The organism is Paraburkholderia sp. BR10882 (assembly GCF_040948855.1).
Lineage (GTDB): Bacteria > Pseudomonadota > Gammaproteobacteria > Burkholderiales > Burkholderiaceae > Paraburkholderia > Paraburkholderia nodosa_A.
The window spans coordinates 113,816-159,306 of the sequence record NZ_JBFPKP010000017.1; the positions used below are offsets into that span (position 1 = coordinate 113,816).

General features: G+C 65.7%; 40 protein-coding genes and 1 pseudogene (1 of these 41 cut by a window edge). 26 read left to right on the plus strand and 15 right to left on the minus strand.

All coding sequences use genetic code 11. The annotated features are described in order from the left end of the window. The 6 genes and pseudogenes from AB3X99_RS31645 to AB3X99_RS31670 all read left to right on the plus strand — a co-directional run. A pseudogene (locus AB3X99_RS31645) lies at positions 1 to 341 on the plus strand (class II aldolase/adducin family protein); it begins 434 nt to the left of the window's first position. Between the two features lie 44 nt (positions 342 to 385). After that, the gene (locus AB3X99_RS31650; RefSeq protein WP_028205614.1) at positions 386 to 574 is read left to right on the plus strand and encodes a 4-oxalocrotonate tautomerase; all 189 of its coding nucleotides are present in this window, start codon (positions 386 to 388) and stop codon (positions 572 to 574) included. 407 nt (positions 575 to 981) lie between these two features. Further along, complete coding sequence (locus AB3X99_RS31655) at positions 982 to 2,421, plus strand: cytochrome ubiquinol oxidase subunit I (RefSeq protein WP_368619145.1); 1,440 nt, start codon at positions 982 to 984, stop codon at positions 2,419 to 2,421. A 37-nt stretch (positions 2,422 to 2,458) separates the two neighbouring features. After that, positions 2,459 to 3,463, plus strand: coding sequence for a cytochrome d ubiquinol oxidase subunit II (gene cydB / locus AB3X99_RS31660; RefSeq protein WP_254319536.1), 1,005 nt, complete (start codon positions 2,459 to 2,461; stop codon positions 3,461 to 3,463). Continuing rightward, the gene (locus AB3X99_RS31665; protein WP_321927253.1) at positions 3,438 to 3,593 is read left to right on the plus strand and encodes a hypothetical protein; all 156 of its coding nucleotides are present in this window, start codon (positions 3,438 to 3,440) and stop codon (positions 3,591 to 3,593) included. The genes cydB and AB3X99_RS31665 overlap by 26 nt, the downstream gene beginning before the upstream one ends. Positions 3,594 to 3,679: 86 nt before the next feature. Further along, positions 3,680 to 4,459: a hypothetical protein gene (locus AB3X99_RS31670; protein WP_368619146.1), complete on the plus strand. Its 780-nt coding sequence runs from the start codon at positions 3,680 to 3,682 to the stop codon at positions 4,457 to 4,459. A gap of 7 nt (positions 4,460 to 4,466) precedes the next feature. Here the strand turns inward: AB3X99_RS31670 and AB3X99_RS31675 are convergent, their stop codons facing one another. Both AB3X99_RS31675 and AB3X99_RS31680 read right to left on the minus strand, forming a co-directional pair. Beyond that, positions 4,467 to 5,171, minus strand: coding sequence for an isoprenylcysteine carboxylmethyltransferase family protein (locus AB3X99_RS31675; RefSeq protein WP_246089213.1), 705 nt, complete (start codon positions 5,169 to 5,171; stop codon positions 4,467 to 4,469). 46 nt (positions 5,172 to 5,217) lie between these two features. Then, entirely contained in the window at positions 5,218 to 6,084 is an 867-nt protein-coding gene (locus tag AB3X99_RS31680) for an arylamine N-acetyltransferase (protein WP_368619147.1), read from the minus strand. 321 nt (positions 6,085 to 6,405) lie between these two features. Between AB3X99_RS31680 and AB3X99_RS31685 the strand changes: the two genes are divergently transcribed. The 6 genes from AB3X99_RS31685 to AB3X99_RS31710 all read left to right on the plus strand — a co-directional run bounded on the left by AB3X99_RS31685 (position 6,406) and on the right by AB3X99_RS31710 (position 14,333). After that, entirely contained in the window at positions 6,406 to 7,920 is a 1,515-nt protein-coding gene (locus AB3X99_RS31685; RefSeq protein ID WP_368619148.1) for a carbohydrate porin, read from the plus strand. Positions 7,921 to 8,014: 94 nt separating this feature from the next. Beyond that, the gene (locus AB3X99_RS31690; protein WP_069268726.1) at positions 8,015 to 9,175 is read left to right on the plus strand and encodes a hypothetical protein; all 1,161 of its coding nucleotides are present in this window, start codon (positions 8,015 to 8,017) and stop codon (positions 9,173 to 9,175) included. A gap of 2 nt (positions 9,176 to 9,177) precedes the next feature. Then, positions 9,178 to 10,485 (plus strand): iron uptake transporter deferrochelatase/peroxidase subunit, encoded by a 1,308-nt coding sequence (gene efeB / locus AB3X99_RS31695; protein ID WP_368619149.1) that lies wholly within the window; start codon positions 9,178 to 9,180, stop codon positions 10,483 to 10,485. A gap of 105 nt (positions 10,486 to 10,590) precedes the next feature. Continuing rightward, positions 10,591 to 11,547 (plus strand): iron ABC transporter substrate-binding protein, encoded by a 957-nt coding sequence (locus tag AB3X99_RS31700; protein ID WP_368619164.1) that lies wholly within the window; start codon positions 10,591 to 10,593, stop codon positions 11,545 to 11,547. Positions 11,548 to 11,602: 55 nt separating this feature from the next. Beyond that, on the plus strand, positions 11,603 to 13,246 hold the full coding sequence (locus AB3X99_RS31705) for an ABC transporter permease (RefSeq protein WP_368619165.1): 1,644 nt from the start codon (positions 11,603 to 11,605) through the stop codon (positions 13,244 to 13,246). 37 nt (positions 13,247 to 13,283) lie between these two features. Then, positions 13,284 to 14,333 carry an ABC transporter ATP-binding protein gene (locus AB3X99_RS31710; protein ID WP_368619150.1) on the plus strand — a complete coding sequence of 350 codons (1,050 nt, stop codon included), beginning with the start codon at positions 13,284 to 13,286 and terminating at the stop codon, positions 14,331 to 14,333. Here the strand turns inward: AB3X99_RS31710 and AB3X99_RS31715 are convergent. After that, positions 14,321 to 15,190: a LysR family transcriptional regulator gene (locus tag AB3X99_RS31715; protein ID WP_069268722.1), complete on the minus strand. Its 870-nt coding sequence runs from the start codon at positions 15,188 to 15,190 to the stop codon at positions 14,321 to 14,323. The two genes, AB3X99_RS31710 and AB3X99_RS31715, sit on opposite strands and share 13 nt — an antisense overlap. 136 nt (positions 15,191 to 15,326) lie before the next feature. Here AB3X99_RS31715 and AB3X99_RS31720 point away from each other — a divergent pair, with 136 nt between their 5' ends. Beyond that, positions 15,327 to 16,253 carry a DMT family transporter gene (locus AB3X99_RS31720; RefSeq protein WP_342950242.1) on the plus strand — a complete coding sequence of 309 codons (927 nt, stop codon included), beginning with the start codon at positions 15,327 to 15,329 and terminating at the stop codon, positions 16,251 to 16,253. A 21-nt stretch (positions 16,254 to 16,274) separates the two neighbouring features. Here AB3X99_RS31720 and AB3X99_RS31725 read toward each other — a convergent pair whose 3' ends face one another. Continuing rightward, the gene (locus tag AB3X99_RS31725; RefSeq protein ID WP_069268720.1) at positions 16,275 to 17,576 is read right to left on the minus strand and encodes an MFS transporter; all 1,302 of its coding nucleotides are present in this window, start codon (positions 17,574 to 17,576) and stop codon (positions 16,275 to 16,277) included. Positions 17,577 to 17,793: 217 nt separating this feature from the next. Here AB3X99_RS31725 and AB3X99_RS31730 point away from each other — a divergent pair, with 217 nt between their 5' ends. Genes AB3X99_RS31730 through mdcH form a run of 8 tightly spaced genes read left to right on the plus strand, consistent with a single transcriptional unit; the run spans position 17,794 to position 24,796 of the window. After that, positions 17,794 to 18,585 (plus strand): GntR family transcriptional regulator, encoded by a 792-nt coding sequence (locus AB3X99_RS31730; RefSeq protein ID WP_342950240.1) that lies wholly within the window; start codon positions 17,794 to 17,796, stop codon positions 18,583 to 18,585. Then, on the plus strand, positions 18,569 to 20,242 hold the full coding sequence (mdcA, locus tag AB3X99_RS31735; protein WP_069268719.1) for a malonate decarboxylase subunit alpha: 1,674 nt from the start codon (positions 18,569 to 18,571) through the stop codon (positions 20,240 to 20,242). The genes AB3X99_RS31730 and mdcA overlap by 17 nt, the downstream gene beginning before the upstream one ends. Positions 20,243 to 20,247: 5 nt before the next feature. Next, positions 20,248 to 21,204: a triphosphoribosyl-dephospho-CoA synthase gene (locus AB3X99_RS31740; RefSeq protein ID WP_368619151.1), complete on the plus strand. Its 957-nt coding sequence runs from the start codon at positions 20,248 to 20,250 to the stop codon at positions 21,202 to 21,204. Then, a complete protein-coding gene (locus tag AB3X99_RS31745; protein ID WP_042265098.1) occupies positions 21,192 to 21,494 on the plus strand; it encodes a malonate decarboxylase subunit delta in 303 nt (100 codons plus the stop codon). Before AB3X99_RS31740 ends, AB3X99_RS31745 begins: the two co-directional genes overlap by 13 nt. Beyond that, positions 21,491 to 22,372, plus strand: a complete 882-nt coding sequence (locus AB3X99_RS31750) for a biotin-independent malonate decarboxylase subunit beta (protein WP_368619152.1) — start codon at positions 21,491 to 21,493, stop codon at positions 22,370 to 22,372. Before AB3X99_RS31745 ends, AB3X99_RS31750 begins: the two co-directional genes overlap by 4 nt. Beyond that, positions 22,369 to 23,184, plus strand: a complete 816-nt coding sequence (mdcE, locus tag AB3X99_RS31755) for a biotin-independent malonate decarboxylase subunit gamma (protein WP_368619153.1) — start codon at positions 22,369 to 22,371, stop codon at positions 23,182 to 23,184. The genes AB3X99_RS31750 and mdcE overlap by 4 nt, the downstream gene beginning before the upstream one ends. Further along, positions 23,184 to 23,861, plus strand: a complete 678-nt coding sequence (locus AB3X99_RS31760) for a malonate decarboxylase holo-ACP synthase (RefSeq protein WP_368619154.1) — start codon at positions 23,184 to 23,186, stop codon at positions 23,859 to 23,861. The genes mdcE and AB3X99_RS31760 overlap by 1 nt, the downstream gene beginning before the upstream one ends. Continuing rightward, on the plus strand, positions 23,858 to 24,796 hold the full coding sequence (gene mdcH / locus AB3X99_RS31765; RefSeq protein WP_368619155.1) for a malonate decarboxylase subunit epsilon: 939 nt from the start codon (positions 23,858 to 23,860) through the stop codon (positions 24,794 to 24,796). Before AB3X99_RS31760 ends, mdcH begins: the two co-directional genes overlap by 4 nt. A gap of 134 nt (positions 24,797 to 24,930) precedes the next feature. On the opposite strand, the gene AB3X99_RS31770 is transcribed toward mdcH, so the two are convergent. Both AB3X99_RS31770 and AB3X99_RS31775 read right to left on the minus strand, forming a co-directional pair. Next, on the minus strand, positions 24,931 to 25,527 hold the full coding sequence (locus AB3X99_RS31770; protein ID WP_368619156.1) for an alpha-ketoglutarate-dependent dioxygenase AlkB: 597 nt from the start codon (positions 25,525 to 25,527) through the stop codon (positions 24,931 to 24,933). Positions 25,528 to 25,642: 115 nt separating this feature from the next. Continuing rightward, on the minus strand, positions 25,643 to 25,978 hold the full coding sequence (locus tag AB3X99_RS31775) for a hypothetical protein (protein WP_069268713.1): 336 nt from the start codon (positions 25,976 to 25,978) through the stop codon (positions 25,643 to 25,645). A gap of 432 nt (positions 25,979 to 26,410) precedes the next feature. Here AB3X99_RS31775 and AB3X99_RS31780 point away from each other — a divergent pair, with 432 nt between their 5' ends. After that, a complete protein-coding gene (locus AB3X99_RS31780) occupies positions 26,411 to 27,568 on the plus strand; it encodes a metallophosphoesterase (protein WP_069268712.1) in 1,158 nt (385 codons plus the stop codon). Positions 27,569 to 27,670: 102 nt separating this feature from the next. Beyond that, the gene (locus AB3X99_RS31785; RefSeq protein WP_069268711.1) at positions 27,671 to 28,762 is read left to right on the plus strand and encodes an AI-2E family transporter; all 1,092 of its coding nucleotides are present in this window, start codon (positions 27,671 to 27,673) and stop codon (positions 28,760 to 28,762) included. 8 nt (positions 28,763 to 28,770) lie between these two features. Here the strand turns inward: AB3X99_RS31785 and AB3X99_RS31790 are convergent, their stop codons facing one another. From AB3X99_RS31790 to AB3X99_RS31815, 6 genes are all read right to left on the minus strand, one after another. Next, positions 28,771 to 30,210, minus strand: a complete 1,440-nt coding sequence (locus AB3X99_RS31790) for a heavy metal sensor histidine kinase (protein WP_342950231.1) — start codon at positions 30,208 to 30,210, stop codon at positions 28,771 to 28,773. Next, complete coding sequence (locus AB3X99_RS31795) at positions 30,207 to 30,896, minus strand: heavy metal response regulator transcription factor (protein WP_042265081.1); 690 nt, start codon at positions 30,894 to 30,896, stop codon at positions 30,207 to 30,209. The genes AB3X99_RS31790 and AB3X99_RS31795 overlap by 4 nt, the downstream gene beginning before the upstream one ends. Before the next feature lie 148 nt (positions 30,897 to 31,044). Further along, the gene (locus tag AB3X99_RS31800; protein ID WP_368619166.1) at positions 31,045 to 32,550 is read right to left on the minus strand and encodes an efflux transporter outer membrane subunit; all 1,506 of its coding nucleotides are present in this window, start codon (positions 32,548 to 32,550) and stop codon (positions 31,045 to 31,047) included. A gap of 2 nt (positions 32,551 to 32,552) precedes the next feature. After that, on the minus strand, positions 32,553 to 33,800 hold the full coding sequence (locus AB3X99_RS31805; RefSeq protein ID WP_368619157.1) for an efflux RND transporter periplasmic adaptor subunit: 1,248 nt from the start codon (positions 33,798 to 33,800) through the stop codon (positions 32,553 to 32,555). 18 nt (positions 33,801 to 33,818) lie between these two features. After that, complete coding sequence (locus AB3X99_RS31810) at positions 33,819 to 37,028, minus strand: efflux RND transporter permease subunit (protein ID WP_368619158.1); 3,210 nt, start codon at positions 37,026 to 37,028, stop codon at positions 33,819 to 33,821. Between the two features lie 253 nt (positions 37,029 to 37,281). Beyond that, the gene (locus tag AB3X99_RS31815; protein WP_342950228.1) at positions 37,282 to 38,325 is read right to left on the minus strand and encodes a LysR family transcriptional regulator; all 1,044 of its coding nucleotides are present in this window, start codon (positions 38,323 to 38,325) and stop codon (positions 37,282 to 37,284) included. A 229-nt stretch (positions 38,326 to 38,554) separates the two neighbouring features. Here AB3X99_RS31815 and AB3X99_RS31820 point away from each other — a divergent pair, with 229 nt between their 5' ends. Further along, a complete protein-coding gene (locus tag AB3X99_RS31820) occupies positions 38,555 to 39,262 on the plus strand; it encodes an MgtC/SapB family protein (protein ID WP_069268708.1) in 708 nt (235 codons plus the stop codon). Between the two features lie 186 nt (positions 39,263 to 39,448). After that, positions 39,449 to 39,700 (plus strand): GlsB/YeaQ/YmgE family stress response membrane protein, encoded by a 252-nt coding sequence (locus AB3X99_RS31825; RefSeq protein ID WP_042265070.1) that lies wholly within the window; start codon positions 39,449 to 39,451, stop codon positions 39,698 to 39,700. 91 nt (positions 39,701 to 39,791) lie between these two features. Here AB3X99_RS31825 and AB3X99_RS31830 read toward each other — a convergent pair whose 3' ends face one another. From AB3X99_RS31830 to AB3X99_RS31840, 3 genes are all read right to left on the minus strand, one after another. Then, positions 39,792 to 41,318 carry an acetyl-CoA hydrolase/transferase family protein gene (locus AB3X99_RS31830; protein WP_368606200.1) on the minus strand — a complete coding sequence of 509 codons (1,527 nt, stop codon included), beginning with the start codon at positions 41,316 to 41,318 and terminating at the stop codon, positions 39,792 to 39,794. Between the two features lie 196 nt (positions 41,319 to 41,514). Continuing rightward, positions 41,515 to 41,736 carry a hypothetical protein gene (locus AB3X99_RS31835; RefSeq protein WP_254319584.1) on the minus strand — a complete coding sequence of 74 codons (222 nt, stop codon included), beginning with the start codon at positions 41,734 to 41,736 and terminating at the stop codon, positions 41,515 to 41,517. Between the two features lie 130 nt (positions 41,737 to 41,866). Beyond that, the gene (locus AB3X99_RS31840; protein WP_368619159.1) at positions 41,867 to 44,086 is read right to left on the minus strand and encodes an FUSC family protein; all 2,220 of its coding nucleotides are present in this window, start codon (positions 44,084 to 44,086) and stop codon (positions 41,867 to 41,869) included. Positions 44,087 to 44,253: 167 nt separating this feature from the next. Between AB3X99_RS31840 and AB3X99_RS31845 the strand changes: the two genes are divergently transcribed. Continuing rightward, complete coding sequence (locus tag AB3X99_RS31845) at positions 44,254 to 45,267, plus strand: LysR family transcriptional regulator (protein WP_069268705.1); 1,014 nt, start codon at positions 44,254 to 44,256, stop codon at positions 45,265 to 45,267. Positions 45,268 to 45,491: the final 224 nt, after the last annotated feature.

The following is a 45,491-nucleotide window of genomic DNA, read 5'->3' on the forward strand; positions in this document are numbered from 1 at the left end:
TCGCGTGGCATGACTATGAAGGCCTCGCCTTCACGCCTGCCGAAGGCACGCGCCTCACGGCAAGCCTCGGCGCGCAGCCGGCCATGCTGCTGCGCAATCACGGCACGCTCACCACCGGCCGCACAGTGGCCGAAGCCTACGTGCTGATGGCGACGCTCATCAAGGCCTGCGAAATCCAGCTGCAGGCGCAGGCCGGCGGCGTGCCGCTCGTCGTGCCGCCGCCCGGGGTGGCCGAACGCACGGCCGAGCAGTTGCGCGACGGCGGCGCGATCGAAGGCGTGCTCGAATGGCCCGCGCTGTTGCGCAAGCTCGATCGCATCGATTCGTCATACCGCGACTGATCGCGCCCATCCGTCGCGTCACTCACTTTCTCAAGGAGACCCGCATGCCGACATTCCACATCGAAATGTTCGAAGGACGCAGCGTCGAACAAAAACGCCAGCTCGCCGCCGCCCTGACCGAGACCACCTGCAAGGTGCTCGGCGTCGAGCCACAATCCGTCGACATCATCTTCCACGACGTGAAGCCGGAAAACTGGGCGACGGCCGGCAAGCTGTGGAGCGATCCGCGCTGACGCCACTTCTATCGCATTCCTGATCTTTTCCGCCTGGCGCCGTACGCGTCGCTCGCGCCGCCAGGCGCGCCTGACCTCTCCCCCGCACGAATCCCGAAGCCGCACGCCGAGGCACGTTGCCGCACCCGATGCGGCAGCGCGGTGTATTGACGCATCGCGACGCTCTGCGCACATCCCCGCTGCGCAACGAGTGTTTAATCTAAATTGATCTGTATCAATGCGTTAGCGCAGGTTTTCGTCCCTTTGATATTGACGACTGCGACACGCTGGCGCACGTCGCAGCGCAGCAAAACCTTCGCCGTTCCCCTACGCTTACGTCCATCGCACGAGAAGCGCAGCGCCCCCACTGCCTCGCCGTGCGACGTTTCTTCCGCGCTTTTCCCGGTAAGCAAGCAACAGGCACGTACATGCACACGTCACTTTCCGCCTTCGACCTGGCCCGGCTGCAGTTCGCCTTCACCGTTTCGTTTCACATCGTCTTTCCGGCGCTCTCCATCGGCCTCGCGAGCTTCATCGCCGTGCTCGAAGCCTGCTGGCTCAAAACGCGCCAGCCGTTCTACAAGGACCTCTGCCTGTTCTGGTCGAAGGTCTTCGCCGTGGCCTTCGGCATGGGCGTCGTCTCAGGCGTCGTCATGAGCTATGAGTTCGGCACCAACTGGTCCGGCTTCTCGTCGTTCGCGGGCCCCATCACCGGGCCGCTGCTGATGTACGAAGTCATGACCGCGTTCTTTCTCGAAGCGGGCTTCCTCGGCATCATGCTGTTCGGCTGGAACCGCGTGAGCCCGCGTGCCCACTTCGGCGCGACGCTGATGGTCGCCATCGGCACGCTCATCTCCACGTTCTGGATCCTCGCCTCGAATAGCTGGATGCAGACGCCGCAAGGCTTCAAGATCGTCGATGGCCATGTCGTACCGGTGGACTGGTTCAAGATCATCTTCAATCCGTCGTTCCCGTACCGCCTTGCGCACATGGCGATCGCCGCGTTCATCGTGGCCGCGCTCGTGGTGGCCGCCAGCGGCGCGTGGCATCTGCTCAAGGGACGCCGCGACCCCGCCATCAAGAAGATGTTCTCGATGGCGCTCGGTCTGCTGCTCGTGCTCGCGCCGGTGCAAGCCTTCGTGGGCGATGCGCACGGCCTGAATACGCGCGAATATCAGCCCGCCAAGATCGCCGCGATCGAAGGCATCTGGGACACCGAACCAGGCGGCACCGCGCTCAATCTGTTCGGCATTCCCGACATGCAGGCCGAGACGACACGCTACGCCGTTTCCATTCCGCACCTGGGCAGCCTGATCCTCACGCATAGCTGGGACGGCGAGATCAAGGGACTCAAGTCCTTCCCCGCCGACGAGCGGCCCAATTCGCCGCTGCTGTTCTGGAGCTTCCGCGTCATGGTCGGTTTAGGCATCCTGATGATCCTGCTCGGCGTGATCGGCTGGGTGCTGCGCCGCCGCGGCACGCTCTACGAATCGCGCTGGTTCCAGCGCTTCGTGCTCGCCATGGGACCGACGGGCTTCATCACGCTGCTCGCGGGCTGGGTTACGACCGAAGCCGGCCGTCAGCCCTGGGTGGTCTACGGCGTAATGCGCACGGCGCAGGCAGTGTCGCCGCTCACCGCCCAGCAGGTGGGCATTTCGCTGATGGCGTTCGTGGCGGTGTACTTCCTCGTATTCGGCACGGGAATTTACTATCTGCTCAAACTTCTGCGCAAAGGTCCCGCGCTGCCCGACCCGAAGCCGCATGCGCCCCGCGAGCCACGTGAACCGCGCGTGGCCCACCCTGCGCTCAGCGCGAGTCAGACCGCGCGCCGCCCCATGTGCGCCGCCGATCAGCTGATCGACGCCTGAGGCTCCCCGCATTCATCGTTACGAGGCTAGCAAGCAAATGGATGTCACCGTCATCTGGGCCGCGATCATCGCGCTCGGCGTTCTTCTCTACGTGGTGCTGGACGGCTTCGATCTCGGCATCGGCATCGTGTTTCCGCTCTTTCCCGACGAGGATGAGCGCGATCTCATGATGAACACGGTCGCGCCCGTGTGGGACGGCAACGAGACCTGGCTCGTGCTCGGCGGCGCGGGGCTCTTCGCCGTGTTCCCCGTGGTGTACTCGACCGTGCTCTCCGCGCTCTACCTGCCGCTCGTGTTCATGCTCGCGTGCCTGATCTTCCGCGGCGTGTCGTTCGAGATCCGCGCCAAGGCCAATCGCACGAAGCACTTGTGGGACCTCGCGTTCATCGGCGGCTCGACGGGCGCGGCGTTTTTCCAGGGCATCGCGCTCGGCGCGTTCCTGCAAGGCATCCCGATGGACGGCGGCCAGTTCGCCGGCGACGCCTTCGGCTGGCTCACGCCCTTCAGCCTGCTCTCGGGTTTCGGGCTCGTCGCGACCTATGCACTGCTCGGCTGCTGCTGGCTCGTGGCGAAGACCGAGGGCGACCTGCAGCGCCGCCTGCGCAAGCTCGTCTGGCCGCTCACGGTCATGCTGCTCGGCTTCATCGCGCTCGTGAGCCTGTGGACGCCGCTGCAGGACCCGGCCATCGCTGAACGCTGGTTCCGTTCGGGCCTCTTCTGGCGTCTCGCGCCGGTGCCGCTGCTCGTGCTCGCCTGCGCCGCGTGGATGCGTTGGGCCGTGCATGCGCGCCATCACAAGACGCCCTTCATCGCAGCTATCGGTCTCGTGCTGCTCGGCTATGCGGGCCTGCTCGTGAGCCTGTGGCCGTATGCGATTCCGCAGGGCCTCACGCTGTGGGAAGCGGCCGCGCCGCGCGAGAGCCAGATGTTCACGCTTGCGGGCGCAGCGTTCATTCTGCCGATCATCCTCGCGTACACGATGCTCGGCTACTGGGTCTTTAGAGGCAAGGTGCGTCATGGCGACACCCATCACTACCACTAACACGGTGCGCCGCGCGCTGCCCGGCTGGCTCTGGTTCGTACTCCTCTGGTGCGCGGGCGTGGGCGCGGCCGTCTCGCTCGGGTTCGCGTTCAAGGTCTTCATGAACCTCACGCTGTTCGCCGTGAAGTGAGTTGCACGCGCGGATTCGCACGAGCGCCCTCGATTTCGCGGCGCCGCGTTAGACTGTAGGCTCTCTGTTACCCGTGCGAAAACCTCATGCAACAGATGACCTTCATGGAATGCGTCAAGCGCGCATGGGCGAGCGCCTGGCAGGCCGCCGTGCAAATGCCGGTTCTCCTTGTGGGAACGTTTGTGATCTACGCGGCGCTCGGCTGGTTCGGGCTTGCCGGGCGGCCCGTACCGGCGGAAGGCGCAACGCCTTCCGCCGGACTCATTGCGCTCGGCAATCTCGCCTCGCTCCTGAATTCGCTTCTCTACCTCTGGTTCACGCTCAAGATCTCGCGCTTCGTGCTGCTAGGCGAGCGCAGCGCGCCGCTCATGCCGGCCGGGGCCAGGCCGTTCCTGCGTATTTTCGCGGTCGGTCTCATTCTGGCGGTCGCGCTCGGCGCCTTCGCGCTCTTGCTGTGGGTCGTGCTGCGGCCTCAATACCAGGGCGGCGCCGCGTTCCTCTTTCTGGTGGTCATTGCGATCTGGATGTTCGTGGCGGTGCGCCTCTCGCTGCTCTTTCCGGCGCTCGCCGTCGGCAGCAAGATCGCCTTCAGCGCCGCCTGGCGCGACAGCCGCGGGCATTTTTGGAGCCTCTTTGGCGTCACCTTCGTCGCCGCGCTGCCCATTGCGGTGTGCGGCCTGATCGTGCTGATCGGTATGGGCCTCGCGGGCGTCACGCCTGAAATCGTGCGGCAGCCGGGGTGGCTCACCGCGCTCGCCATTGGCCAGAGCATCGGCAATATCGTGTTTGCGCTGCTCACCACCACGGCACTTGCCTGGCTTTATCGGCGTTACGCGCAAGCCTTGACCTCGCCCTCCACGAGCTAATCTCTCACTACCAGATGCCCGGCACGAAGCGATAACGCACACGCGCCAGATACTCGCGGTAGCCGGGCAGATTTTCCGCCAGCGTTTGCTCTTCGCGCACCGCGCGATAGCCGATCCCCACGACCATCACGGGCACGCACGCAAGCCCCCACCACGAACCGAGCATGAGCGGCGTGCCGACGAGAAAGAGCAACGCGAAGCCATACATCGGGTGGCGCACATAGGCATACGGTCCGGTATCGCTGACTGTGTGCCCGCGTTCGCTCTGAATCTTCACCACGGGCGCCGCAAAGCGGTTCGCCGCGAACACGGCGCGCGTCGCGTAGATATCGACGAAGATGAAGATGGCGCCGAGCACGCTGAGCCATAGCGGCACGCGCGACCAGCCCATTCGCACGGCGTCGATTCCCATCAGGCAGAGCCACGCGCAAAAGCCCACCGAAACGCACAGCATGAACACGCGGTCCCACGGCTGTTGCGTGCGCTGCGCGAACGGCGCGAGCCGCTCGACCAGGAGACCCGGATCTTCGCGCCCGAGCCACAAGCCGATCCACACGCCGCACAACGCCCACTCGATGAGCCAGAGCCACGCCGCCGTCCACGCCAGCGTGCCCGCCGAAACGAACAACAGCACGCCCATCAATCCGAACCAGACTACGACTTGCACGAACAGCTTCGCCATTAGCGCTTTCGTCATTTTCAGCTCAGTCATGATGCCCTCCTTGCGCGCGGGGACGCTGACTCGCGTTCGCTCGCGCCTACTGCGTGGCGCTGTGCGACGCCATGCGCGCATATAGCGCGTCGGCATCGATACGCTGCCCCGCGCCGCCGCCCGCGATATCGATGCCGAAGCGTTCGCGCAGACAGTGCGCGAGTTCCGCTCCATTGGCGAGGTTACGCTCCTCGCTCACCTGGCCTTGCGCATCGCGCTCGGTAAAACGCTCGTTGAACAGGATCGCGCGGCCGCCTTCGCGCGCGATGCACGCGATCAGACTGAACGTGAAGAACGACTCGGGCGACGCCGACGTGTACCAGTTCGCCACTTCGTAATCGACCCACTCGGCAGGCGTCAATTCGAAGCGATAGAGATCGAACCACTTCTCGCCATCGTGCAATTGCAGCTTGCGCTCGTTCGCCGACAACGTCACGAGCCGCGCCGGTTCGTGCGGCGTCGGCTGTTCCGCATCGGTCGAGAACGAGAGCGGCGCGCGCAGCGTCGCGGCACCGAAGCCGCCGTCGACGAGCCAGGTATCGCCCTGCGCCTCCACGCGCAGCAGCATATGCGTGCGCGGCGTGCGAGCGCCGGGCTCACGACCGTACAGCACACGTGCGGCGAGCGGGGTGACCGTAAAACCCAGTTGCATGAGCACGTGCGCGAGCAGGGTGTTGTGCTCGAAGCAGTAGCCGCCGCGCCGCTTCGTCACGAGTTTCGCGACGATGTCCGGGAGCTTGATCGATACGTGCCGTCCCGCCAGCGGATCGAGATTCTCGAAAGGAATGGCAAGCGGGTGCAGACGCTGCAGTTCGCGCAGGACGGCGAGTGTCGCGGTGCGTGGACCGTCGTAGCCGATGCGGGCGAAGTACGCGTCGAGATCGAGTTCGTTGCCTGGGGAAATGTCGGTCATGGAGCCAGCTTGTCTTGAAGTTTGTGCGGCAAAACATGCGTACGCACACGCGATGATAAGCGACTTCATTCGCCTGACTGATTCATCAAACGCTAACGATCTGTAATCTGTAAATACACAAATGAAAGCACTTCGCAAGAATGCCTGTGATCCTGCGTAAAACAGGCGTAAGACAGTTGCGAATCATTCTCGTTTTTGTTGACGCTCGCATTTACTGTTAGTACGATGGCGCCGTCTGGAGATGTCGGGTATTCAGCGGCTTGCGAATAACAAATGCCAACGCGATCAATCAAGCAAACATTTCAATAAGTAAGGAATACGATGGAATTGACCCGAACCGTCCGCGTGCCTGCGCTCGCCTGCTCGCGCAGCGCAGCGCCGGGCCGCCCGGCGCGTCGGCGCGCACCGGCGTGGCGCGCCATTGCCGTGCTTGCCGCGAGCGTGACTTTCGCGAGCGGAGCTGCACGCGCCCAGAGCAACGCGAACCCCGACGCCGCGCCAGAAGCGCCGGAAGCCGACCTCGCCATTCAGGCGCAGCCGTCGAACTTCTGGACGGGCTTCTGGACGCGCCAGAACATGCTCGGCGACATGGGCGGCCTGCGGCCGTGGCTCGGCAAATACGGGGTGACGTTCCAGCTCACGGAGACGAGCGAGTACCTCGCGAACCTGCGCGGCGGTCTCAAGACCGGCGGCGCGTACGACGGCCTCACAACGGCAACGGTTCAGGTCGACACGAGCAAGGCGCTCGGCATTCCGGGCGGCCTCTTCAACGTGAGCGCCCTGCAGATCCACGGCACCAACCTGAGCACGTCGAACCTCGGCACGCTGAACACGGCGAGCGGCATCGAAGCGACGCCGACCACGCGCCTGTGGGAGCTGTGGTACCAGCAATCGTTCTTCAACAAGCGCCTCGACGTGAAGATCGGTCAGCAGAGTCTCGACCAGGAATTCATCGTGAGCCAGTACGGGGCGCTCTTCATCAACACGATGTTCGGCTGGCCGGCGCTGCCTTCGTACGACATGCCCTCGGGCGGTCCCGCCTATCCGCTCGCCGGTCTCGGCGTGCGCGTGCGCGGGCAGATCACACCTTCGTTGACGGCACTCGCAGGCGTGTTCTCAGGCGACCCGCTCGGCAACGATCCGAACAACCTTAGTGGTACGAACTTCAATCTGCGCAACGGCACGTTGTGGATCGGCGAGCTGCAGTACGCCATCAACCAGCCGTCCGAAGGCGAACTGGTCAGTGCGGACAATCACGGCCTGCCCGGCACCTACAAGGTTGGCTTCTGGTACAACACCAACTCGTTTGCCGACCAGCGTTTCGACAACACGGGCCTTTCGCTCGCGAATCCGGCTTCGACCGGCATCCCGGCGCAGCACCAGGGCAACTACAGCTTCTATGCGGTGGCCGACCAGATGATCTGGCGTCCCGATCCGGACGAGCCGCGCAGCATCGGCGTATTCGCGCGCGTGATGGGCGCGCCCGGCGACCGCAATCTCGTGAGCCTCGCGGCCAACCTCGGCATCGTCATGAAGGCGCCGTTCAAGGGACGCGATAACGACCGCGTGGGCCTTGCCGCCACCTACATCAAGGTCGGCAACAACGTGCACAACCTCGACCTCGACCAGCAGATGTTTACTGGCGGTCCGTACGGCGTGCGCACGCAGGAAACCGCGCTCGAAGCCACCTATCAGTATCAGGTCACGCCGTGGTGGATTCTCCAGGCTGACGCGCAATACACGTTCAACGCAGGCGCCGGCCAGAATCCGCAGGATCCGACCGCGCCGCTGCGCAATACGTTCGTGATCGGCGTGCGGACCAACATCACGTTCTAAGCCCACGCAAGCGCACCCGACCCATGTTCAACCCCAAGTCCTCGCGTCTTCCCGCCGGCGTGCGCGCCGGCCGCGCGAGGCACGGAGATTCAGTATGAAACACGCTACGCGCACGCTCCTGCAATGCACGGCCCACGCGGTCCGCTCCGCGCTCGCGCTTGCCGCCGCGGCGGCGCTCGCCGGCGCGCCGCTCGCCGCTCACGCCGACCCGCAGGGCCTGCTCGAGACCGTCAAGCATCACACCACGCTCATCAACACCGTGCCCGACAACGGCGACCAGAACCCGTATGCGATCTTCGTCGCGCCGGTTTCCTCCGGCGCGGTGAAAGAAGGCGACGTGCTGGTCGACAACTTCAACAACGCGGCCAACCTGCAGGGCACCGGCAGCACGATCATCGACTATCACCCCGACACGAAGCAGATGTCGCTGTTCGCGACGATTCCGCGCGATCTCAAGGAGTGCCCGGGCGGCGTCGGCCTTTCGACCGCGATGACGATGCTCAAGTCGGGCTGGGTCATCGTGGGTAGCACGCCGAGCAACGACGGCACGACCGGCACCAAGGGCGCGGGCTGCATGATCGTGCTCGACAGCAGCGGCAAGATTGCCAAGGTCATCAGCAGTCCCAACATCAATGACCCGTGGGGCAACATGGCCGTGGTCGACAACGGCGACCACGCCACGCTGTTCGTGAGCAATGCGGGCTTCGGCGTCGGCGGCGCAGACGGCAATCCGCCCGTGTTCAAGCAGGCCACGGTGCTGCGGCTCGACCTCGACATCCCGAGCGGCCAGGCACCGGTCCTGAAGAGCGAAACCGTGGTGGCGAGCGGCTTCGGCGCGCAGGCAGACAAGGGCGTTTTCCTCGTCGGCCCGACCGGCCTCGCGCTTTCGGCGGACAACAAGCTGCTCTATGTGTCCGACGCAATCGGCAACCGCATCAACGTGATCGAAGACCCGCTCACGCGCGACACGAGCGCGGGCGTGGGCCGCCAACTGACCGCCGATGGCCTGCTGCACCGTCCGCTCGCCATGATCACCACGCCGCAGGGCCACCTGCTCGTCACGAATGCCTTGAACGGCCAGGTCGTCGAGATCGATCCGGCCGCGGCAAAGCAGCTGTACGCGCGCTGGATCGATACGGACAAGGCGCAAACGCCTCCGGGCAACGGCGATCTTTTCGGCATCGCGCTGACCCCGGCAGGCGACGGCTTCTACTACGTGGAAGACGACGTGAACACTCTCGTGCTGGCTAAATAATCATGTCCTCCGACGATACCCCTAACCAACCATCGCGCCCCGCGCGTCGCGGCTTCCTGAAAGCCGGCGCTGCGCTCGGCGCGAGCCTCGGCGCAGGCGCGGCCACGAGCGGCCTCGCCCAGGCCGCCGAGGCAAAGCATCACGCGATGCCCGCCGACCCGATGCTCGCCGTCGAGCCGTTCTACGGCGAGCACCAGGGCGGCATCGTGACGCCGCAGCAGGCGCACACGTATGTCGCGGCCTTCGACCTCACGACGACCTCGCGCGACGACGTCATCAACCTGCTGCGCAAGTGGACCGAGTCTGCGGCGCGCATGAGCCAGGCGCAGCCCGCTGCCGCGCTCGACTACACCGGCGACGACCACCCCGCGGCCGACTCCGGCGACGTGCTGGGCCTCGGCCCGGCGGGCCTCACGGTCACCTTCGGCTTCGGCCCCGGTCTCTTCACGTCGCAGGACAAGGATCGCTACGGTCTCGCGCGCAAGCGCCCCGCCGCACTCGTCGACCTGCCGCGCTTCAACGGCGACCAGCTGATCGCGCAAAAAACCGGCGGCGATCTCTTCGTGCAGGCGTGCGCCAACGATGCGCAAGTCGCTTTCCACGCAGTGCGCCAGCTCGCGCGCCAAGGCTATGGAATCCTGACGATGCGCTGGGGCCAGGCGGGCTTTCTCTCGGGCCCGCGCGCGCAAACACCGCGCAACCTCATGGGCTTCAAGGACGGCACGAACAACCCGCCGACCACGGACCCGAAGGCGATGAACCAGTTCGTCTGGGCCACCGCCGCCGACGCGCCCTGGATGCAGGGCGGCACCTATACCGTGGTGCGCCGCATCCGCATCACGATGGAGCACTGGGACCAGATGGAACTGGGCTTCCAGGAGCAGGTGTTCGGCCGCCACAAATACAGCGGCGCGCCTCTCGGCCAGATGAAGGAGTTCGACAAAGTCGATCTCGAGGCGCAAGACAAGGACGGCAATCCGCAGATTCCCGAGAACTCGCACGTGCGTCTCTCGAATCGCGCGTCGAACAACGGCGCGCAGATCCTGCGCCGCTCGTACTCGTACAACGACAGCACGGACTTCTACATCGAGCGCTGGCCGCCGTGGCGCCAGGAAACCGAATATGACGCGGGCCTCATCTTCATTGCCCACCAGGGCGATCCGCGTACGGGCTTCATTCCGATCAACGAAAAGCTCGCGAAGTTCGACATGATGAACCAGTTCACGACGCACGTGGGCAGCGCGATCTTCGCGTGCCCGCCCGGCGCGAAGGCGGGCTCGTTCATCGGCGCGGAGCTGTTCAGCGCCTGAGATCGCTTTAGTTCAATCGATAACAACGGACAACGAAGCAATATGAAATTATCCATGATGCGCGCGCCGCTGTGCGCCGCCACCCTCTCGCTCGCGCTTGCCGGCATGCTGCCGCTCGCCGCGCACGCGGCCTCGATCACGCTCTACAACGCACAGCACGAGCAGGTCGTGAACCAGCTTGCGAAAGACTTCCAGCAGCAGACCGGCATCGACGTGAAGATCCGTAGCGGCGAAGGCCCGGCGCTCGCGGCCCAGCTCGTCGCCGAAGGCGAAAAGACGCCCGCTGACGTCTACTTCACGGAAAACTCGCCTGAACTGATGCTGCTGGAAGAAAAGGGTCTGCTCGCCCCCGTGCAGAAAGCGACGCTGGCGGTCGTGCCCGAACGCTTCAACTCACCGCAAGGGCAATGGGTGGGCGTGACCGCGCGCGAGAACGTGCTTGCGTACAACACGGCCAAGGTGCAGCCCGCGCAATTGCCGAAGTCGATTTTCGATCTCGCCAAACCCGAATGGAAGGGCAAGGTCGGCATCGCGCCGAGCGACGCCGACTTCCTGCCGCTCGTCGACGCCGTGCTCGCCGTGAAGGGCGAGGCCGCCACGCTCGAATGGCTCAAGGGTCTCAAGACCAACTCGCAGATCTTCGACGACGACGAAGGCGTGGTCGCTGCCGTGAATCGCGGCGCGGTCGCCACCGGCATCATCAACAACTACTACTGGGACCGCCTGCACGCCGAGATCGGCGACAAGAAGACGCAAAGCGCCGTCGCGCACTTCGCCGATGGCGACGTGGGCGCGCTCGTCAATGTTTCGGGTGCCGCCGTGATGAAGTCCGCGCACAATGTGGACGGGGCACAGAAGTTCCTCGCCTATCTCGTGAGCGAGCGCGCGCAGAAGCTGATGGCGCAGGACCACATCAGCTACGAGTACCCGCTGCGTCCCGGCGTGGCGAGCGACCCCATCAACAAGCCGTTCGAGCAGCTGAAGCCGCCCGCGCTGACCATCCAGCAGCTCGGCGACGACAGCCAGGCGGGCAAGCTGCTGCGTCAGGCTGGCCTGCTGTAATCGGCATGGAGTACGAAGCAATATCGTGAGCGAAGCAGTGACGACGGCACAAGCCGTGCCAAAGTCTCATCAAGTCGATGTCGCGGGGGTCCCGCCCCAGCGCACGCGGCGGCGTGCGCCGCGAGCGCTCTTCGCCGCCGCTGCGCTCGGCCCGCTGCTGGTGCTGCTGCCGCTCGCGCTGACGTTCTGGCGCGCGCTGTCCTTTGGTCTGGCCGACGCCGCCGAACTGATCTTCCGGCCGCTGGTTGGCGAGTTGCTCGTCAACACGCTCTCGATTACCGTTTCGGCCACGCTCGCCTGTGCTGTGCTCGGCACCGCGGTGGCGTGGCTCGTCGAGCGTACCGACGTGCCGGGGCGGCGCGCCTGGGCGCTCCTCGCCGCCGCGCCGCTCGCCATGCCCGCGTTCGTCACGAGCTACGCGTGGGTCTCGCTGAGCCTCGATTTGCAGGACTTCCTCGGCGCGTTCATCGTCATCACGACGGCCTACTTCCCGCTCGTCTATTTGCCCGTGGCCGCCGCGCTGCGCGGCCTCGATCCCGCACTCGAAGAATCGGCGCGCGCGCTCGGCTGCAACCGCTGGGCTGTTTTCGTGCGCGTCGTGCTGCCGCAACTGCGTCCCGCGCTGTTCGGCTCGATGCTGCTCGTCGCGCTTGGCGTGCTCTCCGAATTCGGCGCATTCACGCTGCTGCGCTTTCGCACGTTCACCACCGAAATCTACGCGGAATACCGCACGAGCTTCGATGGCGGCGGCGCCTCGCTGCTGGCCTGCGTGCTGATCCTGCTCTGCCTCGTGTGCCTCGTGCTCGAGTTCCGCGTGCGCGGACGCGCGCGCTACGAGCGCGTGGATCGCGGCGCGCGCCGCGTGAGCGTGCGCCATGCGCTCGGCCGCTGGCGCTGGCCTATGGCGGCGGGTTTCGTCGCGCTCAATGTGGCGACGCTAGGCGTGCCGCTCGCGATGATCGGCTACTGGCTCACGCAGCCCGGCGCCGCCGCGATCACGCCCGCCGATGTCTCGCCTGAGTTGCTGGTTTCGACCACGTTCGCCTCGCTGCGCCTCGGACTCACGGCCGCGTTTTTCACCACGCTGCTCGCGCTGCCGCTCGCGTATTTGCTCGCGCGCCATCCCGGCCGCGCCGCCACGTTTCTCGAACGCACGGCCTTCATCGCGCAGGGCGTGCCCGGTCTCGTCATTGCGCTTGCCATCGTTTCCCTCGCGGTACGCGCGCTCGAACCGCTCTACCAGGGCACCACGCTGCTGATTACGGCGTACGCGATCCTCTGTCTGCCGCTGGCTCTCGTTAGTGTGCGCGCAGCGCTCCTTCAAGCACAGCAGCGCCTCGAAGATACGGCGCGCGCGCTCGGCCTGGGATGGTTCGCAACGTTGCGCCGCGTCGTGCTGCCGCTCGCGGGTCCCGGCCTCGGCGCGGCGGCCTCGATGGTATTCATCTCGGTGGTCACCGAACTGAACGCCACGCTGCTGCTCGCGCCCATCGGCACGCACACGCTCGCCACGCAGGTCTGGACCGACACCTCGACGCTCGCCTTCGCGGCCGCCGCGCCCTATGCCGCGCTCCTCACCGCACTTTCGCTCGCCGCTTCGGGTCTGCTGTTCGCGTTTGCGGGCCGCTCCGCGCTCGCGGGCCATGCAACGGTCAATATACCGGTCGATACGATCAACGCGCCGCCCGACGACGCCTGAGCCTCAGTTAGCCCGAAAGTTAGCCCCAAGTTAGCCCATGAGCACACTTCGCATTTCCGGCCTGAAAAAGGCCTTCGACGGCCATCCGGTCCTGCACGGCATCGATCTTTCCGTGCGCTCGGGTTCGCTCGTCGCGCTACTCGGGCCGTCGGGCAGCGGCAAGACCACGCTGCTGCGCGTGCTGTGCGGCTTCGAACGCGCCGACGCCGGCACGATCGAGATCGACGGCCGCCGCGTCGCCGCAGACCGGCTGCATCTGCCGACCGAGCAACGTCATATCGGCTACGTGCCGCAAGAGGGTGCGCTCTTTCCGCACCTCACGGTTGCGGAGAACATCGTGTTCGGCCTGCCGCGTGCGCAGCGGCGCACGCATCATCGCGTGGCCGAATTGCTCGAACTCGTCGGTCTTCCGGAATCCTATGCTTTGCGCGCGCCGCAACAGCTCTCGGGTGGCCAGCAGCAGCGCGTGGCGCTCGCTCGCGCGCTCGCGCCCTCGCCCGGCCTCGTGATGCTTGACGAACCATTCTCGTCGCTCGATGCCGCGCTGCGCGTCGAAACGCGCGAAGCCGTGGCGCGCGCGCTCGCCGCTGCCGGCGCGACCGCCGTGCTCGTCACGCACGACCAGGCCGAGGCGCTCTCGCTCGGCCACGAGGTCGCCGTGCTGTGGCGCGGCAAGCTGCTGCAGAGCGGGCCGCCGCAAACGCTGTATCGCCGCCCGGCCACGCGCGAACTCGCGGCCTTCATCGGCGAGGCGGTGCTACTACGGGGAACGGTGGCCAACGGGCGGGCGCATTGCGTGCTCGGCGCGCTGCCGATCCAGCCAGACCAGCATGCGGCAGAAGGCGCCGTGGATGTGATGCTGCGCCCCGAGCAGATCGACGTGCTCCCCGAAACCGACCAGCGCGACGGCGCGCTCGAAGCGGTGGTGCAGGCCATCACCTTCCAGGGCCAGGATGCCGCGCTCACGCTGCAATTGATCGATGCGCACGCAACGGTCCGAGCGCGCGTGCCCGGCTATCGCACGCCGCGCGAAGGCGAGCGCGTGCGGCTCGCGGTGGGCGGAGAAGTGAGCGTCTATCCGCGCTGACGCGGCACCGAAAGGTCCTGCACCATCTGCTGCGCGAGGTAGTCGCAAGTCGGCCGGTTCGATTTGACACTGCGCGCCACCACGATTTCCAGTGGCTCGATCTTCGGCAGACCCTGCGCCTCGCCGAGGATCGCGAAGCGCGCCGGCACGCTGCAGCGCGTGAGCGCGACGATCGCAATGCCCGCCTCCACCGTCGCCGTCAAACCCATCAAGCTCGCACTGCTATATGCAGCGCGGTAGCGGATGTGCGCGCCGTCGAGCGCCGCCACGGTATGCGCGCGCGCCACGCTGCCGTGCTCGTAGAGCCCCACCGGCAACGGCGACATGGCAAGCGGCGCGGGATCGGTGGCGGACCCCACCCAGACCATCTCCTCGGCGCGCACGAACTCGCCGCGCATCTTGCGGTCACGCGTGACGAACGCGATGTCGATCTTGTTGTCCGCCAGCATCGGCCCGAGCGCGACGCTCTGCGCACAGACGATCTCGATCTCCACATGCGGATAAAGCGTCGAGAAGCGCCGCAACACCGGTGACAGCAGCGACGCCATATAGTCGTCAGGCGCGCCGAGCACCACGCGCCCCGTCACCTCGGGCCGCACCAGCGCCGCCCACGCCTCCTCCTGCAGATCGAGCGCGCGCCGCGCATATTCGAGCAGCGTGTTGCCCGGGCGCGTGAGCGCGAGATTGCGCGTATCGCGCGTAAATAGCGTGGTGCCCAGCATCTGCTCGAGCCGCTTGACCTGCATGCTCACCGCCGCCTGCGATCGATGCACGGCCACGGCACCCTTCGTGAAGCTGCCCGCATCCGCGACGGCGGCGAAGGTGCGTAGCAAATCGATGTCGAATTCGGGGTTCATACGCTGGGTGGCCGGGTCGCGGCCTATTCATAAGCTGCGTTGATGGAATTCTTCAATTTAATTCGTTTGCCCGCGCCCCGCAACCGGCGAATACTTAACCTGTCTCCAACCCCCTTTCGATCCCCCCGCTCCGGCCATGCAATCCGAACATCACGGCAACCGTCAGCAAGGCGTCTTCATGCTCGCGGGCGGCGGCCTCCTGATGGGCACGATCGGCGTGTTCGTCGAGGAGGCGCGTCTCGGCGCCCTCACGCTCGTGTTCTTCCGCTGCTTTTTCGGCATGCTCGCGCTCGCCGGGTACTGCGCGTACAAGGGCTGGCTCTCGCCGCGGCAGTTCACGCGCCGCACGCTCGCGCTCGCGGTGATTTCAGGCGTGCTGATGGTCACGCAGTGGGTGGCTTTCTTCGACGCGATCCATCGCACGAGCATTGCCGTTTCGACGGTCGTGTTCCATGTGCAGCCGTTCTGGGTCGTGCTGATGGGCGCGGCGATCTTTCATGAGCGGCTCGGCGCCGACCGGCTGGGCTGGATCGGCATCGCGTTCGTGGGGCTCGTGCTCGCTTCCGGCGTGCTCGCCGAAGCCCATGTGGCCGATCGCACGAGCTACATGATCGGCATTGGCGAGTCGCTGGGCGGTTCGGTGCTCTATGCGAGCGTCACACTGATCGCCAAGAGCCTGCGCAACTTTCGCCCGCATCTGCTCACGCTGACGCAATGCGTGGTGGGCTCCGTGTGCCTGCCGCTCATCGCGCCATTTTTTGCGCCGCTCGAACTCGTGCATATCTCGGCCACGCAATGGAGCTGGCTCGTGGGCATGGGGGTGCTGCACACGGGGCTATCGTACGTGCTGATCTACGGCGCGCTGCCGATGTTGACCACGCCCGTGATCGCCGTGCTGCTGTTCGTATATCCGCTCACTGCGATCGCCGTCGATGCGATCGTCTACGGTCGCGCACTGAGTGTGCCGCAGCTTGCGGGCATGGCGCTGATCGTGGCGGCGAGCCTCGGGGTCAATCTCGGCTGGCGCCTGTTGCCGCCGAGGCTCGTGAAGGCGCGGCGCTAACCAACGCGCCGCATATCGGGCTCAGGACGGCAGCGTTTGACCCTTCGTTTCCGGCGCGAACGGAATGATCAGAAGCCCGAGAACGAAGGCCAGCGCCGTGAGCGCCACCGGCACGCCGAGCGTATGCATACGCAGCACGGCCGCGCCAAGCAGGAAGTTCACGCCCGCGCCCACGAAGCGGCCAAACGACGTGCAGAACGCGAACGCCGTTGCGCGCACACGCGTTTCGAACTGTTCGGGCAGCCACAGGCTGAACAGCGCGAAGTTGCCGCCGAAGAAGCCCAGCACGAAGAGCAGCGCGATGAACGGCACGAGTCCGTTCTGCAGGTAGAACGCCCAGCCGAAGCTCGCCGCGATCGTCACGGCCATGCCAGCGAAATAGACGGCGAGCGTCCACCTGCGGCCGATGCGCTCGGCCATGGGCGGCAGTGCGAGACAACCCAGAATCGTGCCGATCGACAGGATGCCCGTGGCGATAGAAGCCGTGCGGATCGCCTCGGACTTGTTCGCGCCCGCCTTCGTCGCCAGCTGGATCACGGCGGACGGCTCATAAACCGCGCCTGCCCACAACCCGATGATCGCGATGGTCAGCAGCGCGCACGCCACCACGGTGCGCAGGCGGTAGACATCGCCGAAGATTTCACGCAGCGGGTGGCCGCGGTGCACATGGCTCGCCTCCGACTTCTGCCACTTGGCCGGCTCCTCCACACGCGTGAGCACGAGAATGGCCACCACCACCGGCACCGCACCCGTGAGGAACATGGCGCGCCAGCCGAAGTGCACGCCGACCGTGTAATTGAGCGCGGCCGCAATGAAGAAGCCCGCGTAGTACCCGGTCTGCAGATAGCCCGCGCCCATCTTGCGGCGATCCTCGGGCCACGATTCGGCCACGTAAGTGCCCGCGAGCGCCCACTCCCCGCCGATGCCCACGCCCGCGAGAAAGCGATAGATGCCGAGCGACCAGACGCTCTGCGCGGTAGCCGAAAGTCCCGTGAAGATCGCAAACATGAAGATGGTGCCGGCCAGCACGCGCGTGCGCCCGAAGCGGTCCGCAAGCGGCCCCCAGATGAAGGACAGCCCCCAACCCACGAGGAAGAGCGCGAACAGGATCGAGCCGGCAAGCCCGATGTTCGCCGCACTCGCCTCATAGCCCGAGCGCGGCAGCAGCTCCGTGAGCGCGGGCGTGAGCACGAGTGCGTAGATGAACGAGTCCATCCCGTCGAGCGTCCAGCCTGCCCAGGCGCCCCAGAAACCGGCGATCTGCGACCGGTTGAGCGGTGTCTTGGTGCGAGTTCGCCGTGCGGACTCGGTGATCGAATTCATGATGCTCATCTCTCCATTGATGCCTCGCCAGCCCACGCAGCAAGATGCGCACGCACGCCGCGAAACGCGGAAATGCAGGCCGCGGCAGTGCCGGCCCTCTTCAGGAACTCCCTGTAAGCCCCCGTTCTTCTTACCCGTCTATAGTGAATCTGGTGTTTCGGCGTTGCGGGTTTTCGAGGCTTTCGCCTTGGTCGTTTTATATATAATATTTGATCTCATGAGCGACGCAACGAATGGTTTTCCCCTGGAAGGCGCGGCAGCGCCTCGCACCAGCACCTCGCGCATGATCGCCGACGCCCTGCGCAGCGCGATCGTCGAGGGCAAGCTCGCGCCCAATGCGCCGCTGCGCCAGGACGCGATCGCGCGGCATTTCTCGGTCAGCGCGATCCCCGTGCGCGAGGCGCTGCGCCAGCTCGCGAGCGAAGGCTGGGCGAAGATCGAGGTAAACAAGGGCGCGAGCGTGGCCTCGCTCTCCGCCGACGAAGCGCGCGAGATCTACGAGATCCGCTCCGCGCTCGAAAGCCTCGCGCTCGGCCTCGCCATTCCGAATCACACGAGCGCCACGCTGCGCGAAGTGACCGCGCTGGCCGCCGCCGCGAAACGCGAACGCGATCCGTCGCTCTATGTCGCGCGCAACGAGGCTTTTCACATGAACCTCTACGCGCCCGCCGGCCGCCCGCAGCTCATGGAGATGCTCACCGCCCTGCATCGCCGCGGCGAACGCTATCTGCGCCTGAAATTCGGCTTTCCCGAATACAAGGGCGAATCCGATAGTGAGCACGCCGAAATTCTCGCCGCCGTGAAGCGCGGCGACGTGCTCACCGCGCAAAAGCTCGTGGCCGAGCACCTGCTCGGCACGGGCGAACTCATCTACCGTTTCCTGACCGAGCGCGCCGCGCTGCCTGCAGTGGCAACTTCAGTGCCACCTTCGGTGCAAACTGCCGCCGCAAAACCGCGCGCCGCCTCTTCCCGCTCACGGAGCCGAACTGCCGATGAAGCCTCAAGCTGATACGCCAACCTCGCCTGACCTCGCGCCGCGTTCGTGGACCACGCGCCGCGACGACAAGGCCCGCCGCCTCGCCGCCGTGTCGGGCTGGCTCGAAGACGGCGTCCTGCCCGCCTCGCGCATGACCGATGCGCTCGAACTGCTGATCCGCCCGGGCGACCGCGTCGCGCTGGAAGGCGACAACCAGAAGCAGGCCGACTTCCTCTCGCGCTCGCTGGCCAAGGCCGATCCGGCCAAGGTCAACAACGTTCACCTGCTCATTTCGAGCATCAGCCGCCCCGAGCATCTGACGCTGTTCGAGCGCGGCATCGCGCACCGCGTGGACTTCGCGTTCGCGGGGCCGCAGAGCCTGCGCGTCGCGCAACTGCTCGAAGACGGCCAGCTCGAAGTGGGCGCGATCCATACCTATGTCGAGCTGTACGCACGCATGTTCGTCGACCTGATTCCCCAGGTCGCGCTGCTGTGCGCCGAGAAAGCCGACCGCCACGGCAATCTCTACACCGGCCCGAACACCGAAGACACGCCGACCATCGCCGAGGCCGCCGCGTTCAGCCAGGGCATCGTGATCGTTCAGGTCAACGAAATTGTCGATGAACTGCCGCGCGTGGACATTCCCGGCTCGTGGGTCGACGTGGTCGTGCAGGCCGACCGCCCGTTCGCGGTCGAGCCGCTCTTTACGCGCGATCCGCGCCACATCGGCGACTTGCAGGTGCTCACCGCGATGATGGTCATCAAGGGCATTTACGCGCCCTATGGCATCGCCGCGCTCAATCACGGTATCGGCTTCGACACCGCCGCGATCGAATTGCTGCTCCCCACGTACGGCGAATCGCTGGGCCTCAGGGGCAAGATCTGCCGCAACTGGACGCTCAATCCGCACCCCACGCTGATTCCCGCCATCGAATCGGGCTGGGTGGAGAGCGTGCATTGCTTCGGCAGCGAAGTGGGCATGGAAGCCTATATCGCCGCGCGGCCCGATGTGTTCTTCACGGGCAGCGATGGCAGCCTGCGCTCGAACCGCGTGCTGTGCCAGCTCGCGGGGCAATACGCAGTGGATCTCTTCATCGGCTCGACGCTGCAGATCGACGCGGACGCGAACTCGTCCACCGTCACGCGCGGCCGGCTCGCGGGCTTTGGCGGCGCGCCGAACATGGGCCACGATCCGCGTGGTCGGCGCCATGCGAGCGAAGCATGGCTCAAGCTGCTCAAGGACAACGGCCCGGTTTCGCGCGGCCACAAGCTCGTTGTGCAACTGGCGGAAACGTGGAAGAAAGGCGGCGAGCCGACCTTCGTCGACGAACTCGACGCCATCGCCGTGGGCCAGAAGAGCGGCATGCCTGTCGCGCCCGTGATGATCTATGGCGACGACGTGAGCCATGTCGTGACCGAAGAAGGCATTGCGCACCTGCATCGCGCAGAGGGCATCGACGAGCGCCGCGCCGCGCTCGCGGCCGTGGCGGGCGTGACGCCGATCGGCCTGCGCGCCCAGCAGCAGAAAACCGACGAACTGCGCCGCCGCGGCATCGTGCAGTTCCCCGAGGATCTCGGCATTTTGCGCGGCGAGGCCAAGCGCTCGCTGCTCGCGGCACGCAGCATCGACGATCTTGTGACGTGGTCGGGCGGGCTCTATACGCCGCCGGCCCGATTCCGTAGCTGGTAAGCGCGATGCGTACGCTTCCTCTTACGGTGCTTGCCGAGGGCTCGGCGGGTCTCGCGCGGCGGCTCCCGTGCGCCAGCGACTCGCGGCCGTCCTCCTGCGACGCGCAGCTCGCCCGCTTCGCCCGCGACGCGCTGATCGAAGAGGCGCGCCTCACGCCCAAGCCCGCGCTCGTGGACGCACGCGGTAGCGGCGCGCACAGCGATCTCGATCTCGCGACGATGCTGCGCTCGGCGCATGCGCTCGAGCCCACGTTCGAAGCGCTCGCGCGCGCTTCGCGCCGGGCCGCGCCCGGCACGGCGCTGCGCACCGATCTCGCACGCATCGGCCGTGCCGGCGAAGCCGCGATGATGCGCGCGACGCAAGGCAGCAACGCGCATCGCGGCGCGATCTGGATTGTCGGTCTGCTGGTGGCGGGCGCGGCGATCGTGCATACGCCGCAAAGCAGCGACAGCGAATATGCCCACGCGGCGCACATCTGCGAAACGGCTGCACAGATCGCGCGCTTCGACGACCTGCTCGCGCAGCCCGTGCAAAGCAACGGCGAGCGCGTGCGTCAGCGCTACAACGTAGGCGGTGCGCGCAGCGAAGCGCAAGAGGGTTTTCCGCATGTCGTGCGCGTGGGCCTGCCCGCACTGCACGCCGCGCGCGCGCGAGGCCACGACGAAGCCCACGCGCGCGTGGACGCCTTGCTCGCGATCATGGCCTCGCTCGACGACACCTGCGTGCTGCATCGCTCGGGGCTCGCCGGGCGCGAGGCCGCTCGAGCGGGCGCGCAGCGCGTACGGGACGCGGGCGGCCTTGCCACGCAAGCCGGCCGCGCCGCGTTCGATGCGCTCGAACGCGCGTTGCTCGCACTCAACGCATCGCCGGGTGGCGCGGCCGATCTGCTTGCCGCGACGCTTTTCATCGACAGACTGGTTCAGCACCGCATGGGCGGGAGGACGGTTTCATGGAACAACTGACATTCGACTATCCGGCGCAACGCGCCGTGACGACGCGCGCCCACGTGGGCGTGGTGGGCTCGGGCGATCTCGAAGTGCTGCTGCAGCCCGCGAGCGACATGCAGGCACGCGTGGTCGTGCATACGAGCGTGGACGGCTATAGCCACATCTGGAAGAGCGTGCTCGACCGCTTCTTCACGCGCTACGACGGCGCGGCGCTCATCGAGATCAACGACTTCGGCGCCACGCCCGGCGTGGTGGCGCTCCGTCTCGCGGAAGCCGTGGAAGCCGCGCAGGAGGCGCAGTCATGAGCAGCACAAATCAACTGACGCCCGGCGCGCTGCTGCGCGAGAGCTTCATCGAATTGAGCGCGCGCGAACGCGCGGCCGCCGTGCTGGACGCGGGCACGTTCCGAGAACTTCTTGGGCCCTTCGACCGTATCGAATCGCCGTGGCTGCCGTTGCAGGGCATCGTCTGCCAGGCCGACGACGGCGCAGTGATCGCGCGCGGCACCATCGACGGGCAGCCCGCTGTCGTAGCCGCGATCGAATCAGCGTTCCAGGGCGGCAGCATCGGCGAAGTGTCGGGCAGCAAGATCGCCGCCGCACTCGAACTGGCGCTCGCCGACTGCGAGCGCGGCAAGATCGTGCGGCCCGTCATCCTGTTCGAAACCGGTGGCGTGCGTTTGCAGGAGGCCAATCTCGGCCTCGCTGTGATTGCGGAGATCCAGTCGGCCATCGTCGCGTTGCGCGCGCATGTGCCCGTGGTCGGCGTGATCGCGGGCATGGTGGGTTGTTTTGGCGGCATGTCGCTCGCGGCGGCCCTGTGTTCGACGCTCGTGATGACGAAGCAAGGGCGCCTCGGCATGAATGGCCCTGAGGTGATCGAGCAGGAAGCCGGCATCGAGGAACTCGATTCGAGCGATCGCCGTCAGGTGTGGCAATTGATCGGCGGCGAGCAGCGCGCGCAAACCGGTTTCGCCGATGCGCTCGTCGAAGACGCCGTGGACGACGTGCGCGCCGCCGTGCGCGCGGCGTTTGCACAAGGCGCGCCGCACACGCCGCGCTCGGCAGATGTGGATGCCATGCTCGCGAAACTCGCGCAGATCGATCCCGCCAGCGTCACCCCCGAAACGATGCGTGCGGTGTTCGCCGCTTCGCCCCTGAACCTGCGCGGAGAAAGCGCATGAACGACACGACGACGAGCCGCGGTTCACGCTGGCTGCGCGCCCTCGCGGGCGTAGACACACAAGGCGCGTGCGTGCAATACGCCGACGCGCCGCTCGACGACGAGACCGCGCGCTTCATCACTGTCGCACCCGATCCCGCGAACCGCTTTCCGCGTGCGCGCGACAACGTGGTGGGCCTCGAACAGGGCTGGCGTCTCGCGAAGGCGGTGCGCGAAGCGATTGCCGAGGACGCCGCGAGCGGCAAGCGCCGCCCCATCATTGCGATCGTCGATGTGAAGAGCCAGGCCTACGGCTATCGCGAGGAGATGCTCGGCATTCACCTCGCCTGCGCCTCGGCCGTGGACGCCTACGCGAGCGCGCGGCTCGCGGGGCATCCCGTAGTGGCGCTGATCGTCGGGCCCGCCATGTCGGGCGCGTTCCTCGCGCACGGCTATCAGGCCAACCGCATCGTCGCGCTCGACGCGCCCGGCACGATGGTCCACGCCATGGGCAAGGAAGCGGCGGCGCGGGTCACGCGGCGCAGCGTCGAGGACCTCGACGAGTTGGGCGAAAAGATCGTGCCGATGTCGTATTCGATGGCTTCGTTCGCGAAGCTCGGTCTGCTCGACGAGTTGATCGAAGGCGTCGATGCCGACGCGCCGAGCGATGCACAGATTGCACGCGTGCGCGATGTGCTCGCACAGAGGGTGCGGGAAGCACGCGGCGACAAGAGCGGCCTCGCGCATCGTCTGCAAGGCGCGTCGGCGCAGCGTACGCGTGCGGCATCGATCGAGGTGCGCAAGCGTCTGGCGCAACAGTGGGACGCTAGCTGATGCGCGTGTGCGCCGCCCCGCCGTTCGCTGCCGATGCGCCGCGCGTGGACGACACGCGCTGGCGCGCGCACGACTTGCTGCGCATCGCGCGCCACCCCCCATCAGGCGACGAGCCGGATTGGGTACGCGGCGCGCTCGCGCGCGCGCCCTGGGTGGTCGTGCGGCGCACGTGCGCGGCGGCGGGTTTCGTGGCTGTGGGCGTGCGCGGCAGCGTACGTTCGGAGCGCTTCGGCACCTGGCTCAATACTGAGGATATCGAATCATCTGCCAGTCCGGAGGATCTGCTCGGCGTTGAGCCGCTTCGCGCACGCCGCGCACTGCCTGCGTTCATCGCGCTTGCTACCCTGCGCACGGGCGCCTCGCCATTGCGCAGTTACGTTTGGGGCCCAACGGGCAGCGCCGGCTTCGAACTCGCCACGGGCGTACCCACCCTCACCGCATCGAGCGATCTCGACATCCTGATTCGCCTGCCGCAACGCGTCTCACGCGCGGCGATCGAGTCGCTTGCGCAGACGCTCGCGCAGGCCGCCAGCCGCGCAGGCACACGCATCGACGCGCAACTCGAAACGCCCGCAGGCGGTGTCGCGCTCGCCGAACTCGCTGCCCACAAGCCGCGCGTGCTCGCGCGCGCTTCCAGCGGTGCGCAACTTGTCGCCGACCCGTGGCAAGCAGCATGACGCTCGCCCTGCTCTTTCCGGGCCAGGGCGCGCAAAACGCCGGCTTCCTCCACAGGCTGCCGCAACACGACGCCGTGCGGGCCACGCTCGACGAGGCGTCGGCGGCACTCGGCTTCGACGTCATCACGCTCGATAGCGGCGACGCCTTGCGCTCCACAATTGCCGTTCAGATCGGCCTCGTGGTCGCGGGCGTGGCCGTGGCGCGTGCGCTCGCGCACGAAGGACTCGCGCCGCAATTCAGCGCAGGGCTTTCCGTGGGCGCCTATGCGGCCGCGGTAAGCTGCGAGGCCCTGGCGTTTGGCGACGCACTGCGGATGGTGCGCAAACGCGCCGAGTTGATGGAAAACGCGTGGCCCTCGGGCTACGGCCTCACGGCCGTCGCGGGGCTGAGCGAGACGCAGGTCGAAACGCTCGCCGATGCGCATGCGCGCGAAGGCGGCGAGCGAGTGTATGTGGCGAACGTCAACGCGCCGCGCCAGATCGTCGTGGCCGGCGCCGACGGCGCGCTCGAAGCCTTCGCGGCCCGCGCGCTCGCCGCTGGCGCGCGCAAGGCGCAACGGCTCGCGGTGGCCGTTCCTTCGCATTGCGAACTATTGGCCGATGCCGCCGATGCGCTCACCGAGTGGGCGCGCGACATACCGTTTCGTACGCCGCGCAGCGTCTACGTCGACAATCGCGGCGGCAGACCCCTCTACACCGCCGACGCCGTCCGCGCCGATCTCGCCACCAATATGCGCTACACGGTGCGCTGGTACGACGCGCTCACCGTCATGATCGAGTCGGGCGCAAGCGTGCTGGTCGAAGCGCCGCCCGGCCAGGTGCTCACGGACATCGCGCGCGAGCAGTATCCCGAGGTGACCGCGCTCGCGGGCTCGAGTTTGCCGCTGGAGCGTCTCGTCGCAATCGTGCGGCGCCGGCTCGGCCAGGACGGCTGATCGCCGCGCAAATGCCGAGTTGGCGTTTATGCGCATAAATTCTTATTTTATTTTTAGCGCCCAGCTACTCGCGCGAGCATAGTCCGCGCACTGAACATCGGCGATTTAATACCCTTCCACAGCGATCTAGGCGCCTATTTTCGCAAACGTGGCATTATGACGCGAAACGTGAGGCTCACGCGTTCGCCGCTCACGGCGGGCTCCTTCGGCACGCGATGCCGCCATTGCGCCTGGGTCTTGCCCTGCATCACGAGCAGGCTGCCACTCGTCAGCTGAAAAGAACGCACCACGCCCGTCGCGTTGTGGCGCAAGTCGAAGCGCCGCGTCGCACCGAGGCTCAGCGAGGCAATCACCGGCTCAGGGCCGAGTTCGGGTTCGTGGTCCGCGTGCCAACCCATGCTGTCCGTTCCCGTGCGGTAACGGTTGAGCAGCACGCTGTTGAAGCGAACGCCGCAAAGCGCAGAGATGGCGTCGCGCAGCTCGGCTACCTGGCTCGTCCACGGCTGCGGGATGTTTCGGATGCCTGAATAGACGTACATCGCGCCTTCGTCGCCCTGCCAGGCCGTGAGGCGCGGCTGGTCCACCCAGCCGCCGGGCGTGCGAATACGTTCCTGGCGCCAGTCGGCCTCGGCTATGATGCGCGCGAGCGCGTCGGCGGCCGGCTCTGGCGCGAGCCATGCCGGATGCCATGCCACGTCAGGGGCAGGCGTATCGTCGAAAAGATCGAACATCGGGCGTGCTTCTATCGAGCGGGAAAGCAGCCAGTTTCGCATGGCGCGGACCCGGCCGCCGCCCGCCCTCGCCTCCCGCAGGATTGCGAATCAACAGAAACGACAAACAGGCGATTCAGGTGAGCAGTGCGATATAGAACACCGCCGCGCCGATGAGCGCGCCGACGAAGCAGAAGCCTTCGGCGGGTTCGTCGGTGGTGCGGGATCGCAGCCAGGCGCCCAGCACGCCGAACATGCCCGCAATACCGAGCGCGACGAACACCATCACGACATCGAACAACGCGCTTCGGCCAATTTCGAGAATGTCGATGTTCTTGACCGCGATATACAGCGCGATGGCCATGATCGACAGAACGACCATCGGCAGCATGACATGGCTGCCCTCGTGCCCGACGTGACGACCATGCAAACCCTCATGCAGCCCATGTGCGACCGGCCGGATTCCTTTCATGATCCGTCTCCCCCAGAGCGCCCGAAACCACGCGGGCCTCATTTCGAGCATAGTCCATCGCAAGGGCCGATTCAATGGACGTTTAATAGAGTGCGCTCGGCCCCAACGAGAACATAGTGCGACGGGTGAGATCGCGCTGGCAATCCAGGGAAATGCCGCACTGCCACAGTCGGAGGCGGGAAAGCGTCAAGGCCCACGCATACACGCATGCATGTATGTCGATGCACGTCGATGATGCATCGCAGCGCGCAAACCCCAATCCGCCGCCATCTATCGGCACGAAGTCTGCTGCGCCGGTAAAATGCAACGCAGCCTACCTCTACTGCCCGGTCGGCCGGGTTTCGACCGGGCCTCGATGGTTGGGCTTTGCTGCAGCGCGCCGAGCCCGGCACGCCAGCCTACGCCGGTCCGCTCCCATCCGTTCGCGCCGCCATGCCCCGACTCTCCTTTCTGGTCCGCTTCATCGCCATCGGCGTGCTGCTGCATGTTTATGTCGGCTTTCGCCTGATTCCCGACCTGAGCGTGCCAGCCGCCGGCAAGTGGCTCGCCGTGCTGTGGCTCGTGCTCTCAGTGCTGTTCATCCCGCCCGGCATGCTCGCGCGGCGCTTCAAGCGCCAGCCGCTCGGCGACCGCCTCGCCTGGATCGGCATGCTCGCCATGGGCTTCTTCTCGTCGCTGCTCATGCTGACGATCGCGCGCGACATCGTGCTCGCCTCGGCCATGACCGTGGAGGCACTGTGGCCCAAAGCCATCGATCTCGCCGGCTGGCGCACCGTGAGCGCCGCCGCGGTGATCGCGCTTGCGTTCCTCTCCTCCGGGTTCGGCTTCTTCAACGCGCGGCGGCGCGCGCGCGTGCGCAACGTCGAGGTGCCGATTCGCGGCCTGCCCGCCGCGCTCGACGGCTTCACGATCGTGCAACTGAGCGACATCCACGTCGGCCCGACGATCAAGCACGGCTACGTCGACGCCATCGTGCGCGCCGTGAACCAGCTCGACGCCGACGTGGTCGCTATCACGGGCGACGTGGTGGACGGCAGCGTGGCGCATCTCGCCGCGCACACCGCGCCGCTCGGCAAGCTCAACGCGCATCACGGCGTGTATCTCGTGACCGGCAACCACGAGTACTACTCGGGCGCGGACGCCTGGATTGCCGAGTTCCGCCGCATCGGCCTCACGGTGCTGATGAACCAGCATGTGGTGATCGAGCATGGCGGCGCGCGGCTCGTGCTGGCCGGCGTGACCGACTACACGGGCGGCCAGTTCGATCCCGCGCACCGCAGCGATCCGGCCGAAGCGCTGCGCGGCGCGCCCGCCGACGTCAACACGCGCGTGCTGCTCGCGCACCAGCCGCGCACGGCCCACGCCGCCGTCGATGCGGGCTTCACGCTGCAACTCTCCGGCCATACGCACGGCGGCCAGATTTTCCCGTGGAATTTTCTCGTGCGGCTGCAGCAGCCGTTCACTGCGGGCCTCGAAAAGCTCGGCAGCCTGTGGGTCTACACGAGCCGCGGCACGGGCTACTGGGGGCCGCCCAAGCGCCTTGGCGCGCCTTCGGAAATCACGCGCGTGCGGCTGGTGGGCGCACAGTGAACCCCTGGGCGCGCTGCGCCCGACGGCCCGCGCGGCCTTGCCGGTATCATCGGACGATGCCGCCGTTCGTCCGCCTGCCGCTTTAACTGGAATCCATCGCACATGGAAGGCAACAAGCAGCTTCACCAGACATCGTTCTATTTGCTGTTGTTCACGGTGTCCATCGCGCTTTGCTTCATCCTCGCGCCGTTCTTCAGCACGGTGCTCTGGGGCGCCATACTTGCATTGATCTTCCAGCCCGTGCAGCGCCGGCTCGTTGCCCGGCTCGGGCGGCGGCGCAATATCGCCGCGCTCATTACGCTCACCATCTGCCTCGTCATCGTGATCTTTCCGCTCACGCTGGTGACGGCCACGCTGGTGCAGCAGGTCGCCTTGGCCTATCAGGGGGTGCGAAGCGGCAGCCTCGACTTCGGCGCCTACTTCACGCAGATCGTCCATGCCATGCCCGAGTCGATTCAGAACCTGCTAGCGCGCTACGACCTCATGGATCTGCCCGGGCTGCAGCAGCGCCTTTCGGCGGGCGCCGCAGAGATCAGCCAGTTCGTCGCCACGCGTGCTTTCTCCTTCGGGCAGAACACGCTGCAATTTCTGGTGAGTTTCGGCGTGATGCTCTATCTGTTCTTTTTCCTCGTGCGCGACGGCCGCGAAATTTCGCGGCTCGTACGCGACGCCATTCCGCTCGACGAGCAGCACAAGCTGCATCTCATGCGCAAGTTCACGACGGTGATCCGCGCAACGGTGAAGGGCAACGTGGCCGTGGCGGTCGTGCAGGGCGGCCTGGGCGGTATCGCGCTCTGGGTGCTCGGCATTCAGGGGGCGCTGCTGTGGGGCTTCGTGATGATGCTGCTCTCGCTGTTGCCCGCCGTGGGCGCGGCGCTCGTGTGGGGGCCCATTGCGATCTACTTCCTTTCCACGGGCGCGGTGGCGAAGGGCGTCGGGCTGATCGTCTTCGGCTCCGTCGTGATCGGCACCGTCGACAACGTGCTGCGCCCCGTGCTCGTGGGCAAGGACACGCGCCTGCCTGACTGGGTCGTGCTGATCTCGACGCTCGGCGGCATTTCGCTCATCGGCATCAACGGCTTCGTGATCGGGCCGCTCGTCGCCGCGCTTTTCATCAGCTGCTGGGACCTGCTGCGCAAGGACCAGCACAACATCGAAAACGAAAGCACGCCCGTGGAAGACGAGCCCGTCTAAGCGCGGCGCTATGGCGAAACGTGCAGCGGCACGCCGGCGCGGCCCTGGCGTGCAACACCGGCAACAGGCGCTTCGGGCGCTTCGGCGCCGTCCACGGCAACCGAAAAACCGAACGTGTTGATGCCGTCCGCGCTGCGCACGAACACCGTGCCGCCGTGCATTTCCGCCACGGCCTTGACGATCGACAGCCCGAGCCCGTGATTCTCGTGGCTGTTCGAGCGCGCCTCCTGAATGCGGTAGAAGCGGTCGAAAATATGCTCGCGCGTGACCGGATCGAGCGGCTCGCCGGGGTTCGACACGGCGATCTCGACGTGACCGTTCTGCGGCGCGACCGTCGCGCGCAACGTCGTACCGGGCTGCGAATGCTGGATCGCGTTGACGAACAGATTGCTCACGGCGCGGCCGATCAGCGATGTATTCACCCAAGCCCGCGCATCGCCCTGCACTTCCACGCGCAGCTGTGCCTCTTCCAGCGGCATCTCCAGAAAATCGAGCATGCGTTCGATCTCCGAGCGCAACGACACTTCCGTGAGGTCGGTCGCGCGTTCGCCGCGATCGCTGCGCGAGAGGAACAGCATGTCGTTCACGATCACGCGCAATCGTTCGAATTCCTCAAGATTCGATTGCAGCGTCTGTTGCAGCTGTTCGACCGAACGGTCGCGCGTGAGTGCCACCTGGGTCTGGCCAATCAGGATGCTCACCGGCGTGCGCAGCTCGTGCGCCACATCGGCGTTGAATGATTCGAGCCGCTCGTAGGCCTTGTCGAGACGCTCCAGCGCGCCATTGAACGATGTGGCGAGTTCGTGCAACTCCTCGGGCAGTTCGTCCGAGTGCAGACGCTGGCGCCGGTTCGACGGGCTCAACTGCGAGGCCTCGCGCGAGAGGCGCGTGAGCGGGGCGAGTCCGAAGCGCGTCACCGCGCGGCTCAGCAGCGCGACTGCAATGGTGGACAGCGCGATCAGCACGCCGAGCGCAATGCCGAAGCGCCGCAGCATGCCTTCGGTGCGCACGCAGTCGCTGCCGACCACGAGTTTCACCTGAGGCCGGTCGCCGCTCGCGGGTACGATAAAGGTCGTCGTGATGATGTCGTAGCTGCAGCCGGGTGGGCGCACGAGCAGATGATTCGGGCCGACGTCGCCGGTGACCTTGCCGACGATGGGCGTACCGAAACGAAAGCGCGGATCGGGGCCTTCGACGTAGTAATGCATGCGGCTGTCAGCAGGCGAGAGGTCGCGCAGCTTTTCCTGCACGAAGGCCCACTTCTGCACGTCCGGTGCGTGCGAAACGATCAGGCTCGCAATGCGCGCACGCGTGTCGAGCGTTTCGCGCAATTCGTTGAAGAGTTGACGCTGCATCAGGAAGAAGAGGCCCGCGCCCGTGAGCGTGAACACGATGAGCGACACCGCTGCGAACATCGCCGAAAGCCGCAGCGAGATCGAGCGTTTCATGACGTCTGGCCTCCTTCCTCGCGCACTTCGAGCACGTAGCCCATGCCGCGTATGGTGTGCAGCAGCTTTGCCGCGTGCGGGCCGTCGAGCTTGGCACGCAGCCGCTTGATCGCCGTTTCCACCACGTTCGCATTGCTTTCGAAATTCACGTCCCAGACCAGCTCGGTGATGAGCGTCTTGGAAAGAATCTCGCCGCGCCGACGCGCGAGCACCGAAAGCAACTGGAATTCCTTCGCCGTGAGATCGAGGCGCACACCGTCACGCGTCGCGCGGCGGCTGATGAGATCCACCTGCAGATCGCCCACCGAAATCAGCGTGGATTCCTGCGTGCGTGCGCGCCGCGTGAGCGCGCGCAGCCGCTCGACGAGCTCGAGGAAGGAGAACGGCTTGGTGAGATAGTCGTCGGCGCCGTCGCGCAGACCGTGCACACGGTCGTCCACGCGGTCGCGCGCCGTCAGCATGATGACCGGCGTGTCCTTCTTCGTGCGCACGGCGCGCAGTACGCCGAAGCCGTCGAGCTTCGGCAGCATGACGTCGAGCACGATCACGTCGAAGTCGTACTCCGTGGCCATCCACGCGCCTTCCTCGCCGTCCATGGCGACATCCACGACCCAGCCCTGCTCCGTGAGTCCGCTACGCAAGTAGTCGACGACCTTGCGCTCGTCTTCGATTACCAATACTTTCATGCCCGCCCTCCTCTTCGCGCGCTGCCCTGGCGGTGCCGGCCGACGCGGCCCGCGACCGCCGTTGCGCGCTTTTATATACCCTGGTGCCGGGCCCGCTCAAGCCCTCTTGTAGCTCTCGTATGCCCCGTTTTCAGCCCTTGCGTGCGACTCAGCTTCTGCCCTCGGCCTTCGGCACTTCGCGGCACGTGCCCGCGCTGCAGGCCAGCTCGCGGTCGTCGGCGCTCCAGCCACCGCCCAGCGCCTTCGCGAGAAAGACCACCGTGGCGACCTGCTGGCCGTGAATCTGCACTTCCTGGCGCTCGCTGGCAAGCAACTGCTGCTCCGCGTTGAGCACGTCGATGAACGCGACGAGGCCGCCCTGATAGCGGTCGTTGGCGAGTTCGAACGACTTGCGTGCGTCGTCCACGGCCGACTGACCGTCGGTCGAGGCACGTTCCAGCACCGAAAGGCCCGTTACCGCATTTTGCACCTCCTGGAACGCGGTGAGCACGGTCTGACGATAAGACGCCTGCGCCGACTCGTAGCCCGCTTGGGCGAAATCCACGCCCGCCGCGCGCTTGCCGCCGTCGAACAGCACCTCGCTGGCCGTCGCGCCCACCGACCACATCAGGCTCGGCACGGAGAAAAGGCCGCCAAAACGCGTCGATTCCCAGCCGAAAGTGGGCGAAAGGGTGATGTCCGGAAAGTACGCGGAACGTGACACGCCGATCTGCGCATTGGCCGCGGCCATCGCCCGCTCGGCCGAGGCCACGTCGGGCCGCCGCTGCAACAGCTCGCTCGGCAGCCCGGTGGGAAGCGCCGGCACCGGCAGCGGCATCACCTTCTGCGCGATCGTGAATTCGGGCGCGGGCTTGCCGACCAGCACGGCAATGGCGTTCTGCTCCTGCTGTCGCTGGTTTTCGAGCAGATGCACCTGAGTTTGCGTCGCCGCAAGCTGGGCCTTTTGCTGCAGCAGTTCGAGACCCGAAACCGCGCCGAGATCGTGCTGCGCGGTCACGAAATCGAGCGCCTTTTGCTGCAGTTGCGCCGAGCGGTTCACCACGTCGATCTCGTTGTCGAGTTCGCGCATGGCGAAATAGTCGGTGGCGAGTTCGGCGCTGAGCACGAGGCGCGCGTTGGCGAGATCGTCGCCGGCCTGCTGCGTCGACGCCTGCGCCGACTCCACCATGCGCCGGATGCGTCCGAACAGATCCAGTTCGTAGCTCACGGTCGCGCCGACGGTGACCTGGTTCTGCACGGTCGACGTGTTGGGCGTCGCGTAGTTCGTGAGCGGCCGGTTCGCGGAAATGCGCTCGCGCGCGAGGCCCGCGTCGAGCCCGACCTGCGGGCTTTGCTGCGAGGACACCGAAGCGAGCGTCGCGCGTGCCTGCGCGTAGTGCGCGGCGGCCACGCGCAGCGTCTGGTTCTCGGCGAGCGCCGCGGTTTCCAGAGTGTCGAGTTCGGCGTTGTCGAATGCCTTCCACCACTGCGGATCGAGCGGCGCATGCGAAGGCTGCGCCGCGTGCCAGTATGAATCGGCGGAATCGACGCGCCAGGCCGAGGGGCTTTGCGTTTGCGGCGCGTGATAGTCGGGGCCCACGGTGCAAGCCGCGAGACCGAGCGCGCCCAGCGCCGTGACGCAAGCGAGCGGCCGTTGCCGCGTGTTATTCCGCATCGTCACGTCGCGCTCCGCCTGGCGGCCTCGTGCGCCGCTTCGGTCTTGTTCGGCGCGACCACGACGACGCTGTCGCCATCCGCGATCGAGTCACTCGGGTTGAGCACGACGCGATCGGTCGGCGCGAGCCCGCGGCTGATTTCGAGCGTCTGCCCGAGGTCCTGCGCGATTTCCACCGGCTTGAGCTTGATCTTGCCATCCGCATCGACGACTGCAAGACGCGGACCTTCCGAGCGGAACAGCAGCGTGTTGCCCGGCACCGTGAGCAGGCCCTTCGCGTCGGTCTGCAAGGCGGCCTGCACGTACGCGCCGGGCAGCAGCTTGCCGTCATGGTTGGGCAGCGAGATTTCGGCCTGCAGCGTGCGCGTGGCCACGTTGATGGCCTGCGCCGTGCGCGTGACGGTGCCGGCGAACGTCAGGCCCGGCAGCTCCTGTTCGGTCACGCTCACGTGCTGGCCGACCGCCACCTGCTGCGCATAGGTCTGCGGCACGTCGAGGTAGAGGCGCAGCGGGTCGGACTGCGCAATCGAAAAGAGCGCATGACCCGCCCCGCCGTTGCCCGCGTTCACGAGGTCGCCGATATCGACGTTGCGCTGCGTGATGATGCCCGTGATCGGTGCGACGATGCGCTGGAACGACTTCATCTCCGTGAGGCGGCGCACGTTCGCATCGGCGGCGGCGAGATTCGCCTGGTCGGTGTTGAAGGCGCCCTGGCGGTCGTCGAGTTCCTGCTGCGAGACCGCATCGCGCTGGCGCAATTGCTGCGCCCGATCGAACGATGTCTTTGCGAGAGCGAGCGTCGAGGCGGCCTGATCGCGCTGCGCCTGCGCCTGCGCGAGTTCCTGATCGATCTCGGGCGTATCGATCTCCGCGAGCAACTGCCCTTGTTGCACGTGCGCGCCGATATCGGCGTACCAGCGCCGCACGTAGCCGTTCGCACGCGAGTAGATCGGCGCTTCGACAAAGCCGCGCAGCGTTCCCGGCAGCACGATGCGGCCGTCCGCGCCCGCCGCTACCGGTTGGACGACGCTCACGTACTGCTTCGCGTTCTGCTTCGTGACATCTGCGAGATGGTGGCCGTTCATGAGGTTCGACACGATCGTGCGCGTGGCGCCCGCGGCCAGCAGCAGCGCGACCACGATCAGCGCAAAGCGTGCGCGCTTGCCCGCCTGGCCGCGCGCCGGCAGGTCCATGCCCTGCTCGCTGCCCACGGTGATGTCGAGAGATGAATGGTGGTGAGGTTCGTTCATGTCTTCGGCCAATTTGACTTAACGGGTATCGCCTCGCGTAGCCCGGCGCTGCGCCTCGCGCTCGCGTTTCGCGGCGGCGCGGTGGGCGAGCCGGGTATGTACGGTCGCAAACATCAGGGGTACGAACAAAAGTGTGGAGACCGTAGCGAACAGCAGGCCGCCGATCACCGCGCGCCCGAGCGGCGCATTCTGCTCCGCGCCTTCGCCGAGGCCGAGCGCCATCGGGACCATGCCGATCATCATGGCGAACGCCGTCATCAGCACCGGGCGTATGCGGGTAGCGCCGGCTTCGAGCGCGGCGGCGAGCGGCGACGCGCCGGCGGCAAGACGCTGCCGCGCGAACGAGACCACGAGAATGCTGTTTGCGGTCGCGACGCCCACGGTCATGATCGCGCCGGTGAGCGCGGGCACGCTCAGGTGCGTGCCGGTGATGAAGAGCATCCACGCAATGCCCGCGAGCGCGGCGGGCAGCGCGCTGATGATGATGAGCGGATCGGCCCACGACTGGAAGTTCACGACGATCAGCAGATACACGAGCACCACCGCCATCGCAATGCCGACGCCCAGACCCACGTACGACGAACGCATCGTGCCGATCTGCCCACGCATGGTGATGGTCGTGCCGCGCGGCGCGTGCGCCTGCACATGCCGGATGATGTCGTTGATGTTCACGCCCACGGACCCCAGGTCGCTGCCCTCCACGCTCACGAGCAGGTCGATCACAGGACGGATGTTGTAGTGCGTGACGATGGCCGGCCCGCTATGCGGATTGAGTTGCACGAGGTTGCTCACGAGTTGCAGCGGCGCATTGGGATTCGTCGCGCGTGCGGAAACGGGCGTGCCCATCACCTCGTTCATCGAGGTCTCGCGATACTGCGGCGTTTGCACCGTGAGCGGATATTCCACGCCGTTTTGCGGGCTCACCCAGAACGCAGGAGAGGTCTGGGTGCTGCCCGAAAGCGCGATCAGCACGTCCTGCGCAACATTTTGCGGACTCAGGTTCAACTGCTGCATACGCGTGCGGTCCATGGCGAGCGTGAGCGCGGGCTCGTCGTTACGCTGCTCGATGTGCGCATCGACAGCGCCCGGCAGTTGCCGCACCTGCTTGAGCAGCGTGCTCGCAAGCGCCATGTCCTGATTCAGGTTCGCGCCCACGACCTGCACGTCGATCGCCGCGGGCTGACCGAAGTTCAGAATCTGCGTGATGATGTCGGCGGGCTGGAAGAAGAACTCGACGCCCGGGAAGCGTTGCGGCAGCAAGGTCCGCAGCTTGTCGATATAAATGCGCGAGGGATCGTGATCGGGCTTCAGCGCGATCTGGATTTCACCGTCGAGCGTGCCAATCGTCCCCGCATTGCTATACGAGAGGTTGATGCCGCTATAGGGCAGGCCCAGATTGTCGACGATCGTTTCGAGTTGATCGGCCGGCACGACTTCGCGAACCACCTGCTCCACCTGGTCGGCCAGGCGCGCGGTTTCCTCGATGCGAAAACCCGTTGGCGCGCGCATGTGCAAACGAATATTGCCCGCATCGACCGAAGGAAAGAAGTCGCGGCCAAGAAAAAACACGAGGACGAGCGAAAGCAGGCAAAACGCGAGGAAGGTGCCGCCAAAGAATTTGCGGCGCGCGAGCAGCAGGCTCAACAGCGCGATGTAATTGGCGCGCAAGCGCTCGAACGCATGATTGAAGCGCCAGTGTATGCGCGCGAAGAGCGAGCCTTGGGCGCGCTGTGCATGCGCGGTGGGATCGTGGCCCTCGAAGAGCAGCATGGCGAGCGTCGGCACCAGCGTGCGCGAGAGGATGTACGACGCGATCATCGCGAACACCACGGCTTGCGCGAGCGGCACGAACAGAAAGCGCGCTACACCGGTGAGGAAGAACATCGGCACGAACACGATACAGATGCACAGCGTCGAGACGAGTGCGGGTACCGCGATTTCGCCCGCGCCTTCGAGAATGCCGTCGTGCAGTTTCGCGCCCAGATGCAGGTGCCGCTCGATGTTTTCGATCGTAACCGTGGCGTCGTCCACCAATATGCCGACAGCGAGCGCAAGGCCGCCGAGCGTCATGATGTTGATGGTCTCGCCAAGCGCATAGAGGGCGATGATCGACGAGAGAATCGACAGCGGGATCGACACCGCGATGATGAGCGTGCTGCGCCAGTTGCCGAGAAAGAGCAGGATCATCGCCGCGGTGAGCGCGGCCGCAATGAGCGCTTCGCGCACCACGCCCTGCACGGCGGCGGAAACGAAGACGGACTGGTCGAAGAGCGGCTTGACGACGAGGTCGGCGGGCAGCGTGTCGCGTGCCTTCGGCAGCAGGTCCTTGAGGGCGCCCACCACCTGCAGCGTCGAGGCGTCGCCGCTCTTGAGGATCGACATCAGCACGCCGCGCTGGCCGTCCTGGCGCACCACGTTGGTCTGCGGCGTGAAGCCGTCGCGCACGTGCGCCACGTCGCCGAGATAGGTGGTCGCGCCGTTTACCGTCTGCACGGGAATGCGGTTGAGTCCGGCAAGCGTATCGGGCGATGCATTGGTGTCCACACGATATTCGGTTTGCCCGAGCTTGGCCGTGCCCGTCGGCAAAATCAGGTTCTGCGCGTTGACGGCATTGACGATATCGGCGGGCGTGAGGCCCTTCGAAATGAGTGCGCGCGTATCGAGGTCCACGGAAATCACGCGCGTCTTGCCGCCATACGGGTAAGGCACCTGCGCGCCGGGAATCGTAATGAGCTGCGGGCGCAAGAAGTTCATCGCGACGTCGGCGAGCGCCTGCTCGCTCATCGACTTGCTGGACAGGCCGAGTTGGATCACCGGAATGCTCGAGGCCGAATAGCTGATGACGAGCGGGGGCGTCGCACCGGGCGGCATCTGCTTCACCTGCGCCTGTTCCGATGCAACGGCCTGCGCGATCGCGGTTTGCAGGCTCGCACCAGGCTGCAGGAACAGCTTGATGATCGCGATGCCGGGCAGCGACTGCGACTCGATGTGCTCGATATTGCTCACCGTGGTCGTCAAGCTGCGCTCGTTGACCGAGGTGATGCGATCGGCCATGTCCTTCGCGGAGAAGCCGTTGTACGACCAGATGATGCTGATGACCGGGATGTTGATGTTCGGCAGCACGTCGGTGGCCATCGACATGAGCACGAACGGCGTGGCCAGCACGATCAGGATAGCCATCACGATGAACGTGTACGGTCGCTTCAGCGCGAGATTGACAATCCACATGTCAGTGTTTCGGACAACTCAGGCGAGGGGTTGAGACGGCGACGCATTCATCCAGCGGGTGCCGCATCATAGGCAATGGCGGTGGCAGGTCGCTGTCGCCAATATGGCGAAATTGACAGGCAATGCGCGAGACGCGCGAAAGCGCACTGGAATGCAGATAGATCGGCGCTGTAGCGTCGCGAAGCGCCGGAAATCCGCAGCCGCGAAACGCGCCGTAACACACTCGCGCTTCGCGAAGACTTCTTTAACTGCTTCAGTTCACAAGACGCAGGCGCTCCAGGTCGTGCGTGTTGTGACCGCGGCCCCGACCGCTGCGCGCACGCGCGCCTCGCGGGCCCGCGTGTGCATCCATTTCGCGAAGCGGCTCGTCGCAGGTGGCGAGCGCAGCCTCCTGCTCGGCAAGGACGAGCGGCACCTTCTCGCGCAGAAACTCGACGAAGGTGCGGATCTTCGCATCCAGATAGCGACGCGAAGCGTACAGCGCGTAGATGTTGAGCTTTTGCAGGGTGTGCGTGGGCAGCACGCGCACCAGCGTGCCGTCGGCGAGACCGGGCAGCGCAACCGGCACCGGCAGCGGGCCGATGCCCATGCCTTCGCGTATGGCGAGCGCAAGCGCTTCGGGATTGTTCACCTGGAACGGCGTCACGCCCGTATGCCGGAAGGTCTCGCCAAGCGGTCCCTCGGAAACCCATTGGCCGGCGGGCAGGCTCGCATCGGTCAGGTGCAGACAGGTATGCGCTTCGAGGTCATCGAACGATTGCGGCTCGCCGCGCGTGCGCAAGTACGCAGGCGAAGCGCAGAGAATGGCAGCGGTGCTGCCCAGATGCTGGGAGATCAGCGCGGAGTCCTCGAGTTCGGCGGCCACCACGACCGCGACATCGAAGCCCTCCTCGATGATGTCCGGCATCTGCTGCGCGATGGTGAGATCGACCGAGACCTCCGGCAAATGCTGCTGATAGCGCGCGATGAGCGGCATCACATAGTGCTGCCCGAAACTCGTGCCGCCGTACACGCGGAGCTTGCCCGCGGGGTTCGCGTGCGCAGCGGCGGCTTCCGCTTCGGCCTGCTCGATGTCGGCAAGAATGCGCTTGCAGCTCTGGAAGTAACGCTCGCCCGCTTCGGTCAGCGACATGCGCCGCGTGGTCCGGTTGAGAAGCCGTGTGCGTAGCCGTGACTCCAGGTCGGTGACCGCGCGCGAGACCTGCGCCGTCGTCATCGTTTCGCTCGCCGCAGCGCGCGTGAAGCTGCCGGACTCCACCACTCGCACGAAGACCCGCATATTGCGCAGCGTATCCATCAGAAACTCCCGTTCATTCGACCTGCCTTCCCATCTCCATACGAATGAGGGTAGTTTCGCCGACGAGCCGTGGCCTGATCCTGACTCGAACATGACAGCGCGGACAGCTTGGCGCAAAGCCCCGTCGCGCGTATGATCCACGGGCCCCCGGGGCGTGCTGCGATGCATCCCGACGCCTCGCGCGAGAGCCGCCTGGCGTACGGCCGCCCTGCGCTTTGATGACAAAACGATGACTCTCGAATTCGCCCTGCGCCTTCTCGCGGCGTTCGCCTGCGGCGTCGCCATCGGCCTCGAACGCCAGATTCGCCAACGCACGGCCGGTCTGCGCACGATCACGCTCGTCGCCAGCGGCGCATGTTTGTTCGTCACGCTCGGCGTGCTGACCGGCAATGGCTCGACCGGCGTGACGCAGATCGCGGCCTATGTCGTCTCCGGCGTGGGCTTTCTGGGCGGCGGCGTCATCATGCGCGAGAAGGGCTCGATTCAGGGCATCAATACCGCGGCGACGCTATGGTGCTCAGCGGCCGTGGGCGTGCTGTGCGGAGCGGGCCATTACGGCCCGGCGGTGGCCGGCACCGCTGTCGTGCTGCTCACGAATACCGTGCTGCGCGAGGTGAGCCGCATCATCAACGCGTCGCCTGTTTCGAATGCGGATCTCGTGCGCGCTTATGTGCTTACGGTGGTTTGCCGCGAAGAGGATGAAATCCATATCCGCACGTTGCTTTCGAACTCTCTGTACTCCACGCCGCTTTCGTTCCAGAGCCTCACGAGCGAGGACCTGGCCGGCGATCCGCCGCGCCTGCGCGTGACGGCGACGATGCGCCTGCACCCGAAGTACCAGTCGAAGCTGGAGCTCCTGGCGAACCGCCTGAGCATGGAGAAAGGCGTCTCGAGCATAAGCTGGACCGCCGCGGAACCCGAAATCGCGCCCGAATGAGCCTTGCGCATTGCATCGGCCGGCATTTCTTACGAATGCATTTCTAATTCGTTGCTTTTTTTGAAACTATCGGCGGCGGTTTTCAAGAACTGTCAATTCTGGCCGCGTTTCATGGACGCGTATTCGCCCTTGGACTAAGCTCCATTCACCGTGATTCGTTCACGCCAACAAGGGGAGTCTACTCATATGCAACACGGCATCATTGCCTGGCTCATCATCGGCGCAATCGCAGGCTGGCTCGCTGGCGTTCTCGTCAAAGGCGGCGGCTTCGGATTGTTCGTCGATATCATTGTCGGCATTGTCGGCGCGTTCATCGGCGGTTGGCTTGCCGGGGTGCTCGGCATTCATATCGGCGCCGGCATCATCAGTTCGATCATTACCGCCATTGTCGGCGCGGTCATTCTGCTCTTCATCATCCGCCTCGTGCGACGAGCGTAGCGAATTTGCGCTATCAATGAAAAGCGGGAGCACCGTTGCCGGTGCTCCCGCTTTGTCTTTGTGTGCTTCTAAATAGCGAGCGCCGTGGACCTTAGGCGTTCGCAACGAGTCCGCCCGTCGCTTCAGGCAGCATCGAACCCGTTTGATTGAAACGCAGATGCATTTCATACGCGCGTGCGAGATCGTGCGGCGTCTGGCCGCCGAACTTGAGTGCGTCGCGATAGTAGTCGCGCAGCAGGTCGCGATAAAGCGGATGCGCGCAACGCTCGATCACGAGGTTCGCACGTTCGCGCGGCGCAAGTCCGCGCAGATCCGCCAGGCCCTGCTCGGTGACGATCACGTCCACGTCGTGCTCGTTGTGATCGACGTGCGGCACCATCGGCACGATGCTGGAAATGCGGCCGTCCTTCGCAATCGCCTTGGTCGCGAAGATCGCGCACGACGCATTGCGCGCGAAGTCGCCCGAGCCGCCAATGCCGTTCATCATGTGCGTGCCGCCCACGTGCGTGGAATTGACGTTGCCGTAGATGTCGCATTCGAGCGCGGTGTTCAGCGCAATCAAGCCGAGGCGCCGAATCACTTCGGGATGGTTGCTCACTTCCTGCGGACGCAGCACGAGCTTGTCGCGATAGCGGTCGAGTTCGGCGAGCACCTGAGCCTGGCGTTGCGCGGAGAGCGTCATCGATGCGCCCGAGGCGAATACCATCTTGCCGGAATCGATCAGATCGAACGTCGAGTCCTGCAATACTTCGGAGTACATCGTAAGCGCTTCGAACGGCGAATCCACGAAGCCCGAAAGCACCGCGTTCGCAATCGTGCCGATGCCGGCCTGCAGCGGCGGCAGTTGCGCGCTCATGCGGCCGTGCTTCACTTCGTGCTGCAGGAATTCGATGAGGTGGCCGGCAATACGCGCGGTTTCTTCGTCGGCGGGCAGCACGGTCGAGGGGCTGTCCGCTTCGTTCGTGATGACGATGGCGGCGATCTTCTCCGGCGGAATCTCGATGGCGGTCGTACCCACACGGTCCTGCGGACGCACGATCGGCAACGGATCGCGATGCGGGCGACGGCCAGGAATCCACACGTCGTGGAGGCCTTCGAGCGCGAGCGGCTGTGCGAGATTGATCTCGACGATCACCTTCTCCGCGAGAATCGCGAAGCTCGCCGAATTGCCGACCGACGTGGTCGGCACGATCGCGCCGGTTTCCGTGATCGCGGCGGCTTCGATGATCGCGAGATCGAGTTTCCCGAGCAGGTTCGCGCGCAGCATCTCCACGGTTTCCGAAAGATGCTGGTCGACGAACATCACTTCGCCGCGGTTGATCGCCTTGCGCAGCGTGGCGTCCACCTGGAACGGCAGACGGCGCTCGAGCACACCCGCTTCGGTCAGCATGCGATCGACGTCGTGGCCGAGCGAGGCGCCCGTCATCAGCGTAATGCGCAGCGGCTCTTTCTCTTCGCGCGCACGGCGCGCCAGTTCGAGCGGCACGGCCTTCGTGTCGCCCGCGCGCGTAAAGCCGCTTGCGCCAACGCGCATGCCGTTGCGCACGAGTTGGGCCGCCTCGGCGGCCGAAGTGATTTTCCCGCGCAAGGCGGCACAACGAATACGGTCTTCGTACATCAAAGTCTCCACAAACTCTCTGATCGCCTGGTGCCTATTTTCAGGTCTTGCATCGGCGGTCGTGCACTGTGAGTTTCACAAAACACTGTTGCAGTGTTTTGAGCAGCCACAATGCGCAAAGCCGCGGCGCCCTTTTGAAGGCGTCGCGGCACAAGATTTCAGCGTGCGCCTGCACATGGCTGGCGTGCTCTCGATTTCAGCTACCGAAATAAATATTGCAGAAGCTGACCGGGCCGACGCATTCATCCTTCTTTGCCGGCTTTACGATTTCGCGGTGGGCGGGCGCTTGCGCTGCCTGCGGGGCAGCGGACTGCGCAACCTGCTGAGGGACGCTCGCTGCCGGTGCTTCGTTCTGTGCATAAGCAGCGGCGGCGGCAAACAGCGAACAGGCAACAACAGCGATCTTCAGGGACTTCATTTTACTCTCCAGTGCTAACGGTTACTGCGAAGCAGTGATGTGACTATATGACTCAGGGTCGAATAGATTAAGGAGTCGGGGTGGAAGGCATTTTTCCAGACTGCAGCAAGATCGCGCGGGGCCCGCATTTTCATTGTGTTTTCAACGATCTGCGCGGCGCAAGCGTACGGCGTGCACGGCGCGCCAGCGGCCCGAGCGGCGCGTCGCGGTCGAGCAGCGCGCTGCGGATGAAGTGCAGATGACTCAGCAGCCGTTGCGCCTCGTGCCGCCTTTCCCGCTCGTGATGCACGGTGGCGAGCGCCTCCTGGGCGATCCAGGTCGCCGCGCGCACGGCGCTGAGCGCGTGGTCGAGCGCGATCCCGTCCGGGCTCTCGAAAAGGTGCGCGATGTCCCCCTGAACGCGCGCGAGAGCCGCAGGCCAGCGCGCGTCATGACGGTCGAGCCAGGCTGCCGCGTGCGCCTCGTTGCGCAGATCGACCACGGCGTGCCCGACTTCGAGCGTGACGAGCATCCAGCGCAACGCGCGCCGGTGCGCCTGGCGGCGCCCGTTCAGCAAGAGCCTCAACTGGTGCATCAGATCGTGCGTACCGGACTGGAAGCGCTGGCCGAGGCCATCGAGTTCCCCATGGCTGGCCAGCACGACCTGGCCGCGCAACGACACGCACATGCGCTCGACGAGCCAGTTCATGTGCGGTGGAAACACCACCGCGAACGCGAGCGAGGCGACCAGCATCGCGGCGACGACGGCGATGCCGTTGTTGACCAGCAGATCCGGCGTGTACACGATCACGTTGTCCGGACCAGCCAGCAGACAGAAGAACACCGAGAAGCCGACGCCATAGCCCGCTATGCGCGAGCGGGTGGCGAGAAAGGCGCCGATGGCGAGCACCGGAACGAGTGTCGCGCAGAGCAACGGAAAGCCGTCGACATTGGGATAGACATAGCAGGTGAAGAGATAGCCCGTCACGGCGGCAAAGGCCGCGCCAACCGCCATCTGCACGGCCATGCGCGACGCGTTCGGCGCCGACGAGGTGAGCGCGCACGTGAGCGCCGCCGCGATCATCGCAAGGCCGCCGCTCGGCCAGTCGGTCTCGACCCAGAACCAGCCCAGCGACGCCACCACCACGGCCGTACGCACGAAGGTGAACGCCACCACGTACCAGCTCGTGCGAGGCACGTAGCGCGCGGCGCGCGGCGCCTGCGCAGGACTCGCTTCCATGAGCGCTGCCCAGGTGCGGCTGTAGCGCACGATCTCGGTCGTGAAGCGATAGATGAGTTCGGCCGAGGTGTCGAAGTCGGGCAGCGCTTCGGGCAGCGCATGTTCGAGCGGCCGCCGCGTCTCGCGCACATGACGCGGCAGCGTGCGCTGAAAGGCCTCGAGCCCATCGGCGACCCTCCGCGCATAGGCGCGATCGCTTTCGTCGCGGCCAGGCCGTTGTGCGAGCAGCGCCGCGAGTTCGTCAAAATACGGCGCGAGCGGTGCGATCGCCGCGTCGCGCCAGTGCAGTCTTTTGAGCAACTGGCGCAACGCATGCAGCCGCGCGCAGGCATCCATGAATTCGGAATTCAGACGCGAAAGCAGGCCGCTGCGCGAGCGCATCGTCGGATCTTCGAAAGACGAGAAAGCACGCGTGGCCTCGAAGCCGACGACATCGTCGACGAGACTCGCAAATCGCCCTTCGAATGCGCCCCTTTCGAGCCGCCCAGCCAACACCGCCGCAGCGAACGCAGTAAAATTGAGATAGCGTGAGCGCAGGGTTCGACCGAGCAACGAGCCCGACTGCCGGGGCACGATCACCGCGCTGACCATGCCCGAGCAGAGAATGCCAATGGCCACTTCGGCGCCTCGGCCGAGTGCGGCGAGAAAGAGACCGTTGGGCTGCATCACGAGCGGAATGCCGATCAACGCTGCCGTGTAGCCGGCAAGCACGAAACCGTACCAGCGAAAATGGCGATTCCTCATGGCGGCAGCCGTACATGCGGCCACCCACCCCGTCATCCCGAGGATGTAGAGTTCGGGCTGCTGGACGAACACGGCGCCCAGTACTACCGCCGCGACCATTCCCACCGCAGTGCCGACGATGCGATAAAAGCTCTTGGCGAACACCATGCCCGAGAGCGGCTGCATCAGGACGAACACCGTCGTCATCGCGATGCGCGGCTGCGGCAGGTCCAGCAGCATGGAGATGCCCATGGCAAGCAAGCAAGCCGCGACCGTTTTCAGCAGATGGAGCCAGATCGTGCCGTCGCTGGCCTGCCAGTCGCGCAACGCCCGTCTGACCGCGCGCCATATGATCTCCGCGCGCCGACGCGAGTCGAACGCTCGATGTATCGCAGGCTGGCGGCTCATGACAAACGCTCGGGCTGTTTCAAAGACAGGGGCCGATTGTAGGAGCGTCATTGCGCCGCATTAATGGGACGCGCGGGGAACCTCCGTTCCAGATCACTCAACAATGGCGCGCCCATACAGGCGGACAATATCGTTTCTGTACCGAACAAGAAGGTCAAGAAGGTCTGATGGATACGTTACAAAACATGCGGGTGTTCGTGCGCGTCGTGGAAGCGGGCAGCTTCACGGCCGCGGCTCAGTCGCTGGATTCGACCACCGGCGCGATGTCGCGCGCGGTATCGGAACTCGAAGCGCACTTGCGCACCCGTCTGCTCAACCGCTCGACACGCCGGCTCGCGCTCACGCCCGCCGGCGAGCGGTATCTCAAGCGTTGCTCGCAGATTCTCGCGGACGTCGATAGCGCGGAAGAAGAAGCGAGCTGCGCGCACGAACGCCCGGTCGGGGCGCTGCGCATGCACAGCTTCGCGAGTATTGGTCAGCAGTACGTGCTGCCGGCGATCTCGCGCTATCGTGCGCTGCATCCCGAAGTCACCGTCGAACTGACGCTCTCGCAACGCATGCCGGATCTCTTCGAGGGCAGCAGCGACGTCTCGGTGGTCACGGCGTCATCGCTGCCGAATTCCGATCTCGTTTCGCATCAGCTGGGCTCGACGTACAGCATTCTGTGCGCCTCGCCTGGGTATGTGCATACGCACGGTGCGCCACGCACTCCCGCCGACCTCTCGCATCACGACTGTCTGATTCTCAAATCGCCAGCGTTCCCGGCGCATGAGTGGACGCTCGAGGGGCCTGAGGGCAGCGTCGAGATGCAAGTGGACGGGCCGGTGCAGGTGAACATCGCGGAATCGCTCGCCGTGGCAATACGCGAGGGGATGGGGATCGGGATGTTGCCGGTCTACGCCGCAATAGAAGGATTGCGTAACGGGACGCTCGTGCGCGTGCTGCCACAGCACAAGCTGCAAAAGACGAACGTGTACGCGCTCTATCCGTCGCGCAAGTTCGTCGATGCGAAGACGAAGACGTGGGTGGAATTCTTGCGCGCGCATCTCCCGCAAGTCATCGAGCGCGACCTGGCGCTGCTTGAAGAACTGACTCAAGAGCAGCTGACGGACGTCGCAGAAGAGGTGGCCTTGGCGAAGGACGCTGGCGTCGCAGCAGCTGTGCAGAAAGCGGCGCAGTAAGCCTGCGCTTGTGAAAGCGGGTTAACGCAAAAAGCCGTCCATTGGACGGCTTTTTTGTTTTCTGCATCTGAAGAAGCCCAAACGCCAGAACCCCGGTTCTCTTTCGGAGACACCGGGGTTCTGGACGTTACAGCATAAGGAGCCTGACGATTACCTACTTTCACACGGGCAATCCGCACTATCATCGGCGTGGAGCTGTTTCACGGTCCTGTTCGGGATGGGAA

Excerpts from the sequence above, each read along its gene's own strand:
- AB3X99_RS31845 (WP_069268705.1), top strand. The coding sequence starts at position 44,254 with ATGGATACGTTACAAAACATGCGGGTGTTCGTGCGCGTCGTGGAAGCG.
- AB3X99_RS31725 (WP_069268720.1), bottom strand. The coding sequence starts at position 17,576 with ATGAATTCGATCACCGAGTCCGCACGGCGAACTCGCACCAAGACACCG.
- AB3X99_RS31650 (WP_028205614.1), top strand. The coding sequence starts at position 386 with ATGCCGACATTCCACATCGAAATGTTCGAAGGACGCAGCGTCGAACAA.
- AB3X99_RS31820 (WP_069268708.1), top strand. The coding sequence starts at position 38,555 with ATGACTCTCGAATTCGCCCTGCGCCTTCTCGCGGCGTTCGCCTGCGGC.
- AB3X99_RS31835 (WP_254319584.1), bottom strand. The coding sequence starts at position 41,736 with ATGAAGTCCCTGAAGATCGCTGTTGTTGCCTGTTCGCTGTTTGCCGCC.
- AB3X99_RS31780 (WP_069268712.1), top strand. The coding sequence starts at position 26,411 with ATGCCCCGACTCTCCTTTCTGGTCCGCTTCATCGCCATCGGCGTGCTG.
- AB3X99_RS31825 (WP_042265070.1), top strand. The coding sequence starts at position 39,449 with ATGCAACACGGCATCATTGCCTGGCTCATCATCGGCGCAATCGCAGGC.
- AB3X99_RS31720 (WP_342950242.1), top strand. The coding sequence starts at position 15,327 with ATGCAATCCGAACATCACGGCAACCGTCAGCAAGGCGTCTTCATGCTC.
- AB3X99_RS31745 (WP_042265098.1), top strand. The coding sequence starts at position 21,192 with ATGGAACAACTGACATTCGACTATCCGGCGCAACGCGCCGTGACGACG.
- AB3X99_RS31830 (WP_368606200.1), bottom strand. The coding sequence starts at position 41,318 with ATGTACGAAGACCGTATTCGTTGTGCCGCCTTGCGCGGGAAAATCACT.
- AB3X99_RS31810 (WP_368619158.1), bottom strand. The coding sequence starts at position 37,028 with ATGTGGATTGTCAATCTCGCGCTGAAGCGACCGTACACGTTCATCGTG.
- AB3X99_RS31770 (WP_368619156.1), bottom strand. The coding sequence starts at position 25,527 with ATGTTCGATCTTTTCGACGATACGCCTGCCCCTGACGTGGCATGGCAT.
- AB3X99_RS31690 (WP_069268726.1), top strand. The coding sequence starts at position 8,015 with ATGAAACACGCTACGCGCACGCTCCTGCAATGCACGGCCCACGCGGTC.
- AB3X99_RS31715 (WP_069268722.1), bottom strand. The coding sequence starts at position 15,190 with ATGAACCCCGAATTCGACATCGATTTGCTACGCACCTTCGCCGCCGTC.
- AB3X99_RS31800 (WP_368619166.1), bottom strand. The coding sequence starts at position 32,550 with ATGCGGAATAACACGCGGCAACGGCCGCTCGCTTGCGTCACGGCGCTG.
- mdcH (WP_368619155.1), top strand. The coding sequence starts at position 23,858 with ATGACGCTCGCCCTGCTCTTTCCGGGCCAGGGCGCGCAAAACGCCGGC.
- AB3X99_RS31750 (WP_368619152.1), top strand. The coding sequence starts at position 21,491 with ATGAGCAGCACAAATCAACTGACGCCCGGCGCGCTGCTGCGCGAGAGC.
- AB3X99_RS31685 (WP_368619148.1), top strand. The coding sequence starts at position 6,406 with ATGGAATTGACCCGAACCGTCCGCGTGCCTGCGCTCGCCTGCTCGCGC.
- AB3X99_RS31760 (WP_368619154.1), top strand. The coding sequence starts at position 23,184 with ATGCGCGTGTGCGCCGCCCCGCCGTTCGCTGCCGATGCGCCGCGCGTG.
- mdcE (WP_368619153.1), top strand. The coding sequence starts at position 22,369 with ATGAACGACACGACGACGAGCCGCGGTTCACGCTGGCTGCGCGCCCTC.
- AB3X99_RS31730 (WP_342950240.1), top strand. The coding sequence starts at position 17,794 with ATGAGCGACGCAACGAATGGTTTTCCCCTGGAAGGCGCGGCAGCGCCT.
- AB3X99_RS31680 (WP_368619147.1), bottom strand. The coding sequence starts at position 6,084 with ATGACCGACATTTCCCCAGGCAACGAACTCGATCTCGACGCGTACTTC.
- AB3X99_RS31710 (WP_368619150.1), top strand. The coding sequence starts at position 13,284 with ATGAGCACACTTCGCATTTCCGGCCTGAAAAAGGCCTTCGACGGCCAT.
- AB3X99_RS31815 (WP_342950228.1), bottom strand. The coding sequence starts at position 38,325 with ATGGATACGCTGCGCAATATGCGGGTCTTCGTGCGAGTGGTGGAGTCC.
- AB3X99_RS31665 (WP_321927253.1), top strand. The coding sequence starts at position 3,438 with ATGGCGACACCCATCACTACCACTAACACGGTGCGCCGCGCGCTGCCC.
- mdcA (WP_069268719.1), top strand. The coding sequence starts at position 18,569 with ATGAAGCCTCAAGCTGATACGCCAACCTCGCCTGACCTCGCGCCGCGT.
- AB3X99_RS31700 (WP_368619164.1), top strand. The coding sequence starts at position 10,591 with ATGCTGCCGCTCGCCGCGCACGCGGCCTCGATCACGCTCTACAACGCA.
- AB3X99_RS31790 (WP_342950231.1), bottom strand. The coding sequence starts at position 30,210 with ATGAAACGCTCGATCTCGCTGCGGCTTTCGGCGATGTTCGCAGCGGTG.
- AB3X99_RS31740 (WP_368619151.1), top strand. The coding sequence starts at position 20,248 with ATGCGTACGCTTCCTCTTACGGTGCTTGCCGAGGGCTCGGCGGGTCTC.
- AB3X99_RS31655 (WP_368619145.1), top strand. The coding sequence starts at position 982 with ATGCACACGTCACTTTCCGCCTTCGACCTGGCCCGGCTGCAGTTCGCC.
- AB3X99_RS31775 (WP_069268713.1), bottom strand. The coding sequence starts at position 25,978 with ATGAAAGGAATCCGGCCGGTCGCACATGGGCTGCATGAGGGTTTGCAT.
- AB3X99_RS31675 (WP_246089213.1), bottom strand. The coding sequence starts at position 5,171 with ATGACTGAGCTGAAAATGACGAAAGCGCTAATGGCGAAGCTGTTCGTG.
- cydB (WP_254319536.1), top strand. The coding sequence starts at position 2,459 with ATGGATGTCACCGTCATCTGGGCCGCGATCATCGCGCTCGGCGTTCTT.
- AB3X99_RS31840 (WP_368619159.1), bottom strand. The coding sequence starts at position 44,086 with ATGAGCCGCCAGCCTGCGATACATCGAGCGTTCGACTCGCGTCGGCGC.
- efeB (WP_368619149.1), top strand. The coding sequence starts at position 9,178 with ATGTCCTCCGACGATACCCCTAACCAACCATCGCGCCCCGCGCGTCGC.
- AB3X99_RS31795 (WP_042265081.1), bottom strand. The coding sequence starts at position 30,896 with ATGAAAGTATTGGTAATCGAAGACGAGCGCAAGGTCGTCGACTACTTG.
- AB3X99_RS31805 (WP_368619157.1), bottom strand. The coding sequence starts at position 33,800 with ATGAACGAACCTCACCACCATTCATCTCTCGACATCACCGTGGGCAGC.
- AB3X99_RS31670 (WP_368619146.1), top strand. The coding sequence starts at position 3,680 with ATGCAACAGATGACCTTCATGGAATGCGTCAAGCGCGCATGGGCGAGC.
- AB3X99_RS31785 (WP_069268711.1), top strand. The coding sequence starts at position 27,671 with ATGGAAGGCAACAAGCAGCTTCACCAGACATCGTTCTATTTGCTGTTG.